This is a genomic window from Enhygromyxa salina (assembly GCF_000737335.2).
In the GTDB taxonomy this organism is placed as follows: Bacteria; Myxococcota_A; Polyangia; order Nannocystales; family Nannocystaceae; genus Plesiocystis; species Plesiocystis salina_C.
In genome coordinates, this window is the sequence record NZ_JMCC02000041.1 from 1 (window position 1) to 57,671 (window position 57,671).

The window sequence follows — 57,671 nt, forward strand, 5'->3', positions numbered from 1 at the left end:
ACCGGACCGTGCGGTTTCGTGGTCCGTGTTCCTGCTCTCCAGTTTTCAGGCAGCGAAGCCCCCGCTTGCCCTGACCTAAGTCGTTGGCCGAAGCCGTTGGGCAGTCCCGATGAAACGATGCCCGTTTGAGGTGGGCGGCCGTCCCGTCGGGTGACTCGGAGCTTGTCCGTGTCGGGGGAGGCGGTTTCTACTTGCGTTCTAGACCCGAGTCAAGGATGGCCAACAAGTTTTTCGGGCCAATTTGTTCGGTTTTGAGACGCTGATCTCGCACCCGCAATTGCGAACAACGTGACGCGCACAATTGTTCTCAGCTCGGGCGAGGGCTTCTCGCCCGCTTGCGGACGCCTTCCCAGACTGGTTCACCGAGGGCAGCGAACTCATTCGCCCGACTCGGGGACAGGCGCGTCGGGCTCTTCGCCGAGATTCTGCAGGCCGGTGCTCTCGTCGGGCCTTGGGCCGGTCGGCGGGGGCGGCTGGCCTGGATCGTGGTTGGCGCCGGGCTCGTGCGCGGGATCGACACCGCCCGCACCGCCGCCGGGCTTGCCGCCGGACTCGCCGCCGAATTGGCCGCCGTTGGTGGTCGGCTCGTCCAACTCGAGCGGGCTGTCCGCTTGGCCCTTGCCCTTCTTCCCTTTTCGCTTGCCCTTGCGACCGCGCTTCTTGGCGCTGGTCTCGTCGCCCTTCGCGTTGAGCACGCCTTCATCTTGGGCGTGCTTGACCATCGCCTTGATCAGCGCGACGAGCTCGTCGTTGGCCGGCATGAGGTGATGGTGGAAGGGCGGCTCGGACTCCGCGTCCCAGCGCAAGAACAGCAGCATGATCTCGCCCTTGAGCGCGCCGGGGAGCTCGTCGGCGCCGCCAACCTCCACCAGCAGGCGTTCGGGGGCGTCCTTTGGCAGGTTGCCGAGCAGGAACTCGCCGATCTCGACCTCGACGAACTGATCTTGACGGCCCTGGTAGCGGCCGCGACCCCAGACTTGCTCGATCCGAACCAACATCACGATGTCGGCGTGGCCCAGGCGGGCCTGAAACAGCTGCTGGTCCGTGACATCGTTGGGGGCGCGACCCTGAAGGTTGATCGCGGTGGGCGTGTAGGAATCGTCAAACGCGATCGCCTTGCCCGACTCCCACGGTTGCGCGTCCTTGGGCGCCCGCAGCTCGCTGATCGTGCCGCCCTTGTCGCGGTTCTTACAGCCGCCCCCTGCGAACGAGACAGCCAGGACCGCGGCCAAGAGCGGGATGCGCAAGGACCGACTCATCAACACACCCCTGGCAGCCCGTGGCGTCACGCGGGCGAGAGTAGCGCCCAGCGAAGCCCAAGGCGAGGGGCCGGACGGTCGCAGGACCTGCGCCCGGACCGGCTTGGGCTCCGAGCGCGCGTCGTTTCGTGGTAGCTCTGAGCCCGCCGTGACCATGCCTGAGATCCCACGTCCGACCGGCCTCGCTTCCTTCATCTGTGCCCCGATCGGGCCCGCCTCCACGCTGCTCGGGGCGACGCTGCTGCTCGCGCTGAGCGGGTGCCCAGCGACGCCCCCCGAAGCGGGCAAGGCCGACACCAAGGCAGCTGCGGGCAAGGCCCCCGCGAACGCCAACGCCAACGCAGGCGACACCAAGCAGCCGCCAGCTGCAGAGCAGGCGCCCGCCGAGGACAACTGCTGTCGCTACTGCTTTGTCGGCACGCCCTGCGGTGACGAGTGCCTGCCCGAGGGCAAGACCTGCGACAAGCCCGAGGGAGAGGGCTGCGCGTGTAGCAAAGACAAGCGCGTCGCTCGTGAATTCCGCAAGGGCTTCCGGTTGCCGCCCAAGGCCGGGCTGATCGGGCCCGACGTGTTCAACTACAACAAGTCGCAGGGTGACCCGATCGACGGGCCGTTCACCCTCGAGATGGCCTTCGCGGGCGACGCGGACCTGGCGGATGTGAGCAAGGGCAAGCTCACCGCCGTGTTCGACACCAGCATGGGCACCTTCGAGTGCGAACTCTATGAAGAGAAGGCGCCGCTGACGGTGGCGAACTTCGTCGGCCTCGCCCGCGGCGTCCGTCCGTTCTTGGATCCCCGCGACCGCAAGGCCGAGGAGTGGAAGCAGGCGCCCTACTACGACGGCACGATCTTCCACCGCGTGATCGCAGACTTCATGCTGCAAGGCGGCGACCCCACCGCGATGGGCGTTGGCACGCCGGGCTACTTCATCCCCGACGAGTTTGATCCCGAGCTGCGCCACAAGGGCCCCGGCTACTTGTCGATGGCCAACCGCAACCCCTACGACCCGGCCACCAACAAGCCGATCTACGACGACCTGACCGGCCTGACCGTAGGCAACACGGGCAGCGCCCAGTTCTTCGTGACCGTCCGCGACACGATGGCGCTCAACGATCGCCACACGATCTTCGGCTTCTGCCCTGACCCCACGCTTCCAATCGAGATGTCGAAGGTGCGGACCCAGAGCCGCCCGATCCCCGACAAGCCGTTCGAGGACATCGTCATCAAGACGCTGACCTTCAAGCGCAAGTAACCGAGTCCCATCAAGGTTGGTCACCAGGTGGTCATCGACGCGATGCCCCGCTGCAGTCCCAACCAAGTTTGGTCACCACGTAGTCATCGCCGCGAAGCGGTCCCAACCAAGCTGGGTCACCACGTCGCCATCGCCGCGAAGCGGTCCCAACCAAGTTTGGTCACCACGTAGTCGTAGGTGAGAAGCTCCCGCGCTACAGCGCTCAGAAGAAGCCCCCTTGCAGGGGGCCACACATGCCCCCGCGAACAAACGCCCCATGGGGAGCGAGCGAAGCGAGTGACCGCGAAGTGCGAAAACGTATGTGGGGGTAATGGAAGGACCCCCTCAGCGGGTGATGCCGATGATGCGCCAGCTGCCGAAGCGCTTCTCGAGCATCAAGATCACCGTGTCGCCGCCGATCTCCACGACCGTGTAGAGCCGCCCCTCGCCCTCCTCGACCCCGGCGGGGACCGAGCCAAACTTCTTGCGCAGGCCCGCGGCGCTGTAGGTGCCGCCGACCTTGGCGGCCTTGCCCGAGACCTCTTCGGACATCGCCTCGAGCAGACCCTGCAGCTCTTCTTTGGACTTGGCGGCGACCTTCGAGCCGCTGTGGAAGGGCAGCGCGCTGCGGTTGACCATCGTCGTGGTCTCGCCCTTGGCGAACGCGCGCGCCCAGTTCTTGGCGACCTCGATCGCGACTGGATCGATGACCTCGGCCTTCGCTGGCTCGCCGGTCTCGCTGGTGCCGGACTCGGCAGCGCTGCCCGCTGGTGGACCGGCCGGCGGCGCCGAGCTACCCGAGCGACCCCCCGACAACCCCACGCCAGGCTTCTTGGGTGCGGGGACCAACGACGAGCCCGGGGTTCCAGTCCCGCCCCCGCCCAAGCCGCCTGAGCCGCGCCCGCCCGGGGCGACGAAGGGACCCTGGCGAGGCGGGACCGCCCCCGAACCATCACCGCCACCCGCGACGGGATCCGCGGGCTTGGGTGGTGGCCGAGCTGGGCCCTGGGCGATCCGCGACGCGCCTGGGCCCTCGCCCCCACGATGGAGCTGCTCGGCCTCCCCGACTGGCGCGCCGCCAGCCGGCGTGGGCGAGCCGTCGTTGCGGACCAAGGCGCGCGTGTGCTCTTCGTGATGCCCGCCGCCGCCGCCCTCGAGGTGGTACTCCGCGTGCGGATCGGGGATGTCGCCGGCGCCCGCGTTGTCGAGGATGTAGGCCTGCGCGCCAAAGGTGCCGCACGCCCGCTCGTTGCGGTGAAACGCCCAGTGCATGTAGATCTTGCCGTTGCCGCTGCGGATCTCTTTGGGCGGGTTTGGATAGGGCCCCGACGCAATCACGATCTCGCGGGCGGCGGCATCGAACGAGGAGTTGCCGGAGTGATGAACGGTGCGGACCTTGTCGATCGTGCCGTCGCCGTTGATCACGATCTCGACCTTGGTCCACAGCTCGAGGTTGTTGAGCGGGTGGCTGGCGGGCCGACCCTCGAGCGCTTGGAGGTAGCCGAACGCCCAGGCCTCGTGGATGTCGCGATGCATGGTCGCGATGTAGCGAGCGAAGGGATGCTTGCGAGAGTTCAGCGCGGTCTGGTTGCCGACCTGAACCTCGGGGACCATGTTCTCGAGCGGCGACTGGTAGGCCTTGCGCGCGTCGTCCCACACGCCCTCGTTCTTGCTCAGCTGCAGTGACTCGACGTTCTTGGGCGCGTTCTTGTCGTTGCCGTAGAGCGCGTCGAGCTCATTGCGCGACAGCTTGAACTGGTAGCGCGGGTCCCGACGCATGACCTTCGCCTGCTGATCCTGGGCGAGCATGCTGGCCGACTCGAGCTGGGCGACGCCGAGCGAGCCGTCGTCGGCCTCGATCGCCAGATCCTCGCGGGCCTCCATCGCCTTGGTGTGCTCGCGCTCCGCGAGCTCGCGCGTCGCCAGCATGGACACGGGGTTGGGGTCGCTCTGCTCGGGCCGCTGGTCGCGGTCCTCGGGCCGAACATCGGGGGCTTGGAGGGCCTTGGCGCTGCGCTGGGTCTCGGTCTGACGGATCTCGTCTTCGGCCGCGGTGCCGCGCTCGGGGCTGTTGCTTGGCTCGACCTGGCTGGCCTGGGCCACGCGCGCGTCTTGGCTGAGGTTGGTGATCTCGGCCCGGGTCTGCTCGGCGACCTTGCGATCGATGTTGGACAGATAGTCGGCGTCTTCGTTGGTCTGCCCGTCGTCGAACTCGTCGAGCTGCTCGACCATCTTCATGTTCTCGGGCACCGGCTCGATCTCTTGCGGCGGCGGCGGCTCGACCTCGGGCTCGGGCTCGGGCGCCGGCTCGGGTTCGGGCGCTTCGGGCTCCGGCTCCGGCTCCGGCGGCGGCGGCTCGACGATCTTCCAGTCCGGCTCTTCTTCGTCGGGCTCGGGCTCTTCGAGTTCAGGCTCGGGCTTCTCGGGCTCGGGCGCCGGCTCGGGCTCGGTCAGCTCGATGACCAGCAGCTCTTCGTGCTTGGCCTCGAAGGGCTCGGTCTCGAGCAAGGTGACGGCGCTGCCCACGACGACGAAGTTGGCAACGCTCGAGCCCAACAACATGACGATCGCCACGGCGATCGGTACGCCGCGGCGATCATTGGAGAGCTGCTGTGAGACCCGGTGGGCCACGCCTCATGGTAGCAGGGAAGGACTGCGGTGGTCGTGCCACCAGCGGCGTCCGAGGCGCGCCCCACAGCCCCTGAGGAGCGAAGCGACCCAGACGCGTCAGCGGCCGCAGTCGGCGAAGTCCAAGGTCACGCAAATGGAGAGGCACCCGCCAAACTCCAGGTGCCCAGACGAGAGCCCCCTTCGAGGGGGCCACACATGCGGATGCGAGGTGCGAAACCGCCTGTGGGGGTCACAATCGACCACGCAAATGGAGAGGCACCCGCCAAACTCCAGGTGCCCAGACAAGAGCCCCCTCCTAGGGGGCCACACATGCGGATGCGAACAAACGGCCCGTTGGGAGCGAGCGAAGCGAGTGACCCCGAGGTGCGAAACCGCCTGTGGGGGTAACGACTAGTGCATGCGGCGGTAGATGCCGACGACCTTGCCGATGATGTCGATCGCCCGGAACTCCGAGCGGTGGACGACGATCGGCTGCATGGTCGAGTTGGCCGGCTGCAACCGGACGCGGTCACCCTCGTGGAAGATCCGCTTGCAGGTCGCCTCGCCGTCGATCATGGCGACCACGATCTCGCCGTTCTCGGCGGTGGACTGCTTGCGAACGAAGATGTAGTCGCCGTCGTAGATGCCGTCGTCGATCATCGACTCGCCGCGGATCACGAGACCAAAGACCTCTTTGGAGGGCGCCTTGCCGATGAAGAAGCGGTCGATCGTGACCCGATCGCTGACGTTCTCTTGAGCGAGGATCGGCTGACCGGCGGCGACTTGGCCGACGATCGGGATCGAGACCTTGGCGTCGTCGCAGTCGACGGGACGCAGCGCGCGACTCTTGAGTTCCTCGCGGACGAGGTAACCCTTGCGCTCGAGCGCCTTGAGGTGGTCGTTGACACCGTTCGTGGAGCGGATCCCCATGTGCTCGCCGATCTCCCGGAGGGTCGGCGGGTATCCGCGCTCATCGAGACAGTAGGAGATGTAATCGAGCGCTTCGCGCTGACGGGCAGTTAGAGGCTGTCGCACTGGTTTCTCTCCAGGGGTGGCCAGGTCTCGAGGGAGACCTGAACGCTTGGCCGGTTTGGGTTGAGGAGTCCCGGCCAGGGGCTGGCCAAGCGCACAGGCGCTCAGCACTGAACATGTGTATGGAATGTCGCGGTCGAGGTCAAGCCGTCGAGAGATCGCGTGCCCCGTCGGACGGTCGGTCGGCCAAACTGGCCAAGAACTGGCGAAGGGCGAGGCAGCCGTAGGATGCTGGATCGGTGGCCAGGTGCGCAAAAAATCACCATTTTCGAGCGAGCCCGGATCCCGACCCCCAACGGGGGGCCGCCACGGGGGTCGCGGCGGGATCCGAGGTCGGAGCGGGGGACGACAGGCGGGCCGAACGAGATCGGCGCGGCCGCGACGCGGCTGGACCGTCCCATCCATACGGAGGGCCGGACCGACGCCAGGGCCCGCGCCGCGCGGCCGAGCTGCCCTCGTCGATCTGGCGACAACCGCTGGTGGTGGCGCTGGCGATCGTTCTGGGGATCGCCGCGGGGCTCGTCTTCGATTCGCTGTCGCGCCAGCCGCGGACCGAGGTTGCGACTCGGACTGCCCACGCAGCACCCGCCGCAACCGTCGATCCCGAGGCGCTCGCGGGGGTTCAGGCGCTCCGGGACGAGGCCGAAGCGCTGACCCGGGCACAGGTCGAGCTCGACGAGACCGCGCACGAGCGGTGGATGCCGCGCGTGGCGCTGATCGAGCGAGCCCTGGAGGATCCCGACACCCCTCCCCTGCTCCGCGACGAGCTGAGCGCGACGATCGACGCGCTCGAGTGCGTCGGCGTGCTCGGCGGCCCCGAGACCGCGACCTGTGCCACACTTGACCGGTGAACCGCAGCATCAACCACGAGCGTCCGTCATGAGGAACCTGTTGGTCCGCGCAATCGTCACCGGATTTGGACTGCGCATCGGCTCGGAGCTGGCCAAGTTCGTGGCCCAGCGCGTGCTGCCGCAAGACAAGGACAAGAAAGGAGGCGAGGACGACGAGGACGACGCGCTCCGCTCAACCACCTCCGAGCCCCCAGAGGTGTAATTTTACCCCCACATACGCTTTCGCACTTCGCGGTCACTCGCTTCGCTCGCTCCCAATGGGCTGGCTGTTCGCTACCGCATGTGTGGCCCCCTACAAGGGGGCTTCTTTTTTTACCCCCACATACGGCTTCGCACTTCGCGGTCACTCGCTTCGCTCGCTCCCAATGGGCTGGCTGTTCGCTACCGCATGTGTGGCCCCCTAGGAGGGGGCTTCTTTCTTTACCCCCACATACGGCTTCGCACTTCGCAGGTCACTCGCTTCGCTCTTGTTCGCTGGGGTGGTCCCCTCGCGGGGGCTCTTGGTCTGGGTACCTACGGCCACCGGAGGGCGCTCCAACTACGTGTCGATCTCGGCTTGCCTCGCTCCCAAGGGGCTGGCCGTCTGCGTGACGGCTCGGCTATTTTTCCGAGTTGGGCTTGGAGCCGTCGGCGGGCTTGGGGGATCGTGGATCCGGTTTGGCGGCTCGCGGCTCTGGCTTGGCGGCGCGCGGCTCTGGCTTGCGCTCTTCCGGGTGCCCGACGGTTGCTTCGCTGGTGCGAATGTCGGGCTCGAGGCGGCCGGACTCGTCGCGGCGAAATCGGATCTCGGTCTTCATCTCGATGACCAGGCCGGAGACAATTTCTTGGACCAGATCCGCGGCGTCCATCTTGTCGAGGAACCCGCGGACCTCCTGTGAGATCATGCGGACCAGCTCCTCTTTGGTGCCCTGGGCGACGCCCGTGACGAGGCCCTGGCCGCGCTTGATCGCGGCGCTCGAGTCACCCCAGATGCTCGAGATCAACGAGTCGCCAAGCCGACGGAACGAGCGATCGCGCTCGTGATCCTCGCGCTCCTCACCCTTGTCCGCTTTCTCGGATGCGTCGGGGGCGCTGTCGTCGTCCTGGTCCTCGTGGTCCGCCACGCGCCCACGCTAGCCCTGTCCCGCACCAGTTGCCAGCGTGTTGACGGGGCGCTGGCCATCCGGCGTTGACTGGGGCACAACAGTTGGGTGCCAGGCCGTCGATGCTACCCGTCATGGATGTGCAACGTGGCCGTCACCGGATTGTTGATCTCGAGCGCCTCGATGGCGGGGTGCCTGGGGTTCGGCGGGCCGCTGGTCGGGGACACCAACGATGATGATGACGGGACCGACACGTCAACCGAGACCGGCGCCGATCATCGCTGCGGTCCAACCTCGGGCGTCGTCGATCGCGTGATCGACGGCGACACGATCCTGCTCGAGTCCGGCGATCGCGTCCGTTACATCTTGGTCGACACCCCCGAGATCACAGCAGGCAAGAACGAGTGCTGGGGCGCAGAGGCGAGCGCCTACAACGAGATGCTGGTCGAAGGCCAGACGATCAGCATCGAGTACGACCAAGAGTGTGAGGACCAATACGGGCGGCTGCTCGCCTACGTGAGCGTTGATGGCATGGAGGTCAACCGCGCGCTGCTCGAAGGGGGGTACGCGTGCATCCTGCACATCTCGCCCAATGGCGACGCCAAGTTCGCGGCCTACCAAAACCTCGAGAACACGGCAAAACAAGCGGGCGTCGGCATGTGGAGCGCGTGCGCAAAGGTTACATGCGAGTGGTGATGCGCCGCGCGATCGCGTGGGCTTGGCGTGGGAGATCTCGCCCAGGCTGAAAACACTTTGCCCCACCTCGCGCCTGGGACGGGTACCCATCTTTTGTTATGAGCCTTCCTGACCCTGGGCGACGCCCCAGGTTGGACTGGTTCGGCACGATCATGACGACGCACTCGCCTCGCACCCTCCCTGGTTTTTCTTTTCTCATCGTCGGACTCGCGCTGGCGGGACCAGCCTGCACCGGCTTCATCAACGGCGATGAAAACGGCGACGCCGATACCACCGGCGACGCCGATACCACCGGCGACGGCGACGGTGATGGCGAGGACACGACGATCTACGCGATCCAACAAGGTGCGTCCGACGGCAGCTTCCCGGACAAGACCCAGGTGACCGTCAAGGGCGTGGTCGTGACCTCGCCGGTTGACGCAGAGAAGGGGCTGGTGTTCGTCGAAGAGCCGATGGGCGGTGAGTGGTCGGGGATCTCGCTGTACCTGTGGGACGAGGTCGTGATGGCGGCGCAGCTGCAGCCCGGAGACATCGTTGACCTGGTCGGCGAGTACACCGAGTTCTACGAGACCTCGCAGATCATCATCAAGAACCCTGGCGACCTCGTGGTCGTGGGCTCGGTCGGCAGCGACGGGCTGCCGGGTCCCGACATCGTCAACGCCGCCGACGTGGCCCGGGACAACCCTGCGGCCGAGCCGTGGGAGGGCGTGCGCGTGCGGATCAACGACGCCGTCATTCAAGCGTCCAACGACGGGTTTGGCCAGTACCTGCTGGTTGGCGACGCGCTGGTCGGCAACGCGTTCGTGGATCCGCTGCCCAAGGTCGCGATCATGGGCAGCTTCGCCTCGGTGACGGGCCCGCTCCACTACTCCTTCAACGAGTGGAAGCTGCAGCCCGCCGTGGCCAGCGACCTCGACGGCTACACCGGCCCGCCGACGCCCGTGGAAGACACCTCGATCTACGACATCCGCGAGGGCAACGTCCCGCAGGGCATGGTCGTGCTGCTCGAGAACGTCGTCGCCAGCTCGGGGCTGACGTGGAGCAACGATCCCGAGGCGGCGTTCTACGTGCAAGAGCCAGGCGGCGGCGCGAACTCGGGGATCCGGGTGTTGGTCTCCAACAAGTCGGGTCTGGAGGTCGCGGCGGGTGACGATGTCACGGTCGCCGGTCTCTACACCGAGGCCTTCGGTGTCAGCCAGATCGCCATCGCCGACGCGTCCGCGGTCACCGTCAACTCGAGCGGCCCAAGCCCCGCGCCCGAGGTCATCGCCGACCCCGCCTCGCTGATCGCGGGCGGCAGCATGGCCGAGCAGTTCGAGAGCGTGCTGGTCCAGGTCGAGAACGTCACCGTCACCAACGAGAACCCCGACGCGCCCGAGGAGTACGGTGAGTTCGAGATCACCGGCGGCCTGCGCGTCAACGACGAGTTCTTTGCGATCGCCGACTGGATGAAGCCCGCCATGGGGGCCAGCTTCGCGTCGATCGCCGGCGTGCTCGAGTACAGCTACGAAGTCTACAAGCTGGATCCACGCACCAACGCCGACCTCGTCGCCAACTGAGCAGTCAACCTGCTCGCCGCACCGCTGTCAGCCGCAGCGGGATGCCCGTCTGGCCGCCGTTCGGCCGCAGGGGCCCAAGCAAACCCAGCCGGCCCATAGGATATCGCCATGCATCGATCGCTCCGCTCCTCCTTCGCCTCGATGTCCATGGTGATCACGCTGGCGGCCTGCCCGGCGGATCCCGGCGCCGACGAGACCGAGGTGACGACGGCCGCCACGCTCGAAGACAGCAGCACCGACAACCCCTCCACCACCACGGGCGAGGGCTGCCAGAGCGACGCCGAGTGTGACGGCCACCCCAACGGCCCCGTGTGCGACGAGGCCGACGGGCAGTGCTACCCAGAGTGTGAGCCGGGCGACGACGATGACTGCTACGAGGGCCCCGCGGGGACCCTGGGTCTTGGCCCCTGCGCCGAGGGCACGCGCACCTGCCAGCCCGAGGGGACCTGGGGGCCCTGCCTCAACCAGGTGTTGCCGGTTGACGAGATCTGCGACGACGACATCGACCAAGACTGCAACGGCGAGCTGTTTGGCACCGACAAGGACGGCGACGGCTGGAGCACCTGCGAGGGTGACTGCTGCGATGACGAGATCGTCGGCTGCGTCGACGCGCACCTCGTCAACCCTGGCGCGTTCGAGGTCCCAGACAACGGCGTCGACGACGACTGCGACGGCATGACCGATGAGGTCGATCCCAGCTGCGACGGCGGACTCAACAGCAACTCGAGCACCGGCCTGCACTACGCCCGCGCGATCGAGCTGTGCCAGACCACCATGGAAGACGCGCCCCTGGCCGAGCGCAGCTGGGGCGTGATCTCGGCCCAACTGACCCTCGCCAACGGCGACAGCGCACCGCTCCCGGTCCAGCGCTCGATCCGTCAGGCGTTTGGCGACGGGATCGTCCCCAGCGGCGGCGAGAGCCTGGTCGTGCTGTCCAGCGGCAACGCGGCCTCGCCCGGGCAGACGTCGCCGGACTTCGCCGCGTTCGAGAGCGGGCAGAACCTGGGGACCACCGTGCAAGCGCCGGCCGACTGGGTCGCGGCCAACGGCGGCGTGTTTCCGGCCTCGTGTGAAGGCCTCAACCCCACGGGCAACACCGAAGCCAACGACTCGGTGATGTTGACCCTGCGCGTGCGCGTGCCGACCAATGCCCGCTCGTTCACCACGCGCATGTTCTTCTTCTCGGCCGAGTACCCCGAGTGGGTCTGCAGCGAGTTCAACGACTTCTTCGTCGCGCTGATCGACAGCGGCTCGCCCGAGAACCCGGCCGACAAGAACATCGCGGTGTTCGACGACGGCCAGAACCTGTGGCCGGTCGGCCTCAACATCCTCAAGACCGCGCCCGGCCTGTTTTCGGTCTGCCCAAGCGGCAACGTTGGCTGCCAGGGTGACCTCCCGCAGGAGTACTACGAGTGCACCGAGGGCCCCGATCTGCTAGCCGGCACGGGCTTCGACGCGTTCGACACGGGCAACTCCTGCAACGGCGCCGGGTTTCCGGTCGGCGGCGGGACGGGGTGGTTGGAGATGTCGGGCAACGTCGAGCCTGGCGAGATCATCGATATACGCTTCGGCTTGTGGGACGCCGGCGGCCACCTGTTTGACGCTGTCGTGCTCTTGGATAACTGGCGCTGGTCGCTAGACGCGGCCTCGCCCGGCGTCAGTACGCCGTAACCTGTTCGTCATATTGGCCTCGCTCGTAGGACCCTCATGCGCATCATTGGTTTGCCCTCCACTAATTTTTTGTTGACCGTGGCGCTGCTTGTTGGCGGGACCGCCTGTCAGGGTGACGACGTGACCGCGACGACCCGCCCCTCCGAGACCGGTGGCGATGGCGATGGCGATGGCGACATGTGTGACGACTGCGATGGCATGACCGTCGGCGATGGCGACGGAGATGGGGATGGCGATGGCGATGGCGACGGCGACGGGGATGGCGATGGCGACGGGGATCCAGGCGACGGCGATGGCGACGGGGATCCGCCGCTGGTCGACTGCATGAACCCGCTGCCCCCCGCCAGCGAAGGCGTCTGCGATGCCCAGGGCCAAGCCGGCGGCAGCTTGCTGATCCAGGGCGACGTGCTGGGCCCCGAGACCATGTACATCAACGGCGGCGGCGTGCTGATCGACAACGGCTTCATCACCTGCGTCGGCTGCGACTGTGCGGTGGATCCGGTGGCGATCGACGCGACGCTGACCTGCGCCGACGCGGTCATCACCCCGGGCTTGATCAACACCCACGACCACATCACCTACGCAAACAACTGGCCGATCGGCGACGGGCCCGATCGCTACGAGCACCGCCACGACTGGCGCGAGGGCCTCAACGGCCACGCCCCCCTGCCCTACTCGAGCGGCGCGCCAACCGAGGACATCCTCGCCGCCGAGCTGCGCTTCGTGATGGGCGGCGCGACCTCGACGGCCGGCGCTGGCGGCCGCCCCGGCCTGCTGCGCAACGTGGACACGGGCAACAACGAGGGGCTGCCGCTGCAGGCCGCCGACTCCGACACCTTCCCGTTGGACGACGCCAGCGGGATCCAGCGCGACGGCAGCTGCACCTTCGGCAACAACCCCACCAGCGAGGCCCACGTCGCCGGGCTCGACGCCTACCTGCCACACATCGGTGAGGGCATCGATCGCTACGCCAACACCGAGCTGGTCTGCACGGCGATCAACCCCGACGTGATCGAGGCCAACACCGCGATCGTCCACGCGACCGGGGCAACCCTGAACGAGGCCCAGATCATCAGCGACGCCAACGCCCAGGTGATCTGGTCACCCCGCTCCAACGTGGTGCTGTACGGGGCGACCGCGCCGGTCACCATGATGGCCACGCTCGGGGTCAACCTCGCGCTTGGGACCGACTGGTTGCCATCGGGCAGCATGAACATGCTGCGCGAGCTCGCCTGCGCTGGGTACCTCAACGAGGTCCACCTCGATCACTACTTCAGCGACAAGCAGCTGTGGGAGATGGCCACGACCAACGCCGCGTTCGCGGTCGGGGCCCAGGCCGGGCTTGGCATGATCAAGCCGGGCTATGTCGCGGATCTCGCGATCTTCGCCAAGGACGGGGAGCAGGGCCACGGCGCGGTCGTGCGCGGCCACGAGACCAAGGTCGCGCTGGTGCTGCGCGGCGGCGTGCCGCTCTACGGAGACGCGGCGCTGCTGGCCTCCACCGCGATCGGTGGGGACAGCTGTGAGCCGCTCGACGTGTGCGGCGTGGCCAAGCGCGCGTGCGTGTCAAACGACACCAGCTCCACCCTCGCCGCGCTGCAGGCGATCGCCGACTACCCGCTTGGGTTCTGCCCCGACGAGGTCCCGATCGAAGAGCCGACCTGCGTCCCGTGGCGACCGATCGAGTTCCCCGACGGGCCAACCGACGACGACCTCGACGGCGACGGCATCAGCAACGACATGGATCTGTGCCCGCTCGTGTTCAGCCCGGTGTTCTCGTCCGGCGCCGTGCCGCTGTGGGACCAGCAGCCCGACGAAGATCTCGATGGGCTGGGCGACGTGTGCGATCCGTGCCCAAGCGACGAGCTCGACACGTGCAGCAACGCCGCCGCCAACGACTTCGACGGCGACGGCGTCCCGAACGGCACCGACAATTGCCCGCACGATCCAAACGCCGACCAAGCCGACGTCGACCAAGATGGCCACGGCGACCTGTGTGACGACTGTGGCGAGTCGAACCCGGGGTTTGACGCGTGCCCAACCTCGGTCGAGTCGCTGGCCGACGAGAGCCACCCCGATCACCCGCCCGATGGCAGCTCCGTCACCGTCAAGGGTGTCTACGTGACCGCGGTGCGCCCCAACGACGTCGGGTTCTGGGTCGAGACGGGGACCCAGCAGCCGTTTACCGGGCTCGCGGTGTTCAGCAACGGCAACCAGCCCGCGCTCGCGGTCGGCGACATCGTCGATGTCACCGGGGTCTACACGGAGTACTTCGGCCTGGTCGAGCTCACCAACCCCAGCGTGGTCATCGTCGACAGCGGCAGCCCCTTGCCGTTCGAGCCCTTGGTCGTCGACCCAGCCAGCATCGCAACCGGCGGGCCGCAGGCCGAGCCCTACGAGGCCATGTTGCTGCAGGTCAATGACGTCACGATCACCGTGCAGAACGCCGACGGTGGCATGGACTTCGACGAGTTCACCGTGACCGGCGGCCTGCGGATCAACGACACCAACTACCTCGCGCTCGACAACACCTGCCCGGTTGGCAGCATGTTCACCTCGATCGTCGGGACCTTGGACTTCAGCTTCTCGAACACCAAGCTCGAGCCGCGCGACGCTGCTGACATCGCGTGGATCAACTGCAACCCGGCTCCCTGAGTCAGCCGGCCCACAGGCCGAGCCGCCAACCCGGCCCCGCTCGCGCGTGGCCTCCGCGCCCGCGGCCAGAGCATGTCTGCACCCGGTGACGACGCTCGCTACCGCGGCGGACCAGGCAAGATCGCGCGTTGCTACCATTCCCACGGTAGCTAACCGCCATTTGATTCACCCCGCAAGCCCGCCCACGGACCCTGCAGAACGTGAATGCGAAGTGTGCGCCGACTCAAACTAGGGTGAAACATGCGAGGTGTGACCGTCTTTTCGCGGCTCTGGGAATGTGCTAGAGGGGCTGCCGCGTGTTGGGGGCGCCAGCCCCGAACCCGTTGTTTCTCCCCGTTCGGGGCTTCTCACTGCGCTTACCCCTTATCTCGTCGGCAGCCGATTTGGCCGCCACCACGATCGTCACACCTACACCTACATCTGCAACTTTGTAGGTGGATGACGAACGAAGTGGTAACTCACAGGAAGTCCCCCAACCGGAGCAGAAACGATGATCTTCGCCTACATCGGAAACCTCACCGCCGCCCTCGTCAGCATTGGTCTCCTCGTCGGTACCTTGCGCTTCACGAGTCGCGCCAACTGAGCGAGTTCGCTCAGTCGAGTTTCGACACTCGACATACCCGTGATGCGGCTCACTAGTCTAAGCTGGAGCGACGGACCGCACCCAGTCGCGCCATGAGTGAGTCGCATCAAGACACGCCAGCCCCCGGAGCCTCGCCGCGAGCCTCTACCTGCGAGGGCGCACCAGCTCGAAAGCGCGGCGCCTTCTCGGTGTCCGAGATGCTGCGGCAAGCCGAGGTGTCGCCGCTCGACGAGATCGATCTGCAGGACGCCAACGAGCTGCGCCTGCTCTTGCGTGGTGAGTCCGTGATCGACTGGCACCGCCTCGATCTCGAGACCGAGGCCGACGCTCGCCGGCTGCTGGCCCTCAACGCGTTCGATTGGGACGACGAAGGTGACCGCCGACGGATCGAGACGCTGCGCAGCTACGCGGTCGACTACCTGCACCGCGTGCTCAATTTCCACCTCGACGAAGAGGTCGCGTACACGGCTTCGTTCATCGAGCTGCCGCTGCTGGCCTCGGGCAAGGGCACGCGCAAACAGCAGCGAAGCGCGTGCGTGCTGTTGAAGGTCATGCACATCCTGCATCACCTCGACGCCCGCGAGCTGCGGACCCGGCTCGCGCTCGCCGACACCGAGCTGTTCGAGTCCGTCGAGCAGAGCGTGCTGGCGATCTTCGATCAGCTGCGCTCGAGCGGCGCGCCCGTGGTCGAGTTCGCGTGGTCTCGCAAGACCCGCGAGTCGCTGCTCACCAAGATGCTCGTCAAGCGTGAGACCAGCGCGGCGCGGGTGTTTGATCGGCTGCGGTTTCGGCTGATCGTCAAGCGCGCGGAGGATCTGGTCCCCGTCCTGCGGACGATGCTGCGCAAGCTGATCCCGTTCAACTACGTCGTCCCCGGTCAGACCGTCAACAGCTTGATCGATCTGCGCGATCTCGCGATTGGCCCGAGCCGCCTGACCACCGACGAGGGCCGCCGCGCAGAGACCAACGAGTTCTCCGGCGCCAACTTCCGGGTGATCAACTTCATCGCCGACCTGCCGGTCCGCGTCGATCGCCTGACCCGCGACAACCCAGGTCTCCACGATCAAATGGGCGACGACGACCGCGGCGACATGGTGTTCGTGCTCGCGGAGTTCCAGCTGATCGACGCCGAGACAGCCCGCGCCAACGAAGAGGGCGAGTCCTCGCACGAGGCCTACAAGAACCGGCAGCACGCCCGGGTCCGCGAGCGAATGCTGCGGGTCACCTCGGAGCCGCGGGCCGACAAGAAGCTGCAGCGCGCGCTTCGGGCCGCCGCAGACGCAGAGGCCAAGGCCCTCGACTCGGACAAACTGTTGGATCGCGTGGTCCAGGCCGACGAGTCGTAGCGGCGATCAGTCTGGGGTCGCGCCCTCATCTGGATCGGCGACCACCAGCTCCCAGCGCAGCTCGCCGTGCTTGGCCCGGCACCACTGCTCGCCGCAGACGAAGTAGTCCACGGTCGCGCGGATCTCATAGGCGCCCGGCACCGTTGGCGCCTTGATCGGAACCCGCAGGCGCGGCTGAACGGCGAGCGGATCGACGACGGCCGACCAGCCCAGGCGGTTGTCGATCAAGTCGAGCTCACTCGGCTGGACCCTGGTCAGCAGCGGGAGCTCGCGCTCGGGTGCCTCGAGCAGCAACAGCGAGAGCTCGCCCGCCTGACCAGGCGCGAGCGTGGGGACCGGCAGCGCGCGGACCTGCGCCGTGATCGGCTCGCGCAAACCGTCGTCGGCATCGCCCGCCCACGCCATGTCGAGCGTCGTGGCGCCAACTCCGAGCGCAAGTCCAAGCCCGAGCGCAAGCCCAAGCCCGCGCCCACACCCAGCCGCGCCCGCGCGCCAGTCGTCCGCCCTCACCACGCGATCATCATCCCCCACCCAAGCGTGCGCTGCCAAGTCAGAACCCTTCACTACGCCGCCCCCGCCGCGATCCAGCGGGCCGCTTCGCAACGCCGTTGACGATGCACGCGAGGCCGCAAAATCCGAACCCGTGGCGGCGACGGAGCCGCGTGGAACGCGGGTTGCACAGATATTCGGGCATGGAACCCCAAACATCCCCCGTCCACACCGCCGACACCCGCGCCAATCTAGAGAAGACATCCGAACGGCAGCTGGGCCGGGCACCGAGCAAGGCGGCCATCGCAGGTCACCCGATTCATCCGATGCTCGTGCCGTTTCCGATCGCGTTGCTCTCGCTCGTCCCGGTTACCGACATCGCTTTCGCGGTGACCGAGTCTGTGTTTTGGGCATCAGTCTCGTATTACGGGCTCTGGGCCGGGCTGGTTGGCGCCGGTCTGGCCGGCCTCGTCGGACTCATCGACTTCATCGGCGTACCGCGAGCACGCAGCGTCCGTGCAGGGTGGGCGCACCTGTTTCTCAATGTTGCGATCGTGGCGCTGGCCACGGTGAACCTGATCCTGCGCGGCGGTGACACGATCGTGCACATTTTGCCCGCGGGTCTGATCTTGTCGATCGTCGTCGCGGGGCTCTTGCTCGCGAGCGGTTGGTTCGGCGGCGAGCTGTCTTATCGCCACGAGATCGGCGTGATCGGCCCCGACGAGCCTCCAGTCAGGCGCTGAACTGAACCTCAGGGCAAGTCGCGGACCCTGGTCACGCGGTTGCGGCCGTGCTCTTTGCAGTAATACAGCGCCTGGTCGGCCTTCTCGATCAGCTCGTGCCGATCCAGCCCGTCGCCGGGGAACTCGGCCACGCCCAGCGACAAGGTGATCGAGAAGCTGCCGTTGTCCGAGGTGATCGACTGGGCCGCGATCTCCTCGCGGAGCCGATTGGCGAACACGGCCGCGCCCTCGCCGTCGGTGTCGGGCAGCACCAGCACGAATTCTTCGCCGCCGTAGCGGGCCACGATGTCGACCTTGCGCGCGTGCTGGGTGAAGATCGCCGCGACCCGCTTGAGCACCGCGTCGCCGACCGGGTGCCCGTAGGTGTCGTTGACGCTCTTGAAGTGATCGATGTCCGTGAGGATGATCGAGAACTTCTGCCCGGTCCGCTCGGCGAGCGCGTGAAGGTGCTCGAGCCGCTCTTGAAACGCGCGGTGGTTGGTCAGCCCGGTCAGGCCGTCCGTCGTCGCCCGCTCCTCCATCGACTCGTACATCCGGGCGTTCTGCAGGCTGACGCCAACCTGGTGCGAGATCACCCGCAGCATCTCGCGGGCCGCTGGCGGGTAGGCCTTGGCCCGCGAGCTCACCAGCGTGACCGTGCCAAGCACTTGCTCACCGCGGACCAGCGGCAGCACCAGCACGCTGCGGGCCTTGTCCAGCTTGGTCCCGGGATCGAACACCGCGACCGAGGTGTCCGCGTACTCGCCGTTGGCCGGCATGTGGTGGCGGTTCTTGATCGCCATCGAGACCAGCGCGACGCCGTCACGGAAGCGCTTGGCCTCGAGCGAGCTCGCCAGCGCGCGCCAGTGCTCGAGCTCCCGCTCGCTCAACCCCTGCTGATCCAGCTGCGCGTTGCAGCGGACCGCGATCACCTCGTGGACACCTGCGCCCGCGTCGTGACGGGTGATCACCGCGAGCTCGTAGGGCGCCATCGCCCCGAGCGCGGCGAAGGTCTTGGCGTACACGTCTTCGAGGGTCAGCGCCTGATTGAGCAGCTCGCTGGCCCGGTAGAACTGCTCTTGCTCGTACTTGCCCCGCTCGACCGCCGCGAACGCCCGCTCCTGCTCGATGATCCGCAGGCACTGGCTGCCGGCCTTGATCAGCGCCTCTTGCTCGAGATCGCTAAACGGGCGGTTGTCGATCCGGTCGGCGCACAAGAACCCGCGCACGACCTTGCCGTCGGTCAGCGGCACCGCGCACAGATCCGTGACCGGCTCGGGCCCTTGGTAGTAGGGCGGCAGCCGACGCCCGCCGAGCGACTTGAGGCGCAGCGGCTTGGGATCCCGCAGCACCGCCGCGAGCACCCCGGGCGACTCGATCGTGGGGGTGTCGATCACCATCTCCGAAGCCGTCGCCATCTCCTTGATCACCAGCCGCGGGGTCTTGCGCGAGTCAACGCGCTCGCCCGGCTTGCGCTCCTCGTCGTCGGCCTCGACCCACAACAGCGCCGCGGTGTGCAGCTCGAGCGAGACGCTCAGCAGATCGATCGTGAAGAACAGCTGCTCGTGGATCGCCTGGACGGCCCCCTGCCCCATGCGCAGCTCTTCTTCTTCACGGCTGCGGACCGCCCGGCTCGCAAGCGGCAGCTGCGACGCGATCAGGCGAAAGTCGCGGGCCTCTTGCCGAACCCGCGCCAGCTCGGCGCTGACCGACTCCGCGTGCTGGCCTCGCAGCCGTCGCGCGAGGCTGGTCAGGACCAGCAAGTTGCCGGCCGCGAAGAACAGCAGATAGGTCAGGTGCATCGCAACGATGCCCCAGTGGCCTTCCAGCCCGGCGCGGCCGCTCGCGTAGCCAACCAGGATCTCGAGCACGCAGGTCGCCGCCAGCCAGATCCCCGCGATCCAGCGCTGCTTGTTGACGATCAACAAGAACGAGACCAGCGCGTAGACCAGCGGATACAAGAAGCTCCCGAGCCCGCCGGTTGCGACGATCAGGATGTAGACCCCGGTCACCAGCAACAGGCCCAGCTCGATCTCGTGGGCCGCGTCCACGCTCAGCGTGGCGCCGGCCCGACGCCGCCCCCCCTCACCTGCGACCGGCCCGAGCTCACGCATGACCGCCCGGCCAAGCGTGGCCGCGTAGACCGCCAGCCCCGTCAGCACCAGCAGCTCGCCCGACCACAGACGGGTCGCCGAGAACTGGCCCATCGCCATCAGGTAGGCGAAGGCCACCACGACGATCAAACCCCACCACTCGATCGCCTGGCGGCGAGCCCGAAAGAACGTGCGCGCGAGTACGGTCATCGCTGAGCTCCGGTTCCCCGCGTGCGCGGGGCTTGCGGGCGGTGCAGCTCGAACACGAGCTCGCCCGGCTTAATCATGTTGAGGTCCTCGCGAGCGATGCGCGCGAGCTCCCGGTCCACGCGCTCATGCGAGCTGGGGTCGTCGGGGTCGCGGTGCAGCGCGTCGACTTCGGCGTCGAGCAGGCGAATCTCGTCGCGCAGCCGCGAGTTGCTCTCGACCAAGCCGTCGCGCTCGGCCCGGACCCGCGCGAGATCCTCGGCCCCGAGGTGCTCGTAGTTGGGCAGGAACGCCAGCGCGGCGGTGATGAACAAGGCCAGCAGGATGCGATTGAGCCAGGTCATCGGCGTCGGTGCTCGCAAGGTACGGATCCGGCCCCTCGCCCGCAAAAAATCGGTCCGCTCACGCACCCGACCCCTGCGCGCTTGCACAGGGCGCGGTACAACCGTCGCCGCATGCAGAGCCGCTGGTCGGATCAAGACGCGCGCACGTACATCGAGCGCTACGCCAACGCCCCCCACGCCAACGAGGACCTCGCCCTGCGCGTGTACAGCTCGCGCCTGATCGGGCGGGAGCCCAGCTTGGTCCTGCACGGCGGCGGCAACACCTCGGTCAAGACCCAGCTCGTCGACGACACGGGCGAGCTCGTTGACGTGCTGTGCGTCAAGGGCAGCGGCTGGGATCTTGGCGACATCGAGCCCGCCGGGTTGCCGGCCGTGCGGCTTGACACGCTGACGGGTCTGCGCGCGCTCGAGGCCATGAGCGACGAGGACATGGTCAACGCCCAGCGGACCCGCCTGCTCGACGCCAGCGCGCCGAACCCCTCGGTCGAGACCCTGCTGCACGCGTTCTTGCCGGCCAAGTTCATTGACCACTCCCACGCCGACGCGATCCTGGCCTGCGTGGACCAGCCCGAGGCCGCGCGGATCTGTGCGTCCTTGTTTGGTGATCGCCTGGCGCTGGTGCCTTATGTGATGCCTGGGTTCGCGCTGGCCAAGCTCGCGGCCGAGGTCGCCGAAGCCAACCCCAAGGCCGAGGGGCTGTTGTTGCTGCAGCACGGCCTGTTCACCTGGGGGGCGAGCGCGCGCGAGTCCTACGAGCGCCACGTGTGGGCGGTCGACGCCGCTCAGCGCTACGCCGGATCGTGGCAGCAAGCGCAGGATCCTTCCGCCAGCGCGGCGCCCAGCGTCGAGCCTTCGCGGTTTTACCCCGAGCTGCGCGGCCGGCTTGGCGAGGGGCAGCGGCGCTACTACTTCGACATGCGCAGCAGCGACGCGATCCGGCGCTTCGTCGATCGTGAGGATCTCGCCGCGGTCTCGCAGCGCGGGCCGGTCACGCCTGACCATGTGATCCGAACCAAGGCCTCGCCGCTGCTGCTCGACCTTCGCGGGCGCCAAGCCGGCGAAGGCGACGTCGCCGAGATCGAGCGGGCGCTGTCCGAGTTTCGCGGCGCGTACCAGGCCTACGTCGCGCGTCAGGCCCAGGCCCGGCCCCACCGAAGCATCAAGGCGCTCGACCCGGATCCGCGGGTGATCTTGGCCCCGGGGGCGGGCGTGATGATCGGCGTGGGCAGCTCGCCCAAGGCCGCGCGGGTCGCTGCGGATCTGTACGAGCACACGATCGACGTGATCGAGGCCGCCGAGGCGATCGGCAGCTATCAAGCGCTGCCCGAGACGGATCTGTTTGACATGGAGTACTGGTCGCTCGAGCAAGCCAAGCTTGGCAAGAGCCAGCCGCGCGCGCTCGATGGCCACATCGTGCTGGTGTCGGGGGCGGCCCGGGGGATCGGCGAGGCCACCGCCCGCGCCTTCGCTCGCGCTGGCGCCTCGCTCTATTTGATCGATCGTGACGCCGAGGCCCTCGCCGCCGTCGCCAGCTCGCTGGGTGCGGCCAGCGAGATCGTCGACGTCAGCGACGAGCAAGCCCTGCGCCGCAGCGTACAAAACTGCGCGCTGACCTACGGCGGCCTCGACGGGGTCGTGTCAAACGCTGGCTACGCCCCGCAGTCACCGATCGCCAGCTGCTCGACCAAGCTGTTGCAGGCCAGCTTTGCCGTCAATTTTTTCGCCCATCAATGGCTTGCCAGCGAGGCCTTTAGCGTGTTCGAGCGCCAGGGCATGGGCGGCTTCTTGCTGTTCAACGCCTCCAAGGCCGCGTTCAACCCCGGTCCATTGTTTGGCCCCTACGCCCTGCCCAAAGCCGCGCTGGTGGCCCTGACCAAGCAATACGCGCTCGAGGGCGGCCCGCTTGGGGTCCGCGCCAACGCTGTCAACGCAGATCGGATTCGGACCGGCCTGATGTCCAGCGAAGACGTGCAGCGCCGCGCCGCCGCCCGCGGGCTCGAGGTCGACGCCTACTTCAAGTCGAACCTGCTCGCGCGCGAGGTCACCTCTGACGACGTCGCCGCGGCGTTCCTGCACCTCGCCCTGGCGCAGAGCACAACCGGCTGCGTGCTCACGGTTGACGGTGGCAACATCGCCGCGAGCCCGCGCTGAGCTTTCTCGAAGGGTCCCACCATGATCATCGACGCCTGGATTCAGCACCCAACCCCCGCGTTCATGCGGGACCCAATGTTTGCCTCGTTGCTGCGCTGGATGGGCGTGAAGACGGTCCCCGATGAGATCCCGATCGAGTTCACGATCGCCGCGCTCGATGCCGCGAAGGTCGATCGTGCCCTCGTCAGCGCGTGGTACGGCCCCACCGGTCCTCTGCTCAGCAACGACGAGGTCGCCGCGATCACCCGCGCGCACCCCGAGCGGTTCGTGGGCGTGGGATCGGTGGATCTACGCCGCCCGATCGCCGCCGTGGACGAGGTCCGGCGCTGCGTGGAGGAGCTCGGGTTCAAGGCGATCCGCCTGCTGCCGTGGCTGTGGGAGCTGGCCCCCGACAATCGCCTGTACTACCCGATCTACGCGGCCTGCGTCGCCCATGGCGTGCCGTTTTGCACGCAGGTTGGCCACACCGGGCCCATGCGGGGATCCGAGTATGGCCGGCCGATCCCGCACATTGACAATGTCGCGCTCGACTTTCCGGAGCTGACGATCGTGGGCGGTCACGTTGGGTATCCGTGGACCGACGAGATGATCGCGCTTGCGACCAAATACCCGAACGTGTTCATTGATACGAGCGCCTACAAGCCGTCGCGGTTGCCCGCGCAGTTTGTTGAATACATGCGCAAGCACGGCCGCAAGAAGGTGCTGTTTGGCTCGAATTGGCCGATGATCGCGCCCGCGCAGTGTGTCGCGCAGATCGATGACCTCGGCCTCGACGATGAGGCGCGCGCGCTGTACTTGCACGGCAACGCCCAGCGGGTGTTTGGGCTGAGTTAGCGATGGACCCTCTCGCGGCGGCGACCAAGGCGCTCAGCGGTGATCCTGATCCTGTTGCCGCCCTCGATTACTTGATCCTGGCGTGGCGACAGCACCACCGCTGGCCCGCGCTCGCCGAGCTGGTCGAGGCGCTCAGCGCCAAGCTCACGGCCTCGCTCACCCCGATTGACCCCAGCTTGGGCGACGCCGACTACCACGCCGCGTGGATGGCCAAGGCCACCGGCGCGGCCAGCTTCGAGCTGGAGTTGCTGCTGCCCGGGATGTTTCGGGGCCGCTTGGCAAGCGCATCAAGGCCCGGTTCGAGCTGCTCTCGCGCTTCGCCGACGACCCGCGCTTGCACACCGCGTTTGGGCGGATGATCACCGAGCCCCCGGTGATGGCGGCCTCGAACTTTGGGATCTGGTCGCGGATGTTCATCATGCTCAAGGCCGCGCCAGATGTTCGGCTGCGGCCCGTGCTCGAGCGGCGGCTCGAGCGGCTGGGTGGCGGCTCGCAGTTTTGGCCGATGCTCAACGGTCGCTGCCTCGCGCTGTTGAAGCGGCTGCCCGAGCGCCTGCCTGCGCCCAGTGACGACCAGCGCCAGCAGATCGCCGCGCTGCGTGATTGTATTACCGAGCTCGCCGCGCCCACGACCGGGGTCGCGCCGCGGGCTGGCGACGCCCGCCAGGACGCGCTCACGGCCGAGCTGCTTGCCCGTGTCTACGCCGAGCCAGACGTGATCGAGCACCGCATGGTCTGGGCCGACGCGCTGATCTCTGCTGGTGATCCCCGCGGCGAGTTCGTGCAATTGCAGCTCGCGCGCGACGTCGCCGATCCACCCAGCAAGCGCGAGCGGCAGCTGCTGGATCAGCACGGCCTCACCTGGCTCGGCCCATTGGCCGCCGTGATCGAGCGCAAGACGGTCCGCTACGAGCACGGCTTTGTCTGCCGCGCGGAGGTCTTGTTCGACTCCGAGACCGAGCGGGCCGCGATCAGTGATCCCGCGTGGGCGACCGTGCGCGAGCTCGACTGTGATGACGTCGAGCTGCTGACGCACCCCAACCTGCGAGCGCTGCGGCGCGCGGGTGGGTTTGGGTTCGCGCAGCTGCGCCAGCTCTGCGACCACGACGGCGCGCCGTCTGGCCTGCGCTCGCTTGGCCCGATCTTTGTGGATCAGCTGCCGCCCTTCGAGATCGATCACTTGCGCGCCGCTCGGGCCCCGTGGCTCGCGAACGTGAGCGAGGTGTGGCTGCACCTCGATGACCACGGCCTCTCGCGCCACCCCAACGCGTACACGTGGTTGTTCGAGACCCCGCTTGGCCAGCGCCTGACCTGCTTTCGGCTGTCGGGGTTTCCATTGAACCGTGACCACGAGAGCCACGCTGACGCGACCGTGTGGCTGCAGGCGATGCGCTCGTGGCCGCAGCTCGAGCGCGTGCGACTCGACGTGTTTAGCGTCTCGCTGGAATTCGTCCGCGAAGGCGCGCGCACCAAGCTGCGCGTGCGCAGTGAAGATGGCCGCAAGCCGAGCGACTACCGAATTGCCGACGTGTGCGCGCTGCTTGGTGAGATCGGCGCGCAGTTTGATGCGATCGAGTTCGTCAGCCACGCCCCCGATCCGCTGGCACGCGAGACGCTGACGAACTTGGCAAAGGCCGCGGGCTTTGGCGAATATGACCATGTCCACGCGCCCGACCTCGACCCTGGCGTTGGGTATGCCAATTGGCGTATGCGACGCGGTCTCGTTGTACGTCAGCAGCGCTCCGCCAGGCGTTTGGTGCGAAGTCGCAAGCAGGCCAACGCTCCCGTGCCGCGCCGCGTGCAGACCCGGGCGATCTATCAGCCGGTTGAGTCCACGCCGTGGTTCGGCTTTCGAGACGGGATTGACGGCGCGCGACTGCGTGAGGGCAAGTGGATCGAATACTCGATCGACGGGCGCGAGCTGTGGGTGCTTGGCGACTGCGTGACCGGGTTGTCGGCGGGGGATCTGCAGCCGCGCTGGCGGCTGGCGGAGCAGCGCGGCGCCTACGTGACCAGCGTGGCGCTGGATCGAGCGCGGGCGCGGCTGTGGATCGGCTCTGGCAATGGGCTGACGGTGTTGTGGGATCTCGAGTCCCGCCACACGCTCGCGCGGGCCCGCTTTCATCGCTCGGTTGTCTCGGCTGTGGCGACGGTGCCCGGGCGCGACCTGCTGATCAGCGGTGATCACGACGGCAAGCTGCACGCGTGGGCCTACACGCCCAGCGACGACGGGCAGGCTGCGGTCATGATCCCGCGCGCGAGCGCTTCCTTGGAGCACGGCGCGACGGCGATCGACGTGGATCCTGGCGGTGACACCCTGGCGCTCAGGGGCCGGTCTGGGCAGATCTCGCTGCGCGCGGTTGACGAGCTTGGGCGCTGCCGGGTGATCGGGGACGTTGGCCATGGGAGCGCCGTGCTGCGCTGGGCGCCCGAGGGTGATCACCTCGTCGCCGCGGGGGCCGACGGGGGGCTGGTGATCTGGGATGCCGATGGGACTGAGCTCACTCGGGTGGGGCTGCACGCGGGGATGATCCGCTCGCTGTGCTGGACACCCGATGGGCGCGCGCTGGTCACCGCGGGTGACTGCGTGCGGGTGAGCGACCGCGAGACGGGGGCTGAGCTGCTGCGGATCGACCCTGGACCGGCGCGGATCAGCGGGCTGGCCGTGTCGCCGGATGGGCAGGTGCTGGCCGTGAGCGCGTTCGGGCGCGTGAGCTGCTGGTCGCTGGCGGATGGGCGGGCGCTTGGGGGGTTTTCGGGTGCGTGAGGGGCGGATCGCGGAGCGACGCGGGGGTCTTGACGGTCGGCGAGAGCCGGGCTATGCACCCGCTCCCGGCTCGCACGTGTGTGGGGCGGGGATCCCGGGGGCATAGCTCAGTTGGGAGAGCATCGCACTGGCAGTGCGAAGGTCAAGGGTTCGAGTCCCTTTGCCTCCATCGAAGACGGGCAGCTGGAAGTTTCTGGCTGCCTGTTTTCAATTTGGAGGAGTGGGCGATGGCTCGACTTCGAGCGCCACCTAGTCGTTCGGTTCGCGAGCACTCGCGGATCCCCAGGGGCCTCGGCTTCAGGAGCGACACCGAGCTCAAGCTTGAGATGTGCCAGAGCTTCTCGTTTGCCGTCCGGCTACAGGCCTCCTTCTGTGCTGATGCAGAAGTGGTCGCTGCCTCTACGCTCACTTGCGACTCCCGGGGTCCCCTCGCGTGCACGTGAGGGGGGCGTTGCCACGGGCCTGGGAAGGTCGAAACAATCGAAAACCGCTGAGTTGAAGCTCTGGTGGCGACAGCCTTCGAAGCGGACGCTTGACTGGACCAGGCGGCGCGCGGACACTTATCCAGTGAGCAACCGACTCATCCTCACCATTGTTTCGGGATTCGCTCTCGGACTCGTTACCCCCGCCCTGCAGGGCTGTATCGAGCCGAACCCAGACCACTGCGTCAACAACGACGGCGACAACTACTGCGCCCAGCAGCACCCAGACTGGGAGAACGCCTACTGCTCGGACAACACGTGCGTCGACGAGATAACCAACGACGGCTGCCAGCAGGAGATCCCCCTCGGCTGTTGGTACTGCGACGGAAAGGCACACCCGCATGATGAGGAACCGGAGTGCAGCGACATGGCTGAGGGTGATGGCGATGGCGATGGCGATGGCGATGGCGATGGCGATGGCGATGGCGATGGCGATGGCCCTTGCGTGGTTGACGAGGACTGCACGAACTTGGTCGCGCCTTTCTGTGACGCCGACACTGGCAGTTGCGTCAACTGCGAGGGCACCGCAGACGGCGACACCGCTTGCGCAGGACTAGATCCAAACACTCCGGTCTGCGAGGCGGGAGTCTGCGCGCAGTGTGCGAGCGGGAAGGAAGACGCGTGCGCGGATACAACGCCAGTTTGCGACGTAGACGCGAACGAATGCGTCGGGTGCAACACACACGACCAATGCCCCGCGAGCGCCTGTAACTTCACGGGTGGAAACTGCTTCGACCCGGCCAGCCTGGTACATGTGGACGGCGACGCCAACTGTGGTCCTGGCAATGGCAGCGAGATGAATCCCTACTGCTCAATTGCGGCGGCACTCGCTGCGTCTGGAGCAGAGGCGATGATCGTGCTTCACGAAATAGGCGGTCAACTCGACTATGGCGAAACTGTCTCAGTGTCGAAGCCAATCGCAATCTTCAATGCGCCCGGTGAACTACCACGTATTGGGGGAACGGGGCCAACTTCAACCATCACCGTAAACCCCAGTGGTGTCCTCGTTCTCTCGGGCGTGCAGGTGCAGTCAGGTCAGGACACCGGAGTCACTGTTTCCGGAGGGAGTGCATATCTGGATCGATGCCGCATCGTTAGCAACGCGGGAGGGAACATCGCCGTCGATTCCGGTGGGACGCTCTCGCTCAAGAACAGTTTCGTCGGAGGCCAGTCCAGCAACCCGGCGCTGTCGGTGGCCGACGGTACGGTTGACGTCGTTTATTCGACTCTTGGCCTCGCCCCCGCGGTCGCCACCCCGGCGCTACAATGCGGGGGTAGCGGGGCAGGCACCGTCCGCAATAGCATCATCCTGACCTCGAACGGCGCGGAGGTTGCCTGTGCCGGAATTTCAATCGAGACAAGCGCCCTCAGCGGCGTGATGGGCGAGAATATTGCACTGGGCCCCTTCAACATCAACTGGTTCTCGAACTACGTCACCGGCGACCTCCACTTGTCGGGCGACCATCCGCCTGCGATTCAAACTGCCGCCCTGTGGGCGGTCGGCGATCCTGCCATGGACATCGACAATAACGGCGACGTACGCCCCAACGTGCCCGCGACTCCCGACGTCGCTGGCGCCGACGTGCCCTAAAAGTTGGACAAGCTGGCGGCTGTCCAGCTCAGCTCCTAATTCCTCGGGGCTCAGCGATGGTGTTGGCATCCGCCGATCGTCGGCGGACGCGGGGCCTAGGCCATGAATAAGCGCTGCAAGACAGCAAAAGGATGGAATTCACCTGAGGAGCCCAGCGTACGAGGGGTAGCAACACCTTCCGCGAACGCGACGAGGAACTCTTCAGGTGAACCGAATCCTACTCCAAGAACTACGAGCTGAGAAGGTCGACCGCTCCCTCAGGCAAGCCAGGGGTGGCATGGCGCCGCGTGACGCCGGACCCTAGCTCGATGCTGGCCGAGTTCGCTACGAGCTGTCGGGTCGAGTCCGGGCGCTCTCGTTCGGTGGCATCGGTGCGATCCACAACCTGGTCCGCTCGCTCGGGCTTGCTGAGGCGATCGCACCAGGCGATCGATCGCGGCCGAGGTCGCCATCTTGTTCTTGAAGATCCGATCCCATTCGCTGCTGGGCGATCTCGGAAGGCACGGGGGTCGTCGAAGTCTACCGGGCGAAGGTCGTCGCGCGGCCTCGCGCTCGCTCCGAACGGCTCATCGGCACGTACGTCGATGCGCAGCGACTCCTCGATGACCTGCGCGCGAACCCAGGGATCGACACTGCCCTTGGGATCCCTGCAGGACCAGTCTCTGGCCCGAGCGTGAGGCTCCCCGAAAACGAGTAGAATCACTTCGTGTCAGGTGCCGAGGTCGGCCAACAGATCGCGCTCCTGTTCCTCGGCTCGAACCCGCGGGACCGGCTCGAGCTCGACCTTACCCGGGAGTTCGACGGACTCGAGACCTAGCTCGAGTCAACCTACTTCGTCCCTCGCTCGCGCTGGGGTGTACCCTCGTCTTCCCAGACACCTTCGAGGACATGAAGAGCAAGATAATGAGCGGCGGTCACCGGGAGAAGCCACTCATCGACCTACCACCTCACATGTTCATGCTCTGCTCGCGATGGGAGCTCGCCCTCGATCGCCTCAACGACAACAACCCGACCCTGATGGCGCTGTTTGCGAGCATTTCCAGCGCATGGAAGGTACATCCTCCGGAGATGCTGAAGCTCTCACTCCTGACTCGAATCGCAGATGGACAACATCACCCGGCCATCCCGACCAGCAAAGTATGGGGGTCATGCCTCCACGTGCTACATTGTACCGTCCCGCGTTATTTGCGAGATATCGTCCCGCGATCGCCACGAGGCTGCTCGGTCTCGGCACCACTCGGTGTGACACTCGGCCGGCCAAGTTGCAGCTCCTCACACGCATCGAGCATCACCCGTTCGTCGACGAAGCTCTGGTCTCGGTCGTGCGCGAGCATCAAGCTGGTCCGTAGCAGCCGGCTCGCCTGACGTGGCAGCCCATGACTGACCTTCAGCCCGTGCTCGAGCAGCTCCATGAAGTCCTCACGTCCGCGCGGCGGCATGACGTTGGTCGCTGCCACACGACTTGCGAGCGCGGCGTGCTGGCGCATGCCGATTCGAGCGGCGAGCGAGGGCAGGCCCACGAGCCACACTGTCAGCAGTTCCGGACGGTCGAAGTTGCGGTTGAGAAAGCCCGTGAGGTCCAGGAAGAGGCTGTCTGGCAGGTGCTGGGCCTCGTCGAGCACGAGAGTCGGGATCACACCCTCGACATCGACGAGGTGCTCGATCGTCGTCTTGAGCTGTCGCCACAATGCGTCGCGCTGCCGCGCTGGTTTCAGGCCGAGCGCTGCCGCGAGCTTGCGATAGACACCCGCGGGTGTGACCGAGCTGTCGCAGATATACACAATTCGGTACTCGGGCTCGGGCCGCTGATCGCGCAGATTACGTAGCGCCGCGGTCTTGCCCGAGCCGGCGTCGCCGGTCAGCAGGCCGAGGCCGGGGACGGTGGCGAGATACGTGAAAGTTCGGCGTAGTCGCTCGTAGTATGTTCGACGTCAATTAAAGTTTCCGGTCAGCGACATTTACTTTTGCCGGTGCGGGACCTGCTCACCTCGCCCACGGCGACCACGCGTGCGGGGTAGTTGTCGTTCGAGCTTGGTCGCAGCCCACTCATGATCATCAGTCCTTCTTCTTGCTCTTGGCCTTCTCGGTCCGGTAGCTCGGCACGTCGAGACGTAGGGCCTCGCTACCTGCACCGCCGGTCATCTGTGCGTCGACCCGACGCTTCATTCATCGATGGTAACCGTGTAGCCACGATTGCCAGGCAGAATAGTCAGCGAGAAAAAGACATTGTTCGTGCACTGAACGCGCAGCACTGGACCTCGCCCCTTGTCGCCCATCGCTCGGACCCCCTGCACTCCAGGGCATGAGTACCCAGCCGACTGGATCGCCGCCTTCGCAGTCTTTTTGGACTCAGGGTCATCGAGGTACCCCATCTCTTTTCTCTTTTTTTGCTCCTTGGCAACCCCTGCGGCTTCCTCCCTTTCCTTCTCGGCGGCCCTTTTGGAGGCCCGCTCCGCGCGCTCCTCCGGGGTCGGTGGATGAAGTATCGTGTCAACGACTGCGAAGCTGACTACGCCGACAATCGCAAGGGCGAATAAGACGACGGGGATGAAGGCGGCGATGTGGAGCGGGCCGAAGCCAGGCAGGTTGATCTGTCGCTTCGGCGATTGGCTCATCTTCAGACGGTCTCACTTGGCTCGTGAACTTGCAACTGGCAATTCATTGCCAGTGCGGTCGCCAGATGGTCGCGTGTGGTTTCCCATCCCACGATGCGCAACCGCGGCAGCTGAGTACCCGCCGGTCAGGGTTCAGCTCGACGTGCACGGCCGCCACGGTCGCATCACGGGGCTGACGGTTGGGCGAGGATGCGACGGAGCTTGCGAACATTTGATCAGGCCCGTGCGATCCTGAATCTCGCCGACCAGACGAATGTGCCCGGCCCAAAATGGGCCGGTTTTTGCTCACGAGAGATCGTTGGTGAACACGCACCGCTCGCTGTGTGACCGCTGCCGACCGTACATTCGTGGCTCCTCCTGGGTGGGCCGATCCTGGCCGCTTGGGTTCGTCACGGACGAGTTCGAGGTGTATCTACGTTGCGGAATTCTGGAGCACGGCGTTGTCTACTTCGCGTGTCGTCGCCGCAGGCAGTCTCAGATGGTGGAGTGAACTGGTGTCGACGAGGATCCGCGGCAACCCGAGCGCGAGCCGCTCATCCGCCGGCGCAGGACCGTGTTGCACGGCTTCTTCACATGTTGTGGATCAGGCAAAGTAACCAAGCCTGGATCGGATGCAGACGATGAGGGTGGCACCGATCATGACAGCGACGGCGACGAAGAGACGCTCCACGGGAACAGGGTAGTGGAGCGCAGCGGCTGAGTCACGGGGCGTCTCGGCCAGCGAGGTCGGCCATGGCCTCGGCCGCTCGCGGGCGTCTCAGATCGCCGGCCACTTCACGAGCGATGACCTCGAGGCGCAGTTTCCCGACGTCAGCGCCGGGCGCTCATCGGCGAGTTCGTCGACCGTATCATCGAAGCCGTCGAGTGACGTGTACGGTCAGCAGATCAGAGCTCATCCGCCAAGCCTACAGCCACGCGCAGCCCCTACCCCACGCGGCCCCTCACCCCTCCCCGCCCAACTTCCCGATCCGCAACGCCAGCAATTCCAACGCCCCCCGATCAGCCTCCCCAACCACCGCCCCCCGCTCCACCAACAACTCCGCAACCGCCACATGCCCCCCCAACAGCGCATGAGTCAGCGCAGTCTTCCCCTCGAACGATCGGTGCAAGTCCGCCCCCGCGTCCAACAGCGCGATGACGATGTTCAAATTCCCCCACTCCGCCGCATACTCGAGCACAGATCGCTCAACCTCGGTGTCCACATAATTAGGATCGCCCCCATACTCGAGCAGCCGCTCGACAACCGCCAGGTTCCCCCACGACGCGTGAAAGGTCAGCGGGGTCTCATGCTCGCTGGTCGTGCGGTTGGGGTCGGCCCCTGCCCGCAAGAACGCCTCAAATATGTGATCAGTAGCGATCGCATAAATCGGAGGATCCTGCCCCTCGTCGCCCCCATTAATATCCACCCCATGGTCGAGGAGCCGGCGAAGCATCGCCACGCCACGGACCAGGTTGAGCGCCTCGTGGGGATCCACAGCGCAGCCCGCCCGCAGGAGCGCGTCGACGATCGGAACACTGTCGGACTCAATCGCAGTCGCCCACGCCGGTCCCTCGTCCTCGTCGGCCGCGTTCGGATTCGCGCCGCGGCCAAGCAGCTCGCGGACAGCCTCCACGTCACCGCAGCGCACGGCCGCAAGTAACTTCTCGTCGTTCGTCACCACAGCCGCCCATCTGACCAACCGCTCGCATGCATCCCGGGACTTTACAGTTAGACAGCTCCGAATTGGGACGCTTTTTGTCACACGTAGAGACCGGAGCCCGCGAACCAGGCAAACATTCACCATAAGCTGATCATGCACGAAGGTTCGTTCGGCCGTACCTACGAGCAAGCCGGCGCGGTCGGGCCGCTCGCACTCACGGTCGCGGCCCCATTGACGCCGACTCGCCCCCCCAGTACCGTCCACCATGATCTTCAAGGTGAGAACTCTGAGCGTTTGCATCGCCGTCGCGCTCCTGAGCTTCCCCGTTCGTGCACAGGCAACACCACCGGCCACGAACCCAGCACCCGCAAGCGACCCGCCGGTTCAGAGCGGCCGGCCGCTCCCGCCGATGCCGGGTCAGTACGCGTCGCCAGACCCCCAGCCCCAGCCGGTCGCGCAGCCCCAGCCGGTCGCCCAGCCCCAGCCGGTCGCCCAGCCCGAGCCCGAGCCCGAGCCCCCTGCACCGGTCGCCCAGGCGCAACCCGACCACTCTGACTTCGCGCCCACCATCCCGTCGCGCAGCGTGGTCGCTGGCGATCCCCGAATGCGGATCACCGGTGGCATCCTGCTTGGTGCCGGCGTCACCTTTGCCGCCATCGCTGGGCTCACGTTCGCGGGCAAAGCCGGCCAGACGGAGATCGGCAGCCAGGGCCTGATCACCTTCGACCCCGTCGGCTACGGGCTCCAACCTCGGATCCCGCGTGTCGTGATGGGCTCGACCTTGACGGTGGCGGGCGCGTTCATGTCTGGGTTTGGCGCCAAGATCTTCGCTAGCAACGCGGGGGTCGCCAACGATCCAGTGACCACGCTCGCGCGACAGCGGCGGCTGCGAAGCAGCGGTGCCGTCCTCGTCGGCAGCGGCGGCGCGCTCGTGGTCAGCAGCTTCGTGCTGATCTTCTACGGCGCGGGCGAGTGGGCCAGCATTCCGGCGTACATCGGCGAGTTTCGGCCCGAGTACGCCCAGTCGGCCCACAACACGGCGGCATTTGTCAGCTACGGAGCCGGCTTGCTGGCTGTCGGCACGGGCGCGCTCGCTACGGGGCTCGGCCTGCTCGGCGGCAACAGCAAGGCGATCCGAGCGGGCATGATGGCCGACCGCAACGGCGGAGGCGTCAGCCTCTCGGGACAGTTTTAGGAGCAAGCATGACCAACACACGCTATCTCATGTTGTGCCTGAGCCTCGGCTCGCTCGTTGCTTGCGGACTCGACCCCAATGCCCCCGAAGAGCCCAACGCAAACACCTCATTAGGCTCGGGCGCACCCGAGAGCGGCGGCCCAACCGGTGACACCAACTCGGCCAACCCGGTCGCCGCCTGCGAGGCGCTCGAGGACACACTCGCCGCCTGCGTACCCTCGCTCGCTGGCACGCTGCAATGCTCGAGCTTCGGCGGCCACCCTTGTGACATCACGGCCTACTTCGACTGCCTCAACGATGCCTACGGGTCGTGCTCGGGCGGCACCTTCCCCGACCTCGACCCGCTGAGCCTGCAAGACTGCGCCGCACTAGCAGTCTGCGGGGTTCTTTAGGACCCCCACAGCCGCCTTCGCACTTCGCAGGCCTTCTAAGACCCCCACAGCCGCCTTCGCACCTCGCGGTCACTCGCTGCGCTCGCTCCCCACGGGCCGTTTGTTCGCAGGGGCATGATTGGCCCCCTCGAAGGGGGCTCTTGTCTGGGCATCTATCGCTGTTGGGGACCTCTCCACTCACGTGTCCGGCTGTGACCCACAACGACCTTGGGCTTCGGCGACTGCGGGCGTGGTCGCTGCGCTGATCGACGACATTTATTTTTTCCGGTCGTGTTGCCTCATCCAAAAATGTTACCCGAGGGTAATTGACGTCGAACGCTGCGCTCCTTCGCGTCAGGCTTCGCTAACCCCGAACGCGAGGATCCGCGCCCGCAGCTGCTCGGGTATGGCGACCGACTTCCCGTGCTCGGGGCTCCGCTCGTCGAGGTTCATGACAACACACACGCTGCGCCCGGTCGCCCGCCGCCCGTCCACCCCATGAACCTCATACCCAAACCCGATCGAGCTGCGCCCCAGCTTGGTCACCCGCTGGTGGATCTCGATCCGCTCCCCAAACCGGCTCGGCCGCTCGAAGTCCGCCTCGGTGTGCACGGCCGGGAACCCCAGCTTGCGAACCCGCACGAACTCGTCGTAGCCAAACCCAAGGTGGGCCGGAAACCAGGTCTCCATGGCTTGGTGAAAAAAGTCGAAGAAGCGCGGAAAGTAGACGATTCCCGCGGGGTCGCAGTCGCCGAAGCGGACCTCGATGGCGAGCTTGTGCACGCCGGGGCCAGTAGACGTGGTCACGATGCGGCAGTGTATGCTCGGCCCATGTCACTCGTCGAGTACGCCGCCGCCGAAGGGATTGCGACCCTCACCCTCAACAACGCGCCCGCCAACTGCTACTCGCGCGAGATGATGACCGAGCTCGACGCGGCGATCCTGACGGCCCGCTTCGACGCCAGCGTGCACGTCATCGTGATCCGGGGGGCCGGTGAGAAGTTCTTCTGCGCCGGGGCCGACATCGCCATGCTCGACGGCGCGGATCCCTACTTCAAGTACAATTTCTGCCTGCACGCCAACGAGACGCTGCTGCGGCTCGAGCACACGCCCAAGCTGGTGATCGCGGCGATCGATGGGCACTGCGTTGGCGGGGGCCTCGAGATCGCGCTGGCCTGCGATCTTCGCATCGCCCGCGCTGGCGCCGGGAAGGCCGGGCTGCCCGAGGTCAAGCTGGGGGTGCTGCCTGGCACCGGCGGCACCCAACGGCTGGTGCGCCTGGTCGGCAAGCCCAAGGCGATCGAGCTGATGGCCGTGGGTGACACCTTCGACCATGCCCGCGCGCTCGAGCTTGGGCTGTTCGACCACCTGTGGGAGGCCGCGTCGCACGATGACTTCCACGCCAAGGTCCGGGCCTGGTCGCAGCAGTTCGTGCCGCCCAACGCGGCGTCGCGGGCGGTCGGGCTGATCAAGCGGGCGTGCCAGACCGGCGCCGAGGTGGCGATCGCGGATGGCCTCGCGCTCGAGCGCGAGCTTCAGCAGCGCCTGTTCGAGAGCGAGGACGCCCGCGAGGGGCTCGCGGCCTACAACCAGCGGCGCAAGCCCGAGTTCACGGGGCGCTGACCGGCCGTGTCGTCTACGCCCATGACCGGCTCCGCGGGCGCCATGTTTGGGCGCTACGTGTTGGTGCAGAGCATCGGCCGCGGCGACATGGGTGAGGTCTGGGTGGCGATCGATCCCGACTTGGATCGCAAGGTCGCGCTCAAGCTGCTGGCGCCGACGACGGAGGCCAAGCAGCCCAACAGCACGGCCCAGCTGCTGGCCAACGCCCGCGCAATGGCCGGCCTGACCCACCCGCATGTGGTCACGATCCACGATGTCGGCGAGGTCGATGGCCAGCTGTGCATCGCAATGGAGTACGTGGACGGGCAGTCGCTCGCGGCGTGGTTGTCGCGTGGTCCGTACTCGTGGCAAGAGGCGCTGGCGGTCCTGCGTCAGGCTGGGGCCGCCCTGGCCGCTGCCCATGATGTCGGGCTGGTCCACCGCAACTTCAAGCCGGGCAATGTCATGATCGACAGCAGCGGCCGCGTGCGCGTGCTCGACTTTGGCCTGGCGCGATCGCAGCAATCGGACGGGGCCCCGCTGCGCTACCTGGCGCCGGAGCAGCTGCGCGGCGAGCCGGCCGACGCGCGCAGCGACATGTTCTCGTTTTGCGTGGTGCTGTTCGAGGCGCTGTATGGCGCGCGGCCCTTCGCTGGCGACACACGCGAAGCGCTCGCGGCCCAGATCAAGGGTGGCAAGCGGGTCGAGATCGCAGCAGAGGAGCGCGCCCCCGCGTGGGTTCACGAGGTCGTGATCCGGGGCCTGGCCCACGATCCAAACCACCGCTTCGACGACATGCAGAGGCTGCTCCGGGCGATCGAGCGATCACCTGTCCAGCAACAGCGACGGCGTCGGGTGATCGCGGCGACGCTGGTGACCATGACGATCACCGTTGGCCTGGTGGTTGGGATCACCCGTCACGATCCCTGCGATGCCCAGGCCGCCCGCGCGCTGGCGTGGAACCCCGCGCTCGAGGCCCAGCTGCGCGCCCAGATCGACCCGCGCACGCCAGCTGGATCGCTCGTCAGTCAGCGACTCAGCGAAGGTCTGGAACGCTCGAGCGCCGCGTGGGCGGCCGGCCAGACCCAGCTGTGCCACGACCTTCGCGCCAAGCGCATCACCCCGGGTCTGCAGGCGGTGCGCGAGCGCTGCCTGCAGGATCGCAGGCTCGCGATCAACGCGCTGACCGGGCTGAGCACGAGCGGTGAAGACGGCAGCCCAGATCTGCTCGATGCCCTCGCGGCAAGGCCCTACGCGGGGCTGCGCAGCCTTGGCGATCCGGCCCGGTGTATCGAGCTGGGCATCGCCGTCAGCGATGCGCCTGCCCGCAGCGAAGCGCGAGCGATCGCCCGGGCGCGCACCAGGCTGATGCTCGCGCTCGCACCCGCAGGCATGAAGCAGTACGCCGCGACCGAGCTCGCGCGCGTTGACGAGGCAGCTGATCTGGACGCCGCGGATCTCGAGCACACGCTGCTGCGGGGCCGGCTCGCGGCCGCGGCCGGCCAGCTCGACGCCGCGCAGCGCGATCTGCATGCCGTCGCCCGAGCCGGGACGGCAAACCACCACGAGCTGGCGGTCCGCGCTTGGCTGGCGCTGGTCGAGTTCGTCCTCGCGGCCGAGCCCAGCGCCGTGGCGACGACAGATGCGGCGCCCGAGCAGGCTGAGCGCGCCACTCGTCTGTGGCAGGCCGTGCGGCTCCTGGACTACGCGCAGGCCCTGACAGGGCCGGGGGCGTCCGTCTTGCGTAGCCAGATCGCGCTGCTCCGGGGGCGACTGGCGCTCGCGCTGGACCAGCCAGCGCTCGGCTTGTCCAGCCTCGATGCGGCGATCGAGCGGGCCGAGCTCGAGCCCACGCGCGACCCAGACTTGCTCGCTGAATTGCTCGACCTCCGGGCCGCGCTGCTACCTGTCCCCCAAGCCGCGGCCGCGGATCGGGCCCGCGCGAGGGCGGTCCGGATCGAGGCATTTGGCCCAGATCGGCAATGACCCAACACCTGGGCGCCAAGCCCGATATGATGCGCGCATGACCATGCATGCTCGCGTCGTTCACCTGATCTCGCTCTCATTGCTCTCGCTCGCCTCGTTGATCGCGGCTTGTGGAGATGACAGCCCAGCAACGACCACCGAAGGAACCGACACCAGCGGCAGCGAGACCGACGCCTGCCTCGAGGGGGACTGCGGGACCAGCACGGGTGATGGTGACGGTGATGGTGACGGTGACGGTGACGGTGACGGTGATGGCGATCCGGGTGATGGCGACGGTGATGGTGATGGCGACGGCGATGGTGACGGCGACGGCGACGGCGATGGCGACGGCGACGGTGACGGCGACGGCGACCCCGGCGACGAGGGTCTCGCCTGCCCGATCGTCAACGAGTGCCTGTTCGCGTGTAACGGCGACATGGCTTGCCAAGAGGCTTGCTTCACCGACGCGAGCCCCAACGCGGTCGTCGAGTCCGGGGCGTTGCTGCAGTGCGCCTTCGAGAACAACTGCAACAACCAAAACTGCATTGAGCAAAACTGTGCGGGCGAGGTCTACGCTTGCTACACGGGCACCGGCACTTGTGGCCAGCTCGCGGAGTGCTCCGAGATGTGCGGCGGCGACGAGGTCTGCGAGACCGATTGCTTCGTCGAGTCATCCGGGCTGGCGCAACAGCAGATTCAAGCCCTCGACGAGTGCGTGATCGACAATGACTGCCAGGACCAGCAGTGCATTTTCGACAACTGCAACAACGAGCTGCAAAGCTGCGTGGGTGGGATGAGCGACACCCTGCCCTGCCCGCTGATCGCCGAGTGCCTGATCGACTGCGACGGCGACCCCGTCTGCGACCTGACCTGCACCCCCGCGACGCCCGAGACCGAGGCCGAGGCCGAGAGCGTGTTCGGCTGCGCGCAGATCGAGGACTGCAACGACTTTGATTGCACCCAGATGGCCTGCCCCAACGAGTGGGGCATGTGCGTGGCGGGTGACGGGAGCTGCGCCGACATCGCCCTGTGCGTGGAGGCCTGCGCGGGCGCGGAGCTGTGCGAGTACAACTGCGTGACGCAGGGCGAGCTCATGGCCCAGGCCGTGTTCGGTGCGGTGGCCGAGTGCGCGGTCGACAACGACTGCCAGGACCAAGACTGCATCGACGCCAACTGCAGCGCCGAGTTGATGGCCTGCCTCGGATAGCTCGCGTCGCGCCACTGCGCTCGCTGCGGGCCGTCGAGGAGGCCCGCCAGTGTGTTGCAGCGCCGGTCGCAAGACCCAGCCCAACCACGAGACGTGGACGCCTGCCGCGCACACACCCTATGCTGCGCGCGTGCCCCCAGGTGTGACCGCGCAACCGCGCGAGACCGGCGCGAGGGCGCTCGCTTGGGGCTGCCAACTATTGCTCCTCGTCTTGGGGCTGGGCCTGGGCGCCTGCAAGCACGGCCCGAGCCCCGCCGAGCTGCGCGGCGCCGAGTACCTGATCCGCAAGGTCGAGTTCGAGGGCAACGAGCGGTTCAAGCCCGGCGAGCTGCACGAGTACCTCGAGCTGCGGCCGACCGAGCGGCTCCCACCGCAGCGCTATTGGTTCTACGAGGGCCTGATCCCGATCGACAGCGAGCGCCTCGTCGCGCTGTATCACGCCCACGGCTACTTCGAGGCCGATGTCGTCGACGTCCGCGTCGACCACATCGAGCGTAAGCGCAAGCGCGAGCGCAAGAAGCGGGTCGATCTGACCTTCGTGATCGAAGAGGGCCCGCTGACCCGCGTTGGCGCCGTGCAGCTGCGCTGGCCCGAGGGGCCGGCGGTCGGTCCTTCGCGGGAACAACGAAGCACCGCGTTCGCGCGCGCGCCCTCGGTCGACCCCGCGGACATCGCCAAGCTGATCTCGATCGAGGTCGACGATCCATTTGAAGTGCCCGCGATCAACCGCTCGGCGGCCGCCGTGCGCGAGCGCCTGCGCCAAGCCGGGTACCCCTACGCGTCCGTCGAGCACCTGGCCCGGGTCAGCCCCGAGGCCCAGACGGCCAGCGTCGACTTCGAGGTTCGCCCGGGCCCGTTCATGCGGATCGGCGAGCTCGAGATCACCGGGCTGGCGACGGTGCCCGAGCGCCCGGTCCGGGTCGAGCTCGAGCGATTGATCGGCAGGCCCTACTCGCCCGCGTTGGTCCAACAGATCGAGCAGCGAACCTACGCGCTTGGGGTGTTCTCGACCGTCACGATCGACCAGCAGCCCAGCGACCGGTCCAACGTGACGCTGAACGCCGATCAGACGGGGACGCTGGATCTCGAGATCGCGGTCAAAGAGAGCGACCCCCAGCGGATCCGCGTGGGGGTGGGTCTTGGGTTCGAGCCCAACCGCTGGGACCAACGAGTCAGCGCCCGCTACAGCCACGAGAACCTGTTTCGTGCGCTGTACCGGCTGCGGCTGACCGCGCGGGCCGGCTACGCGGAGCTGCCCAACCTGATCCAGCCGCAGGCCCACGGTCCGTTCGCCGAGATTGATCTTCACGCCGAGAAGAAGGGCCTGCTCGAGAAGCACCTGGTCTGGACGCTAGAGCCCAAGCTCGAGCTGGGCATCGAGCAGGGCTACCAATATTGGTCGTCGAGTCACCGATTTGGGCTCTCGCGCTTCTTCACCCGGTGGGTTCAGCTGCGGCTCAACCACACGCTGCGCTACGTTAATTTTTTCTCGATCTCGCCGACGCTGCGCACCCAAGACACGTTCTTGAGCCTGGACTTTCGTGACCCCTACATCATCAGCGCGGTCGGGCTGGGGGCCACGGTGTTCGCCGTGGATCAGATCGCGGCGCCCAACCAAGGCGCGGTGATCGGGATCGACTACCAGGTCGCGGGTGGGCCGTTTGGCGGCCAGTATGACTTCCAAGAGATCACCCCCTTCGTGCGCCTGTACTGGCGGCCGATCGAGCGCTTGCAGATAGCGGCGCGGGCCCGGGTTGGGTTGATCTTCCCGTTTGGGGATCAACCCGGCGCGCCGATCGACCTGCGCAGCTACCTTGGCGGCACCGACACCGTCCGCGGTTGGGGCCTGCGTCGGCTCTCACCGCGGGTTGACGACTGCGAGCCCGGCGAGAACTACCGAGACGGCACCTGCACGTCGATCCCAGTGGGCGGCAACACGGCCGTGCTCGCCAACGTGGAGGTGCGGGTCCGAACCTGGAAGCAGCTGTGGGTCGCCGGCTTCGTCGATGGCGGCGACGTCCAAGCGGGGGTCGCCAGCTTCGTGCCCAAGGAGTGGAACTACAGCGCTGGCGGGGGGCTGCGCTACGACACGCCGATCGGCAAATTCAGGCTCGACGTCGGGTTCCGGCTCAACGACACGCCGCTGTCCGAAGGCGAGCCGATCTGGGCGCTGCACTTTGGGTTGGGAGAGAGCTTTTGAGCGAAGCTGACGAACCCAGCCCCACGCCGGGCGAGCTCCCAGACGCGCTCCCAGACGCGCCGCCCGACACGCCGCCCAGCAAGCGGCGCCGCTGGTGGCGTTGGCTGGTCCGCCCGATCGTTGGGCTGATCGGCCTGGTGGCGCTGGCGATCCTGATCGTCGCGTGGGTCCCGGCGGCGTCGCAGGGGGTCGCTCGGTTCGCGCTCGAGCGCTGGGACGCCGGGATCCCCGGTGAGGTCGAGTGGCAGGGCATGAGCGGGAGCTTGGGGGCGGGCCTCGAGCTGCAGGGCTTCGAGCTGCGCGATGGTGACGGGCGCGAGCTGGTCCGCGCGAGCTCGGTGCTGCTCGATCTTCAGATGGCGGACCTGCTGCGGCTCGAGGCAGGGCTCGAGCGCGTGCAGCTGCACGAGCTCGAGGTCTGGGTCGACCACGACTGGGGCGCACTGGCGGCCCCCAGTGAGGCCCCCGCGGAGCCCAGTGAGGGCTTGGGGCCCAACCTGCCGATCCGGATCCGCGCGGCGCTCGAGCTCACGGACACGAAGATCTACCTCGCCGATCAACTGCTGGTCAGCAACGAGCTGTTGACGCTGCAGATCACGGGCATGCAGCGCAGCGCACGGGCGAAGCTCGAGCTGGTCGGCACCGCGCTCCCGCAGCAGGATCTGCGGGTCGAGGGGTTGACGCTCGCGCTCGCCTGGGCGGAGCCAGAGGTGACCCTCGAGCAGCTCGAGATCCAGACCGAGCTTGGGCGCCTGCACACGCTCGAGTCCGCCACCGCCAACCTCGCAGCGTCGACTGGCGAGGTGGGGTTGCAGCTCGAGGCCAACGTGGACAGCCTCGCCGACCGCCTGGGGCTCGAGCAGCTCCGGGGGCTCGACGAGGCCGTGGTGCGGGTTCACGGGGAGCTGCGTGATGATCCCGCTGCGCAGGCCCAGCTGATTGTGGTGGCCGCGCTGGGTCGCGGGAACACGCTCGCGCTGATCGCCAAGGCCTCGACCCCCGCACCCGACGCGCGCCGCGTCGACCTTCACCTCGACGCGACGCTGGCTGCAGCGCAGCTTCACCCCGAGCAGGGCCCGCTCGCGCTGGTGCTCGACGCCGGCCTCGAGCAGGACGCAGAGGGGGCGCTCGCGGCCACGCTCGAGCTGCGGGCCAACGATTCACGCAGCGGCGCCGCGCTCGAGCTCGACGCGGGCGGCGACGCGACCAGCCTGTCGCCGCCGCGCGGATCGGCGTGGCTCGAGCTGCGGGGGCCCGCGCTCGAGGGCAAGGCCGCGGTCGCCAGCTCGGACGCGCGGGCGCTCGATGCCAGCTGGTCGTTCGTGATTCCGGATCTCGGCGCCCCGCTCGAGCTGCTCGCGCCCTACCTCGATCAACCACAGCTGGCCGCCGTCCGCGGCTCGCTGGAGCTCACGGGCAGCTGCGCAAGCGAGCTGGGCCAGGACCTGGCGACGACGCGCTGTCCGATCGCGCTGGGGGTCGAGCGCGTCGCCGGGTTCGACACCCAGCTGGGCAAGGCGACGCTGACCGGTGCGGTGTCCCCGTTCGCGGACCCCGTGGCGTTCGACGCCCAGCTCGGGATTGAAAGTCTGCGCCACGCGGCGGTCAGCCTCGACCAGGCCCAGCTCACGGCCGCGGGCACCCCCGAGCGGATCACCGTCGCCGGTCGCGGACAGGGCATGCGCGAGCGGTTCGAGATCGACGCGAGCTTGTCGCTGGCGGGTCCCGACAAGCAGATCGACCTCGCCAAGCTGATGCTGGTGACCTCGCGCGGCACGGCCCCCGTGGAGCTCACGCTCGCTCGCCCGACGCGGATCACCATCAGTCCCGAGCGGATCGCCGTGCGCGACCTTCAGGCCTACGCGGTCGGCGGGCTGATCGCCGCACACGGCCACGTGGGGCTCGCGGATCAAGCCAGCGACCTGCACGTGGAGCTGCTCGGGGTCGACCTCGCGCGGGTTGACGCCGTCGTCCCGGGTCCGCGGCTGCGCGGGCGGATCAACCTCGAGGCGACGCTGCGTGGCCGCCTGGATCACCCCTCGGGCTGGGCTCGGCTCCGCGCCGACACGCTCGAGATCGACGACAACCGGATCGGTGAGGTCGAGCTCGCGGCCAACTTGTGCGGCGCGGCGGGTCTCGAACGCACGCTCGCGGCTGAGCTCGCCAGCGTCGGCCAATGCACGTCGCCGGGTGAGCTACTGGCGCGGCTTCGCGTCGCGGGCCCGCTCGCCAAGACCGTCGAGCTCGACGCCCGCGTGCCCCTGCGGTTTGGCGAGCAGGTCGGGCTGCGACCGGGTCGCCCGCTCGCGGCGCGACTGCTGGTCCGCGAGTTCAACCTGCTCGAGATCGGCGGCATGATGCCGCCAACCCCGAGCTGGTGGCGGCAGATCCCCCCAGACGCGAGCGCGCCGCCCGGGGATCCGCGGCTGATCCCGACCGGTCTTGTCGACGTCGAGCTCACGCTCAGCGGCACCAGCACCCGCCCACGCGCGCAGCTGATCGCCAGCGCCCGCGACATCACAATTGATCGCACAAAGCTGGGCACGGTGGTGATCGGGTCCTCGCTCGGCGACGCAGGCTTGCTCCTCGATCTCGACGCCGAGCTCCCGATGGCCAAGCTCGGGCTCGACCTCGAGATCCCCGTGTGGCTCAACCTGACGCGACCGGGGCTAAAGTGGAAGCGCGAGGCCGAGCACGCGGTGACGGTCTCGCTCGTCGACCTCGATCTCGACGCGCTCGAGCAGACCCTGGGCCCCAAGCTCCCGGCGCTGGCCAGCGCGCTCGCCCAGGCTGATCTCGGCGGTCGCGTCTCGGCGTCGATCCAAGGCCGCGGCCCGGCGACCGGGCCGACAAAGGCGACCCAGGAGGTTCCGTGGCTGGTGGCCAGCGTCAACGCCAGCGAGCTCACCCACGCCGAGGATCCGCTCGGCGACGCCAGCGTCGGCGTCGAGCTGCGCGCGGGGCTGGCCACGGGGAGCTTCGCCCTCGACGGACCCCTGGCCCGTCGCCTCGACGCGCGCTTCGAGCTGCCGATCCACGTCGCGCTGGGTCCCGAGCCAAGCTTCGAGCTCGACGCCGACGCCCGGATCGACGCAGAGATCCACGTCCACGAGGTCGAGCTCGACCGACTCGAGCCCCACATTGGCGCGCTCGCCCTGGCCGGACGCGCGGATCTCGATGTGCTGGTGCGGGGCACCCTCGCGGATCCCAAGCTCGAGCTCGCCGCGCGCTTGGCCGATCTGCAGCTGCAGGCCGAGCGCGTCGGGGATCTGACCTTGTTGGCCGTCGTCGATCACGAGCGCGCCCGGGTCGAGACCGACCTGGTCCGCCGCGGCGACCAGCTGATCACCGCCAAGCTCGAGGTCCCGTTGATCGTGGCGCTGACCAACCTCGACGACATCCGCGTGGGCTGGGATCAGCACGGCGACCACCGCGTGAGCGCCCGCGGCCGCGGGCTCGACCGCGAGTTGGTCACCGCGCTGCTCGGTCCCGGCGCGACCGAGAAAGACTTCAACGCCGCCCTGCGCTTCGACGTGGACGGCGGCGGCACGCTCTCGCAGTTTGCGCTCACGGCCGCACTCGACGGCCAAGTCTCGACCACAAGCGAGCCATCGCTGGGCATCCACGGCGCGCTCGTGCTCGACGAACGCCACCAGGGTCTGGCCCTGGAGCTGCGCCCGAGCGTCGACGAGCGCCTGACGCTCAGCGCCGGCCTCGACGCCGACGTCGCCGCCCTCATGGCCGGGGATCAGGTGATCGGCGAGGTCCCCTTCACCCTCGACCTCGACGCGCCCGCGCTCGCGCTCGAGCTGTTTGGCCCGTTCGTGGCCCCGTCCCTTCACGATCCAACCGGGACCCTCAGCGCCCAGCTCACGGGTCGCGGCGTCGTGGCCACGCCGCAGCTCTCGGGCACCGTCGAGCTCCACGACGCCGCCGTCACCGTGATCCCGCTGCGCCAGCGGCTTCAAGACATCGCCGTGGCGATCGACTTCGACAACCAGAGCGTCGATCTGCGCACGCTGTCGGTTGGCGCCGGGCGTGGCGAGGTCACTGGCAGCGGTCGGGCCAGCCTCGACGCGGCGAACGCCGGGGTCCAGGCCAACCTCGAGATCCAGATCTCCGAGTTTCCGATCGTCCGGCCCGGGCTGCCGGCGATGACGATCGACAGTGACGTCGAGATCGACGTCGCGCTCACGCCGGCCAAGACCCGCGTCCTCGTCGCCCTCGCCCGCAGCGAGGTCAAGGTCGCGTCGGGCACCGGCGAGGCGCCCAAGTCGGTCCCCAGCACCGCCGACATCGTGTTCGTGTCCGCCGCCGACGCGCAGGCTTCCGCCCCGACCCAGACCGAGCCCGAGACCACCGTTGCGGCCGTGGGCTCCGAGCTCGACCTTCGCCTCGAGCTACGCGATCCGCTGCGGATCAGCGGCTCCGCGATCGACATGGCCTGGGGTGGTTCACTTGGCATCACGCGCCGCGCCGCGCTCGAGATCGACGGCCAGCTCGAGGCCCGCCGGGGTCGCCTGGAGCTGCTGGGGCATCGCTTCGAGCTCCGCCGCGGTCTGGTCAACCTGCCCACGGACGGCTCGCTCGACCCCTTCCTCGACATCATCGCCGAGACCACCACGACCGAGGCCGACGTCACCGTCACGATCCGCGGCCGCGCCAGCGCGCCCGAGCTGCACTTCAGCTCGAGCCCGGCCTTGAGCGAGTACCAGATCCTGACCTTGCTGGTCACCGGCTCGACCGAGCTCGGGCAGGGCGAGGGCGAGGTCCAGGCCAAGGCCGCGTCGCTGCTCGCCGCCGTCAGCAGCCCGAAGCTGCAGGAAAAGCTGGACCGCTACCTTGGGATCGATCGCGCCAACATCGGGTTCGGCGACAGCATCGATCAGCCGATCCTGAGCGTTGGCAAGCGCGTGAGCCCGAAGGTCTGGGTCGAGACCACCTATCACCACAACGCCCCCGACAACGAGAACACCGCCGAGGTTGGGGTCGAGTACGACTTTGCGCGACGCTGGTCACTCGAGACCTACTTTGGCGACGCCGCGGTCGGCGGGGTTGGGGTGTACTGGACCCACAGCTTTGGCGCGGTGCCGTGGCGCCCGCGACCGACCCCGCCCGAACCAGTCGATTGAGGGAGCCCGCGAGCAAGTCGCCCGGCTGGATTTACAAGCCAACGATTAGGAGTATAGTCGCGCCAGTGTTGGATCGTAGTCCGACTTTTGGGCACGCGGCCCGAGCAACGCTCGGCCTGCTGTGGCTCACTGTCGGGTTGGTCCTCGCCACATTGCTGTGCCTCGCCGCGCCCCCCGAGGCGTTTTCTGCGCTGATCGCCAGCGCGGCCTCGGCAAGCGACGACGTCCAGACCGCGCCGCAGTTCGAAGCGCTCGACGACCGGCAAGATGCGCATTGGCGGCACCGCGACGCCAGCCCAAGCTCGGCGAAGGACATCGTCGCCGTCGAGAGCGAGAGCGAGAACGAGAACGAAGACGCCAGCTCCAGCTTCAGGGTTCTGCCCTCGAGCTTCAAGCTGCAGTCCGCAGCCTCGATCCGACGGCATGCGCGGCACGAGCAGCACCGGTCGGCCGACATCGCCCGACTGCTGGTCTCGACCGGCCTCGGTCGTGGTCCACCGCTGGCCTAGCAGCTCGCGCCGCCTCGCTTGGCCTGTTCGCCGAGCGCTTCGTCGCCAAAACTCGCGTTGTAGGCACCGCTGCTGAGCGCTGCATTGGGTGTCGGATGACCACATTCGTCCGAACCGGTGCCGTGCTCCGGTAGCGACGATCTCGCGCGGCCATGCCCCGGGGTGGGGCAGGTCGGCGCGTGTGCATCCACCTCACGCTCCGCGCAGGCGGACCTGATCGCATGAATTGATGAAAGACATGAATCGACCTCCGTCCCGGACACGGACCGCGATCGCCGTCGCCGCGATCGCCACGGCGCTGCTCACGGGTGGCTGCGCCCGGCTGCTCGGCGACAACGTGGCGCGCGAGGCCAAGCGCGACGTGCCCGAAAACTGGAACTCGAGCGGCGTCAACGAGGTCACCACGGGAGCCAGCTCCGCGGCCCAGCAGCAGTGGGACGCGCTGTTCGACGCGCCCCAGCTCCGCGCGCTGATCGACGAGGCGGTCGCCAACAACCAGGAGCTCAACATCCGGCTGCAGGAGATCATCATCGCCCAGACCGAGGTTGGTGCGCGCCGCGGCGAGTACCTTCCCCGGCTCGACGGCGTCGTGGGCGGCGGCGTCGAGAAGGTCGGCAGCTTCTCCAGCCAGGGCGCGTCCGACGAAGACCACGGCGTGGCCGAGAACCTGCCCAACCTCCACTTTGGCGTCGTGGCCTCGTGGGAGATCGACGCCTGGGGCAAGCTGCGCAGCGCCAAGAAGTCCGCCGACAAGCGCTACCTGGCCAGCATCGAGGCCCGCAATTTCGTCCTGACCCAGATCATCGCCGAGATCGCGGACTCCTACTACGAGCTGCTCGCGCTCGACAACCAGCTCGAGCTCCTCGACCGCTACCTCGGGCTCATGCAGAGCGCGGTCGAGATCGCCAAGGTCAAGAAGCAGGCCGCGCGCGCGACCGAGCTCGAGGTCCAGCGCTTCGAGGCCGAGGTCCTCGAGATCCAGCGCCGGCGCTACGCGATCTTGCAGCAGCAGATCGAGGCCGAGAACCGGATCAACTTCCTCGTCGGTCGCTTCCCCCAGCCCATCGCCCGCGACGCGTCGAAGTTCCAGCAGACCGAGCCGCCCGCGGTCAACGTTGGGCTCCCGGCCGAGCTGCTCGACAACCGACCCGACGTGCGCCAGGCCAGCCTGTTGCTCGAGGCCGCCAAGCTCGACGTCAAGTCGGCCAAGGCGCGCTTCTTCCCCTCGCTGAGCATCGACGCGGAGCTCGGCTACGACGCCTTCAACGCCAGCCACCTGGTCGACACGCCGGCCTCGCTGGCCTACGGCATCGCCGGCAACCTGGTCACGCCGCTGCTCAACTTCGCCGGGATCAAGGCCGACTACCAGGCCGCCAACGCCCGCCAGATCCAGGCTGTCTACGAGTTCGAGCGGACCTTGCTGCAGGCCTATATCGAGGTCGTCACCTACCTCGCGCTGATCGACAACCTTGGCAATCAGTTCGAGCGTGTGCGCGAGCAGGTCGAGAAGCTCGAGCAGGCGATCGAGACCTCCAACATTTTGTATCGCTCGGCCCACGCCGACTACCTGGAGGTCCTCTTGACCCGCCGCGACGCCCTTGGCGCGGAGCTCGAGCGGATCGAGATCCGTCTGGCTCAGATGCAGGCCTACGTTGGGATCTACCGGGCGCTCGGAGGCGGCTGGCGGACGGCCGAGTAGGTCTATTTGGCGATCATGTTCACACCAATCCACACGTCACAGAGCACCCCACACATGCAGCCCTCACTGCTCCACTCACCGGTCGCCCTGCGGGTACACACACCATGAAGTCTTCAATATTACATGCCAGCGTCGTCGCCTGGCTCTGCCTCGCCCCGCTCGCGTGCTCGCTGTCCGCCGAGGGCCACGAAGAGGAGCACGAGGTCCAGCGCAAGGTCGTGTTGACCAGTCCAATGACTAGGGACGTCGTCAACACCCAGCAGTACGTCTGCCAGATCCACTCGCGACGGCACATCGAGCTGCGCGCGCTCGAGCGCGGCTACCTCGAAGAGATCCAGGTCCAGGAGGGCCAGGCCGTCAAGCAAGGCGAGCTGCTGTTCAAGCTGCTGCCGGTCGTCTACAAGGCCCAGCTCCACGCCGACCAGGCCGAGCTGCTGCAGGCCGACATCGAGCTGCGCAACACCAAGAAGCTGTTCGAGCGCGACGTCGTGTCGGATCAGGAGCTGGCCCTGGCCCAGGCCAAGCGCGCCGGGGCCAAGGCCAAGGTCGAGCTGGCCGCGGCCGAGCTCGCGTTCACCGAGATCAGGGCCCCGTTCGACGGCATCATCGATCGCCAGTACGAGCAGCAGGGCAGCCTGATGGAGGAGGGCGACATCCTCACGACGGTGTCCGACAACGACGTGATGTGGGTCTACTTCAACGTCCCCGAGGCCAACTACCTCGAGCTCGAGTCGATCCCCGGCGCGACCGACCCGGCCCACCCCCAGCTGTTGAAATTCCCGGACACACAGATCGAGCTGCAGCTCGCCAACGGCAAGATCTTCGAGCACGCCGCCGGCGACTCGGTGACCGTCGAGTCCGAGTTCGACAACGAGACCGGCAATATCCTGTTCCGCGCCGACTTTCCCAACCCCAACGGCCTGCTCCGCCACGGCCAGACCGGGACCTTGCTGATCCACGAGACGCTCGAGAACGCGATCGTGATCCCGCAGCGGGCGACCTTCGAGATCCTCGACAAGCAGTACGTCTACGTCGTCGGGGACGACGGCGCCGTGCACCAGCGCGAGGTCGAGATCTCGCACGCGATGGATGACATCTTCATTATCGCGAGCGGGCTCGCGGTCACAGACAAGATCGTCCTTGATGGTGTTCGCCAGGTCCACGACGGCGACCACCCCGAGACCGAATTCCGGGCGCCGCAAGAGGTGCTCGCCCACCAGAAATACCACGCTCAATAGCGACTGCACGGATCGCCATGTTCAAGAAGATTCTCAAGCGGCCCGCTTTCGCCCTCGTCACCTCGATCATGCTCCTGTTCTTGGGAGTTCTGGGGATCGCCAGGCTCCCGATCGCGCAGTTCCCCGACGTCGCGCCGCCAACGGTCTACGTCTCGATTGCGTACCCGGGGGCCAGCGCCAACGTGCTGATCGACTCGGTCATCATCCCGCTCGAGCAGTCGATCAACGGGGTCCCGAACATGCGCTACATGGTCTCCGACGCGACCAGCGCTGGCGAGGCGACGATCCGCGTGTACTTCGAGCCCGGCACCGATCCGAACATCAACGTCGTCAACGTGCAAAACCGGGTCAACATCATGTCGAGCCGATTACCCGAGCTCGTGGTCCGCGAAGGCATCTTGGTCAGCCAGGTCGTGCCGAGCATGTTGATGTACTTGAACCTGTACAGCACCGACCCGAACACCGACCAAAAGGACCTCTTCAACTACGCGAACATCTACATCATGCCCGTGCTCAAGCGCATTCAGGGCATGGGGATCCCGACCAACCTCGGCAACCGCAGCTTCGCCATGCGGATCTGGCTCAACCCCGAGCGGATGCGCGCCTACAACGTCTCGGTCGAGGACGTGATGGAGGCGCTCGCCGAGCAGAGCATCATTGGCTCGCCCGGCCGGCTTGGCCAGGCCACGGGCATGACCTCGCAGAGCAAGGAGTACGTGCTGACCTATGTCGGCCGCTACAACCGGGCCGAGCAGTACGAGAACATCATCCTCGCGGCCAAGCCAAATGGCGAGATTTTACGGCTAAAGGACGTCTGCGTGCCGCCCGAGCATCACACCCCGACGTGGGCGCCGACCGAGGGCGAGGGCGAGGGCGAGGGCGAGGGCGAGGCGCCGCCCGAGGGCGGGGCCAAGCGTGAGCACGCTGGCATCGAGCTCGGCTCGGAGTTCTTCGACATCTACACCGACGTCGACGGCCACCCGGCGGCGTCGGTCGTGCTCAAGCAATCGCCGGGCTCCAACGCGGCCGAGGTCATCGACGAGGTCAAGGCCACGCTCGAGGAGCTCGAGAAGTCGTTCCCGCCCGGGATGGACTACGAGATCGCCTATGACGTGTCGAGGTTCGTCGACGCCTCGATCGAGAAGGTGCTCCACACCCTGCTCGAGGCGTTCATCTTGGTCTCGCTGGTCGTCTACATGTTCCTCGGCGACTTTCGCTCGACGCTGATCCCGACCCTGGCCGTGCCGGTCTCGCTGGTCGGGACCTTCTTCGTCCTCGACCTGATGGGCTTCTCGATCAACCTGATCACGCTATTCGCGATGGTCTTGGCGATCGGTATCGTCGTCGATAACGCGATCGTCGTCGTCGAGGCGGTCCACGCCAAGATGGCCGAGACGCACCTGTCTCCCTACCGCGCGACCAAAGAGGTGCTCCACGAGATCAGCGGCGCGATCATTGCGATCACGCTGGTCATGACCGCGGTGTTCGTCCCGGTCACCTTCATCCCCGGGCCGGTCGGCGTGTTCTACCGCCAGTTCGGGGTCACGATGGCCACGGCGATCGTGCTGTCAGGCGTCGTGGCGCTGACCCTGACGCCGGTGTTGTGCGCGATGATCCTTCAGCCCCACGAGGCCGACCACGCTGACGCCGGCCACGACAAAAAGCCGCGCGACCTCCGAACCACGCTGACCTACGTGTTGGTGGGTGTGCCGGCCCTGGCCGGGCTCGGCTACCTCGCCTACACCCTGTGGGGGCCGCCCGGCTTGTTGATCATGCTGGTGCCCTTCGTTCAGCGCCCGTTCAGCCGGGGCGTCGACTGGGTCACCAACCTCTACACGGGCATCTTGCGCCCGATCGTCACCCGCCGCGCGCTGACCCTGGCCGTGGTCGCGGCCTTCGCCGCCGGCATCGTCGTGACCAACGCCAAGATGGCCAGCGGGTTCATCCCCGGCGAGGACCAGGGCATCATCTACGCGGTCCTTCAGACGCCGCCCGGCTCCACGCTGGAGTACACAAACGCCAAGTCACAAGAGCTAGAAAAGATCGCCAAGCAGGTCGAGGGCGTGGCGTCCGTGACCTCCGTCGCCGGCTACGAGATCTTGACCGAGGGCCGCGGCTCGAACGCGGGCACGGCGATCATCAACCTCGAGGACTGGTCCGCGCGCGAGAACACGGCGCGCGACATCATCGAAGAGCTCGAAGAGCGGGCCGGGGAGATCACCGACGTCAAGCTCGAGTTCTTCGAGCCGCCCGCGATCCCTGGGTTTGGCGCGGCCGGTGGCTTCTCGGTCCGCGTGCTCGACAAGACCCAGTCGAGCGTGGCCGACTACCAGCGGCTCGGCGAAGTGAACGACAAATTCATGGCCGCGCTGGCCGAGCGGCCCGAGGTCCAGAAGCTGTTTACCTTCTACGCCTCGGACTACCCGCAATACGAGATCATCATCAACAACGACATCGCCATGCAAAAGGGCGTGTCGATCGACAAGGCGCTCGAGAACATCAACATTCTCGTTGGCAGCACCTACGAGCAGGGCTTCATCCTGTTCAACCAGTTTTACAAGGTCTACGTCCAAGCCTGGCCGGAGTTCAGGCGCATGCCCGAGGACCTCGACGATCTGTTCGTCAAGAACGACGCCGGCGAGATGGTCCCCTACTCCGCGTTCATGTCGATCAAGAAGCAGCAGGGCCTCAACGAGATCACCCGCTACAATCTCTACCCCTCGGCCGCGATCCAGGGGGTCCCGGGCGAGGGCTACTCGAGCGGCGAGGCGCTGCAGGCGATCCAGGAGGTCGCGGCCGAGACCTTGCCGCAGGGCTACGACATCGGCTGGGAGGGGCTGTCGTGGGACGAGTCGCGCAAGGGCAACGAGTCGGTGTACATCTTCCTCGTCGTCATTGCTTTCGTCTACTTGATCCTGGTTGGGCAGTACGAGAGCTTTCTGATCCCGCTGGCGGTGATCTTGTCGCTGCCGATCGGGGTGTTTGGCTCGTTCTTCCTGCTCCAGCTGGTCGGGCTGGCCAACGACGTCTGGGCCCAGCTCGGCATGATCATGCTCGTTGGCCTGCTGGGTAAGAACGCGATCCTGATTGTCGAGTTTGCGGTGCAGCGGCGGGCGGAGGGTCTTTCGCTCAAAGACGCGGCGATCGAGGGTGGCAAGCTGCGGTTTAGGCCGATCCAGATGACCTCGTTCGCGTTCATCGCGGGGCTGATTCCGCTTGCGATTGCGACTGGTGCTGGCGCGATCGGCAACCGCACGATCGGCACGACCGGGGTCGGCGGTATGCTGCTTGGGACCGTGGTCGGTGTGGTTGTGATCCCCGGGCTCTACTATCTGTTCGGCCGCCTCTCCGATGGTCGCAAGCTGCTGCCGGACGAGACGGCCAAGCCGCTCAGCGAGGAACTCGAGGCTGAGCAGCCGGAGGCGCCGGAGCCAGAGCCGAAGCCAGAGCCGAGCGCCGCCGCGACGGACGAGCCCTCAGACGACCCCGAGGACCCAGGCGCCCAGGTCGAGATCACGGCAGAGCCGGCGGCCGAGTCCCCTGGTCCCGCCAGCGAGGACCCGGACGACAAGTCCTGAATCAACCGTGGAGTTGCTCGCTGACGACCGCGGTGCGGAGGCCCTGCCGATGCTCGAGAGCCTCGCCAAGCAAGCCCCGACCCACGCGGCGATCCAGGAGGGCTTTGCGATCGCCCTCGAACGCGCAGGTCCTCGGGTCGAGCCGGCTAGTGCCGCGCTCATCCGCGCTCGGATCGACTGAGCCTCGGAGCCCAACCGATCGAGATCAGCGCGGGGCGCAGCTTGGCGAGCGCCGGCTCGCCCAACAAACAGCGCGCTTTGGCGGCCAAGACCGCTTGCGGGCCGCGACCCGTCCAGCGAGCATCCGCGAACATGCACTTGCTCGCCAATGCGTCGACCGCGGTTGGTTCCGAGACAGAGGAGCTGGTCTTGCACCTGCTCGTGCAGCTCGTGGTGATCTTGGTCGCCACCCGCGTGGTGACGGTGATCGTCCGGCGCCTCGGCCAGACGGATGTATCTGGCGAGATTCTGGCCGGCCTGGTGCTCGGCCCCTCGGCGCTGGGGCTGCTGTTCCCGGAGATATCGACCGAGCTGTTCCATCCCTCGACCTCGACGATCTTCGTGGGGCTCGCGCAGATCGGGCTGATCTTGCTGATGTTTCAGATCGGCATGGAGTTCGAGTTCGGCGAGCAGCTTGGCCAGCGCAAGGCTTCGGTCGTGCTGGTCAGCTTGGCGGGCCTGCTGCTGCCGTTCTCGTGCGGGTACTTCTCGGCACCATGGTTCCACGCACAGCTCGCTGATCCAAGCACGCCGCTGCTGGGCTTTCGCCTGTTCTTCGCGGTCTCGATGTCGATCACGGCGATCCCGATCCTCGGCCGGATCTTCATGGAGCTGGGGCTCTCGCACACCCGGACGGCGGCGCTGGTGATTGGCTCGGCGGCGATCGACGATGTGATCGGCTGGCTGCTGCTTGGCTCGGTCAGCCTGATCGTCGCCGAGCAGTTCAGCTTTGTGTGGGCGGCCCAGCGGATCGCCATGATCGGCGCTTACGTGCTCGTGGTGTTCTTCGTCGTCCGGCCCATACTCGGACGCTGGCTGGCCAAGGACATCGCCAAGCGCGGCGGGCTGTCGCTTCCGGCGATCGCGATCGTGCTGATCGTGCTGTTGTGCTCGGCCTCGATCACCAGCTCGCTCGGCGTGTTTGCGATCATCGGCGGGTTCTTGGTCGGCCTGGCGCTGCACCGCGATCGCCAGTTCGTCGAGCTGTGGAAGCAGCGGGTCTCGCCGCTGGTGATGATGCTGCTGTTACCGGTGTTCTTCGCCTACACGGGGCTGCGCACGGACATCGGCGCGATCGATGGGTGGTGGGGCGCGGCCGTCTGCGGCATGGTCCTGGTCGTCGCGTTCGGCTCGAAATTTGGCGGCGCGTTCTTGGCTGCCAAGGCGGTCGGCGAGCCCACCCGCGACGCGCTGACGATCGGCGTGTGCATGAATACCCGGGCGTTGATGGAGCTCATCGTGATCAACATCGGCTACGACATGGGCGTGGTCCCGCGCGACATGTTCACGATGTTGGTGATCATGGCGCTGGTCAGCACCTTCATGGCGACGCCGATGATCGCGTGGTTGATGAAGAGCGAGCGGCGACCGGTCGCGGCCGCGTGACCCCAAAAAAATCGACCCTCGCGGCGTCATCCGCAGCGGCGTCGGTGGCAAGGGAACCACCAGGAGCCACCATGAACCGCATCATCCTGATCTCGCCATGTGCGGCTTCTTCACCGGGATCGACATCGAATTCCTCGAGGTCCTGACCCCAGATCTGTGAGCCGCGGACCAGCGGCACCGACTCAGCCAGCTTTGGGTCGGTGCTCGGGGTGCTCGTTGAACCACACTTCAACGGACTCCTGCGACAGCTCCACGACCAGGTCTTTGTCGCCAAGCTTGACCTGGCAGCCCAGCCGCGAGTTGGGCCGGACCTCGAAGGCCATGTCCAGCCGGTCTTCTTCGGCGTCGCTGGCCTCGTCGAGCGAGTCCTCCCCTTCGACCACGTAGCAGTGGCACGAAGAACACGCGCACACGCCCCCGCACGCCGAGCCCATCTTGACGTCGTTGTGCTCGGCGATCTCGAGCAGGCTGACGCCTGACTTGGCCTCGATGACTCGCTCTTGGTCTGGGCCGCCTCGATAGGTGACTTTGGGCATTTTCGTTGTGCTCCTACTGCGGCTCGATGACTTCGGCCGCGTGCGCGCCACGACGTTCGTCGAGCGCTTGTTCTTCGGCAAGGGCCGACTCGATCTCGGCCAGGCTCTTGCCAGCCATGCCGGCCCGCAGCGCCCGCTCCATGCGGCGCCGCGCGAACGGCTCGGAGCGCTTCTCCAGCTGCTCGCGCGCCTTGTTGATTGGATCGGCGTGCTCGGACTGCTGCATCACGGCCTCGCACTCGACCAGCGCCGCGAGGATCTGCGCGTGCTCCTCGGGGTCGAGCATGCCTTCAATTGAGCCGACCTCGTCGATCGCCGTGCGCAGCGCGAGCATGACCCGGCCCATCTCGACCCGGGCCTCGGCCAGGTTGCGCGCCGCGAAGTCCTCGCGGGCGTGATCCAGGCTGTCCATCACCAGCTCGTCGACCTCGTCGCCCGACAGACCGTAGGTTGGCTTGACCTCGATCGACTGCTTGACGCCGGTCATCAGCTCGCGGGCGGTGACCGTGAGCAGCGCGTCGGCGTCGAGCTCGAAGGTGATCTCGACCCGGGCCATGGATGGCGGCAGGCGCGGGATCCCACGCAGCTCGAAGCGCGCCAGGCTGCGGCAGTCGTCGGCCAGCTCGCGCTCGCCCTGGACCACGTGCACGGTCATGCCGGTCTGCTTCTCGCTGTAGTTTGTGAACACCTGCCGGGCCGAGATCGGGATCGTGGCGTTGCGCGGGATGATCTTTTCCACGATCCCGCCCATGGTCTCCAAGCCCAGGCTCAGCGGCACGACATCGAGCAGGGTCACGCCCTCGCGCTCGCTCCCCGACAGGATGTCGGCCTGGATCGCGGCGCCGTAGGCCACGACCTTGTCGGGATCGATGTCGGCGAGCGGCTCGCGGCCGAACGCCTGCTCGACGAGCTTGCGGACCAGCGGCACCCGCGTTGAGCCGCCGACCAAGACCACGCCGTCGAGCTCGCGCTTGTCGACGCCTGCATCGGACAGCGCGGCCTTGCTGACCTTGATCGTGCGCTTGACCAGGGGGAGGATCAGCGCGTCGAGCTGCGCCCGCGTCACCTGGGTCGGGCCCAGCTCGCAGCGCTCGAGCGTCACGCTGGTCACCTCGGCGTCGCTGAGCGCCTCTTTGGCGGCGCGCGCGGCCAGCATCAGCTCTTGCTGCTGCGCGGGGCTGGGCGCGCTCAGCTTGGCGAGCTCGCGCAGGTGGCCCGCGAGCGCGCGGTCGAAGTCGTCGCCGCCAAGCGCCGAGTCGCCGCTGGTCGCCAACACCTGAAACACGCCCGCGCGCAGGCGCAGGATCGAGATGTCGAAGGTGCCGCCGCCAAGATCGTAGACCGCGAACGAGCCCTCGCCGTGCTCACCGCGACCCTGGCGATCCAGCCCGTAGGCCAGCGCGGCCGCGGTGGGCTCGGCGAGCAGACGAAACACCTCGAGCCCGGCGATCCGCCCGGCGTCCTTGGTTGCCTGGCGCTGGGCCTCGTCGAAGTAGGCCGGGACCGTGATCACAGCGCCGCTCACGTCATCGTCGAGCTCGTGCTCGGCCCGGTCGCGCAGGACCTCCAGGATCCGCGCCGACACCTCCACGGGGCTGACGTAGCGGGGCGGCTGACCGGGATCCGCGACATCCAGCCGGACCACCTGCGCGTCGTCGGCGAGGCGATACGGGTGGGTGAAGTCGATGTCCTTGGGCCCCCGGCCCATGAAGCGCTTGACGCTCGACAGGACCTGCTCGGGGTGCTCGACCGCGACCGCTCGCGCGGCGCGACCGACCACGACCTCGCCACCGGCGTACGACACGACCGAGTGCAGCAGCGTCTGGCCCTCGGCGTCCGCGAGGACCCGCGGCGCGGCGCCGTTGGGTGCGATCGCAACCAAGCTGTGGGTGGTGCCAAGGTCAATGCCGATCGCCTTGCCAGGCTTGCGCCTGCGCTTGCTCGGTGCCTCGGGCTCGGCGATCTGAAACAGTCCGCCGCCCTGAATATCGATGCTCTGCGCCATGAGAGGTCTACCCTGAGCCGGCCTCGAGCTCATCGAGCAAGGCGCCGACTTCGTCGTTGAAGCGCTGCAAGTAGCGACGGTGCACGAGCTCCGCCGCAGCCGCTCGCGTGTCGCCGCGCTCGAGCGCCGCGACGCCCGCGTCGAACACCTGCTCGAGCTCGGCTTCGATCTCGTCGCGCAGCTGCTCGAGCGCTTCGGTGCCCCCGGAGCTGACCGCCTCGAGGCGCTCGCGTCGCTCGATCATCTCGATCAAGAACGACTGCTCGGGGTGCGGCGCGCCGGTCTGCGGATCGCTGGAGTCGAGATCCACGCCGCCGAG

Annotated in this window: 41 protein-coding genes, 1 tRNA gene and 1 pseudogene (1 of these 43 running past the window's edge); 29 read left to right on the top strand and 14 right to left on the bottom strand. The window is 67.3% G+C overall.

Annotated features, from left to right (window positions below; all coding sequences use genetic code 11):
- Window positions 1-377: 377 nt before the first annotated feature.
- Complete coding sequence (locus DB30_RS16755) at window positions 378-1,259, bottom strand: hypothetical protein (RefSeq protein ID WP_146659263.1); 882 nt, start codon at window positions 1,257-1,259, stop codon at window positions 378-380.
- A 154-nt stretch (window positions 1,260-1,413) separates the two neighbouring features.
- On the opposite strand from DB30_RS16755, the gene DB30_RS16760 reads away from it, so the two are divergent.
- Window positions 1,414-2,511 carry a peptidylprolyl isomerase gene (locus tag DB30_RS16760; protein ID WP_205633005.1) on the top strand — a complete coding sequence of 366 codons (1,098 nt, stop codon included), beginning with the start codon at window positions 1,414-1,416 and terminating at the stop codon, window positions 2,509-2,511.
- A 324-nt stretch (window positions 2,512-2,835) separates the two neighbouring features.
- On the opposite strand, the gene DB30_RS16765 is transcribed toward DB30_RS16760, so the two are convergent.
- Entirely contained in the window at window positions 2,836-5,121 is a 2,286-nt protein-coding gene (locus DB30_RS16765) for a TonB family protein (protein ID WP_052550069.1), read from the bottom strand.
- 390 nt (window positions 5,122-5,511) lie between these two features.
- Entirely contained in the window at window positions 5,512-6,135 is a 624-nt protein-coding gene (gene lexA / locus DB30_RS16770) for a transcriptional repressor LexA (RefSeq protein WP_052550071.1), read from the bottom strand.
- A gap of 479 nt (window positions 6,136-6,614) precedes the next feature.
- Between lexA and DB30_RS16775 the strand changes: the two genes are divergently transcribed.
- Entirely contained in the window at window positions 6,615-6,983 is a 369-nt protein-coding gene (locus tag DB30_RS16775; protein WP_146659268.1) for a hypothetical protein, read from the top strand.
- Window positions 6,984-7,011: 28 nt separating this feature from the next.
- Window positions 7,012-7,185: a hypothetical protein gene (locus tag DB30_RS16780; RefSeq protein ID WP_153258341.1), complete on the top strand. Its 174-nt coding sequence runs from the start codon at window positions 7,012-7,014 to the stop codon at window positions 7,183-7,185.
- Window positions 7,186-7,582: 397 nt separating this feature from the next.
- On the opposite strand, the gene DB30_RS16785 is transcribed toward DB30_RS16780, so the two are convergent.
- Window positions 7,583-8,086: a hypothetical protein gene (locus DB30_RS16785; protein WP_052550075.1), complete on the bottom strand. Its 504-nt coding sequence runs from the start codon at window positions 8,084-8,086 to the stop codon at window positions 7,583-7,585.
- Between the two features lie 117 nt (window positions 8,087-8,203).
- Here DB30_RS16785 and DB30_RS16790 point away from each other — a divergent pair, with 117 nt between their 5' ends.
- The 5 genes from DB30_RS16790 (at window position 8,204) to DB30_RS16815 (ending at window position 16,575) form a co-directional block, all read left to right on the top strand.
- Window positions 8,204-8,761 (top strand): thermonuclease family protein, encoded by a 558-nt coding sequence (locus DB30_RS16790; protein WP_146659269.1) that lies wholly within the window; start codon window positions 8,204-8,206, stop codon window positions 8,759-8,761.
- A 152-nt stretch (window positions 8,762-8,913) separates the two neighbouring features.
- The gene (locus DB30_RS16795) at window positions 8,914-10,320 is read left to right on the top strand and encodes a single stranded DNA-binding domain-containing protein (RefSeq protein WP_146659271.1); all 1,407 of its coding nucleotides are present in this window, start codon (window positions 8,914-8,916) and stop codon (window positions 10,318-10,320) included.
- A gap of 108 nt (window positions 10,321-10,428) precedes the next feature.
- Window positions 10,429-11,991: a choice-of-anchor L domain-containing protein gene (locus DB30_RS16800; RefSeq protein ID WP_146659274.1), complete on the top strand. Its 1,563-nt coding sequence runs from the start codon at window positions 10,429-10,431 to the stop codon at window positions 11,989-11,991.
- Between the two features lie 36 nt (window positions 11,992-12,027).
- Window positions 12,028-14,646 (top strand): amidohydrolase family protein, encoded by a 2,619-nt coding sequence (locus tag DB30_RS16810; RefSeq protein WP_146659276.1) that lies wholly within the window; start codon window positions 12,028-12,030, stop codon window positions 14,644-14,646.
- Window positions 14,647-15,321: 675 nt separating this feature from the next.
- On the top strand, window positions 15,322-16,575 hold the full coding sequence (locus tag DB30_RS16815) for a TIGR04552 family protein (RefSeq protein ID WP_146659277.1): 1,254 nt from the start codon (window positions 15,322-15,324) through the stop codon (window positions 16,573-16,575).
- 6 nt (window positions 16,576-16,581) lie between these two features.
- On the opposite strand, the gene DB30_RS16820 is transcribed toward DB30_RS16815, so the two are convergent.
- Window positions 16,582-17,088: a hypothetical protein gene (locus DB30_RS16820; RefSeq protein WP_146659278.1), complete on the bottom strand. Its 507-nt coding sequence runs from the start codon at window positions 17,086-17,088 to the stop codon at window positions 16,582-16,584.
- 149 nt (window positions 17,089-17,237) lie between these two features.
- Between DB30_RS16820 and DB30_RS16825 the strand changes: the two genes are divergently transcribed.
- On the top strand, window positions 17,238-17,807 hold the full coding sequence (locus DB30_RS16825) for a DUF2231 domain-containing protein (RefSeq protein ID WP_165703810.1): 570 nt from the start codon (window positions 17,238-17,240) through the stop codon (window positions 17,805-17,807).
- Between the two features lie 8 nt (window positions 17,808-17,815).
- Here DB30_RS16825 and DB30_RS16830 read toward each other — a convergent pair whose 3' ends face one another.
- Together DB30_RS16830 and DB30_RS16835 are read right to left on the bottom strand one after the other, a co-directional pair.
- Window positions 17,816-20,089 (bottom strand): sensor domain-containing diguanylate cyclase, encoded by a 2,274-nt coding sequence (locus DB30_RS16830; RefSeq protein ID WP_052550089.1) that lies wholly within the window; start codon window positions 20,087-20,089, stop codon window positions 17,816-17,818.
- On the bottom strand, window positions 20,086-20,430 hold the full coding sequence (locus DB30_RS16835; protein WP_052550092.1) for an FtsB family cell division protein: 345 nt from the start codon (window positions 20,428-20,430) through the stop codon (window positions 20,086-20,088). Before DB30_RS16835 ends, DB30_RS16830 begins: the two co-directional genes overlap by 4 nt.
- A 111-nt stretch (window positions 20,431-20,541) precedes the next feature.
- On the opposite strand from DB30_RS16835, the gene DB30_RS16840 reads away from it, so the two are divergent.
- From DB30_RS16840 to DB30_RS43110, 7 genes and pseudogenes are all read left to right on the top strand, one after another.
- Window positions 20,542-22,581, top strand: coding sequence for a bifunctional aldolase/short-chain dehydrogenase (locus tag DB30_RS16840; RefSeq protein ID WP_052550094.1), 2,040 nt, complete (start codon window positions 20,542-20,544; stop codon window positions 22,579-22,581).
- Between the two features lie 21 nt (window positions 22,582-22,602).
- A complete protein-coding gene (locus tag DB30_RS16845) occupies window positions 22,603-23,415 on the top strand; it encodes an amidohydrolase family protein (protein WP_052550096.1) in 813 nt (270 codons plus the stop codon).
- A 2-nt stretch (window positions 23,416-23,417) separates the two neighbouring features.
- On the top strand, window positions 23,418-23,774 hold the full coding sequence (locus tag DB30_RS16850) for a hypothetical protein (protein WP_052550098.1): 357 nt from the start codon (window positions 23,418-23,420) through the stop codon (window positions 23,772-23,774).
- Window positions 23,750-26,182, top strand: a complete 2,433-nt coding sequence (locus tag DB30_RS16855) for a WD40 repeat domain-containing protein (RefSeq protein WP_052550100.1) — start codon at window positions 23,750-23,752, stop codon at window positions 26,180-26,182. Before DB30_RS16850 ends, DB30_RS16855 begins: the two co-directional genes overlap by 25 nt.
- A 96-nt stretch (window positions 26,183-26,278) precedes the next feature.
- Window positions 26,279-26,351: transfer RNA gene (locus DB30_RS16860), tRNA-Ala, on the top strand.
- Between the two features lie 398 nt (window positions 26,352-26,749).
- Window positions 26,750-28,255, top strand: coding sequence for a fimbrial protein (locus DB30_RS16865; protein WP_153258343.1), 1,506 nt, complete (start codon window positions 26,750-26,752; stop codon window positions 28,253-28,255).
- Window positions 28,256-28,460: 205 nt separating this feature from the next.
- Window positions 28,461-28,673 (top strand): annotated as a pseudogene (locus tag DB30_RS43110) (IS1380 family transposase); the annotation flags it as partial.
- A gap of 763 nt (window positions 28,674-29,436) precedes the next feature.
- Here DB30_RS43110 and DB30_RS16870 read toward each other — a convergent pair.
- The 3 genes from DB30_RS16870 to DB30_RS16880 form a co-directional block, all read right to left on the bottom strand.
- Entirely contained in the window at window positions 29,437-30,120 is a 684-nt protein-coding gene (locus DB30_RS16870; RefSeq protein ID WP_146659283.1) for an AAA family ATPase, read from the bottom strand.
- A gap of 297 nt (window positions 30,121-30,417) precedes the next feature.
- A complete protein-coding gene (locus DB30_RS16875) occupies window positions 30,418-30,870 on the bottom strand; it encodes a hypothetical protein (protein WP_052550108.1) in 453 nt (150 codons plus the stop codon).
- A gap of 941 nt (window positions 30,871-31,811) precedes the next feature.
- Window positions 31,812-32,864 carry an ankyrin repeat domain-containing protein gene (locus DB30_RS16880; protein ID WP_153258345.1) on the bottom strand — a complete coding sequence of 351 codons (1,053 nt, stop codon included), beginning with the start codon at window positions 32,862-32,864 and terminating at the stop codon, window positions 31,812-31,814.
- 55 nt (window positions 32,865-32,919) lie between these two features.
- Between DB30_RS16880 and DB30_RS16885 the strand changes: the two genes are divergently transcribed.
- Window positions 32,920-33,705 (top strand): hypothetical protein, encoded by a 786-nt coding sequence (locus DB30_RS16885; protein WP_052550112.1) that lies wholly within the window; start codon window positions 32,920-32,922, stop codon window positions 33,703-33,705.
- A gap of 8 nt (window positions 33,706-33,713) precedes the next feature.
- Complete coding sequence (locus DB30_RS16890) at window positions 33,714-34,097, top strand: hypothetical protein (RefSeq protein WP_052550113.1); 384 nt, start codon at window positions 33,714-33,716, stop codon at window positions 34,095-34,097.
- A gap of 333 nt (window positions 34,098-34,430) precedes the next feature.
- Here DB30_RS16890 and DB30_RS16895 read toward each other — a convergent pair whose 3' ends face one another.
- Window positions 34,431-34,883, bottom strand: a complete 453-nt coding sequence (locus DB30_RS16895; RefSeq protein ID WP_165703811.1) for an acyl-CoA thioesterase — start codon at window positions 34,881-34,883, stop codon at window positions 34,431-34,433.
- A gap of 24 nt (window positions 34,884-34,907) precedes the next feature.
- On the opposite strand from DB30_RS16895, the gene DB30_RS16900 reads away from it, so the two are divergent.
- The 11 genes from DB30_RS16900 to DB30_RS16950 all read left to right on the top strand — a co-directional run bounded on the left by DB30_RS16900 (window position 34,908) and on the right by DB30_RS16950 (window position 54,811).
- Complete coding sequence (locus DB30_RS16900; protein ID WP_052550117.1) at window positions 34,908-35,699, top strand: enoyl-CoA hydratase/isomerase family protein; 792 nt, start codon at window positions 34,908-34,910, stop codon at window positions 35,697-35,699.
- A gap of 21 nt (window positions 35,700-35,720) precedes the next feature.
- Window positions 35,721-37,664, top strand: coding sequence for a serine/threonine-protein kinase (locus DB30_RS16905; RefSeq protein WP_052550119.1), 1,944 nt, complete (start codon window positions 35,721-35,723; stop codon window positions 37,662-37,664).
- A gap of 37 nt (window positions 37,665-37,701) precedes the next feature.
- Window positions 37,702-38,850 carry a hypothetical protein gene (locus tag DB30_RS16910; protein ID WP_052550121.1) on the top strand — a complete coding sequence of 383 codons (1,149 nt, stop codon included), beginning with the start codon at window positions 37,702-37,704 and terminating at the stop codon, window positions 38,848-38,850.
- Window positions 38,851-38,980: 130 nt separating this feature from the next.
- Window positions 38,981-41,050 (top strand): BamA/OMP85 family outer membrane protein, encoded by a 2,070-nt coding sequence (locus tag DB30_RS16915; RefSeq protein ID WP_165703812.1) that lies wholly within the window; start codon window positions 38,981-38,983, stop codon window positions 41,048-41,050.
- Complete coding sequence (locus tag DB30_RS16920; protein WP_052550125.1) at window positions 41,047-46,182, top strand: translocation/assembly module TamB domain-containing protein; 5,136 nt, start codon at window positions 41,047-41,049, stop codon at window positions 46,180-46,182. The genes DB30_RS16915 and DB30_RS16920 overlap by 4 nt, the downstream gene beginning before the upstream one ends.
- Window positions 46,183-46,247: 65 nt before the next feature.
- Complete coding sequence (locus DB30_RS16925) at window positions 46,248-46,691, top strand: hypothetical protein (RefSeq protein ID WP_146659290.1); 444 nt, start codon at window positions 46,248-46,250, stop codon at window positions 46,689-46,691.
- 238 nt (window positions 46,692-46,929) lie between these two features.
- Complete coding sequence (locus DB30_RS16930; RefSeq protein WP_052550130.1) at window positions 46,930-48,390, top strand: TolC family protein; 1,461 nt, start codon at window positions 46,930-46,932, stop codon at window positions 48,388-48,390.
- A 104-nt stretch (window positions 48,391-48,494) separates the two neighbouring features.
- Entirely contained in the window at window positions 48,495-49,628 is a 1,134-nt protein-coding gene (locus DB30_RS16935; RefSeq protein WP_052550132.1) for an efflux RND transporter periplasmic adaptor subunit, read from the top strand.
- A 17-nt stretch (window positions 49,629-49,645) separates the two neighbouring features.
- Entirely contained in the window at window positions 49,646-53,206 is a 3,561-nt protein-coding gene (locus DB30_RS16940) for an efflux RND transporter permease subunit (RefSeq protein WP_146659292.1), read from the top strand.
- Between the two features lie 7 nt (window positions 53,207-53,213).
- Window positions 53,214-53,387, top strand: coding sequence for a hypothetical protein (locus DB30_RS16945; RefSeq protein WP_153258347.1), 174 nt, complete (start codon window positions 53,214-53,216; stop codon window positions 53,385-53,387).
- A gap of 131 nt (window positions 53,388-53,518) precedes the next feature.
- Entirely contained in the window at window positions 53,519-54,811 is a 1,293-nt protein-coding gene (locus DB30_RS16950; RefSeq protein WP_052550134.1) for a cation:proton antiporter, read from the top strand.
- A 182-nt stretch (window positions 54,812-54,993) separates the two neighbouring features.
- On the opposite strand, the gene DB30_RS16955 is transcribed toward DB30_RS16950, so the two are convergent.
- The 3 genes in view from DB30_RS16955 to hscB are tightly spaced (at most 13 nt apart) and all read right to left on the bottom strand, a layout consistent with a single transcriptional unit that may run on beyond the window.
- Window positions 54,994-55,347, bottom strand: a complete 354-nt coding sequence (locus tag DB30_RS16955) for a 2Fe-2S iron-sulfur cluster-binding protein (RefSeq protein ID WP_052550136.1) — start codon at window positions 55,345-55,347, stop codon at window positions 54,994-54,996.
- Window positions 55,348-55,360: 13 nt separating this feature from the next.
- Window positions 55,361-57,352 carry a Fe-S protein assembly chaperone HscA gene (gene hscA / locus DB30_RS16960; protein WP_146659293.1) on the bottom strand — a complete coding sequence of 664 codons (1,992 nt, stop codon included), beginning with the start codon at window positions 57,350-57,352 and terminating at the stop codon, window positions 55,361-55,363.
- A 7-nt stretch (window positions 57,353-57,359) separates the two neighbouring features.
- Window positions 57,360-57,671, bottom strand: partial view of a Fe-S protein assembly co-chaperone HscB gene (gene hscB / locus DB30_RS16965; RefSeq protein ID WP_146659294.1) — the 3' portion only. The gene runs 282 nt beyond the window's last position; only the last 312 of its 594 coding nucleotides appear in the window; the start codon falls outside the window, past its right edge — the gene reads right to left on this strand; the stop codon is at window positions 57,360-57,362.

Bases quoted from the DNA above. Each gene is read 5' to 3' on its own strand.
- DB30_RS16755 (WP_146659263.1), bottom strand. From the start codon at position 1,259: ATGAGTCGGTCCTTGCGCATCCCGCTCTTGGCCGCGGTCCTGGCTGTC.
- DB30_RS16760 (WP_205633005.1), top strand. From the start codon at position 1,414: ATGCCTGAGATCCCACGTCCGACCGGCCTCGCTTCCTTCATCTGTGCC.
- DB30_RS16780 (WP_153258341.1), top strand. From the start codon at position 7,012: ATGAGGAACCTGTTGGTCCGCGCAATCGTCACCGGATTTGGACTGCGC.
- DB30_RS16790 (WP_146659269.1), top strand. From the start codon at position 8,204: ATGTGCAACGTGGCCGTCACCGGATTGTTGATCTCGAGCGCCTCGATG.
- DB30_RS16795 (WP_146659271.1), top strand. From the start codon at position 8,914: ATGACGACGCACTCGCCTCGCACCCTCCCTGGTTTTTCTTTTCTCATC.
- DB30_RS16800 (WP_146659274.1), top strand. From the start codon at position 10,429: ATGCATCGATCGCTCCGCTCCTCCTTCGCCTCGATGTCCATGGTGATC.
- DB30_RS16810 (WP_146659276.1), top strand. From the start codon at position 12,028: ATGCGCATCATTGGTTTGCCCTCCACTAATTTTTTGTTGACCGTGGCG.
- DB30_RS16815 (WP_146659277.1), top strand. From the start codon at position 15,322: ATGAGTGAGTCGCATCAAGACACGCCAGCCCCCGGAGCCTCGCCGCGA.
- DB30_RS16830 (WP_052550089.1), bottom strand. From the start codon at position 20,089: ATGACCGTACTCGCGCGCACGTTCTTTCGGGCTCGCCGCCAGGCGATC.
- DB30_RS16835 (WP_052550092.1), bottom strand. From the start codon at position 20,430: ATGACCTGGCTCAATCGCATCCTGCTGGCCTTGTTCATCACCGCCGCG.
- DB30_RS16840 (WP_052550094.1), top strand. From the start codon at position 20,542: ATGCAGAGCCGCTGGTCGGATCAAGACGCGCGCACGTACATCGAGCGC.
- DB30_RS16845 (WP_052550096.1), top strand. From the start codon at position 22,603: ATGATCATCGACGCCTGGATTCAGCACCCAACCCCCGCGTTCATGCGG.
- DB30_RS16850 (WP_052550098.1), top strand. From the start codon at position 23,418: ATGGACCCTCTCGCGGCGGCGACCAAGGCGCTCAGCGGTGATCCTGAT.
- DB30_RS16875 (WP_052550108.1), bottom strand. From the start codon at position 30,870: ATGAGCCAATCGCCGAAGCGACAGATCAACCTGCCTGGCTTCGGCCCG.
- DB30_RS16885 (WP_052550112.1), top strand. From the start codon at position 32,920: ATGCCGGGTCAGTACGCGTCGCCAGACCCCCAGCCCCAGCCGGTCGCG.
- DB30_RS16890 (WP_052550113.1), top strand. From the start codon at position 33,714: ATGACCAACACACGCTATCTCATGTTGTGCCTGAGCCTCGGCTCGCTC.
- DB30_RS16900 (WP_052550117.1), top strand. From the start codon at position 34,908: ATGTCACTCGTCGAGTACGCCGCCGCCGAAGGGATTGCGACCCTCACC.
- DB30_RS16905 (WP_052550119.1), top strand. From the start codon at position 35,721: ATGACCGGCTCCGCGGGCGCCATGTTTGGGCGCTACGTGTTGGTGCAG.
- DB30_RS16910 (WP_052550121.1), top strand. From the start codon at position 37,702: ATGACCATGCATGCTCGCGTCGTTCACCTGATCTCGCTCTCATTGCTC.
- DB30_RS16930 (WP_052550130.1), top strand. From the start codon at position 46,930: ATGAATCGACCTCCGTCCCGGACACGGACCGCGATCGCCGTCGCCGCG.
- DB30_RS16935 (WP_052550132.1), top strand. From the start codon at position 48,495: ATGAAGTCTTCAATATTACATGCCAGCGTCGTCGCCTGGCTCTGCCTC.
- DB30_RS16940 (WP_146659292.1), top strand. From the start codon at position 49,646: ATGTTCAAGAAGATTCTCAAGCGGCCCGCTTTCGCCCTCGTCACCTCG.
- DB30_RS16950 (WP_052550134.1), top strand. From the start codon at position 53,519: ATGCACTTGCTCGCCAATGCGTCGACCGCGGTTGGTTCCGAGACAGAG.
- DB30_RS16955 (WP_052550136.1), bottom strand. From the start codon at position 55,347: ATGCCCAAAGTCACCTATCGAGGCGGCCCAGACCAAGAGCGAGTCATC.
- hscA (WP_146659293.1), bottom strand. From the start codon at position 57,352: ATGGCGCAGAGCATCGATATTCAGGGCGGCGGACTGTTTCAGATCGCC.